This window comes from Thermincola sp. GK-1, assembly GCF_059412445.1.
Genome location: NZ_JBSQAT010000018.1, coordinates 1 through 56,540 on the forward strand (window position 1 = coordinate 1; position 56,540 = coordinate 56,540).

Genomic DNA, 56,540 nt, shown 5'->3' on the forward strand with positions numbered 1-56,540 from the left:
GCCACGAGTCATGGATGACGATTTGGCCGGGTTCAGCGATTTCAACTGAACGGAGTTTTACACTGTCTCCGCCCGTAGCCTTGGAGCAACGGTTGTTTACCTCCATAGCGGTTACAGCAACTCACGGCTGTGGTTTTGCAGCATCAAGCTCCCTGGTAGCGGAAAGCCCACCCACCCCTTCAGGAAATATTGGAGTGGAGGATTAAGCTCTCCTCAATCGTACTAATTTGACTTTGTCTACAATCTGGAGCCTCCCCATTTGGGGAGGCTTTTTTCTTAGATACAGAATATTTTATAACAACTGTTTATGCCTCCGTTTTTCGGAAGGCAGATTACATGTCAACAAAGGATGGGCCACCGTTAAGAATAGGCAGTCATCCTGAAATGGTGGAGATTATTGTGAAATTTCAATAAGAAAATTACTCTAACATCTTTGCTTTATTATTCCCCTGTGCTATAATATTACCGGTATATACAAGTATTACCAACAAGCAGATCAAAGGGGGCGGGTGTATGCCAAAGATTAAGTTAAATCTATTCACAAAATTGTTTTTTTACATGTTTGTTCTCGTTATGGTGGTTACATTAGGTATTAGCGTAAATTCTTACTACAGATCGGCACAAATTATTGGGCAGAAAGAGAATGAATTGCTCGATACGGTGGTAAAGGAAAAAGTCAATACTTTTGAAGTAATCATTAAAAACAGCGCACAAACCGATGAATTGATTGCCGGTTTACCTATGGTACGGGAATATGTTGCTGCTGCCAATGCCGGCCAAATTCTTAAAAATACAGCGGAGCTCAGTAGTCATCTAAAGAACATTTATCAAAAAAGCAACGGCTTATATGAAAACGTTTTTATTGCCGGTAAAAATGGCCGGTCCTTGGCTGACGGGATTGGCGGAAAGTCTGTTGGGGTAGATTTGCGAAAAAAGAAGTACTATAAGGGAGCAATTGAGGGCAAATTAACTTTGGGCGAAGTAAGTATTTCGCCGGTTACCGGCAGGCCCGTTTTTGTTATCGGAGCGCCAATCAAAAAAGGTAGTGAAACAATTGGTGTTGCGGGTGTTTCCATCGACTTCAATACGCTGACAAAGCCGATCACGGAAACTAAAATCGGCCAAACCGGTTTTACATATGTTGCCAACAAACAGGGACTAATTCTTGCTCATCCGGACTCCTCCGTGGTTATGAAACAGGATCTGGACGAGCAGGGACCTGACTTGGCCAGGATCAGCCAGAGGATGCGTGAAGAGGTACAGGGGAGCGGTTCTTATACCTTAAACGGTGTAGAAAAAATAATTGTTTTCCGGCAAGTGCCTAATACTGACTGGGTTTTAGCTTCAGTAATAGAGTCCGGGGAAGTTTTGGCTGAAATTAACCAAGTGCGTGTGCAATTTTTTGTGATTGGTGGTATAGCCCTGTTACTCGCTTTGGGTGCAGCCATAATTATTGCCAGAAACTTGACTGGGCCGATTAAAAAGCTGCTTGAGGCAATGGAGCGGACTGCTAAAGGGGACCTAACGTACCATTTAGAGATACAGCGCCAGGATGAGCTTGGCGGTCTTGTGCATGCCTTTAATAAAATGCAAGCTCAGACTAATGGGTTGATCAGACATGCCACTGAGATGGCCGCCAAGGTGAGCATGACCAGTAAGGAGCTTTCTTCTAATGCCAAAGAAGCTACCAAAGCCACTCAGCAGGTGGCCCAGACAATTGAGCAGGTTGCCAAAGGATCTGCGAACCAAGCCCAGAGTGTTACTGAGATTGTACAGGTTATGGACCAGATGGTTCAGTCAATCCAACAGGTTGCTGCGGGGGCGGGCGAACAGAGCAAAAACGTTGTTACTACGACCGACATGGTAAACGAAATGGTTGAAAAGATAGCTGTTATGGCTGAAAGTATGGAAAACATCAGACAAGTGGCCGAACAGAATGGACTGGTAGCCGAAAACGGAGGCAAAGCTGTCGAAAAAACCGTTGACGGTATGCTGAAGGTTAAAGAAGCAGTCTTTGCGACTGCCAACAGGATTCACGACCTGGGTGAACACTCACAGAAAATAGGGGAAATTATCCAGGTTATTGATGACATAGCTGAACAGACTAATCTACTGGCATTGAATGCCGCGATTGAGGCTGCACGGGCCGGTGAACACGGTAAAGGTTTTGCGGTAGTTGCCGATGAGGTAAGAAAACTTGCCGAAAGGTCCAGCAAAGCTACCAAGGAGATAGCCCAGCTAATCACAGACATCCAAAGGGGTACTAAAGTAGCCATAGATTCAATGCAAACGGGTACTACGGAAGTCGAACAGGGAGTAGTCTTGGCTCAGGAGGCCGGAAGATCCCTGAAAGAAATAGTGGATGGCGTCAAAAATTCGGGAGAAAATATACACAAAATTATGGAGCTGATAAACAATATATTAACCGGAAGCAGGGAAGTATCGCAGGCTGTGAATAACGTAGCGGCTATCACCGAAGGGAACTCTGCAGCAACCGAAGAAATGTCTGCTTCCGCACAGCAGGTGAACTCCTCGATACAGAATGTAGCATCAATTTCGGAAGAAAACGCATCGGCGGCGGAAGAGGTGTCTGCTTCAACAGAGGAATTGACTGCTTCCATTGAAGAAATTTCGGCTTCATCTGAACAGCTTGCCAGGATGGCCGAGGAACTCCAAGGCCTGGTATCTAAATTCAGTGTATAAAATATCGGAATTGTCAGGTGGAAATTAACAGCGCAACCTGTAAATGGGTAGCGCTTTTTTGCTGGTATTAACCTACTTGCACTGTTAGCCTGTGCTATGCCCAATGTGCGTAATTCAATAATACTAAAGAATAATAAAACCGACATATTGACCAAAACGTCGGGGAGTGATAAAATGAAAATAAACCTGTATATACGTGTATATATTAAGAGGGGGTGAATTAATTGATTATCATTGGGGAAAAAATTAACGGTACCATTCCAAGTGTCAAAAAAGCAATAGAGGCCAAGGATGAAGAGTTTATTCGGGACCTGGCTGTCAGGCAGGCCGAGGCAGGAGCCGATTACATCGATGTCTGTGCAGGTACAGCGCCGGAGATCGAAGAGGAAACTTTGATCTGGCTGATGGACATTGTCCAGGATGCCGTTGATAAACCATTATGCATTGACAGCCCCAATCCAAGAACAATTGAAAAGGTTTTTCCGTATGCGAAGCGGCCCGGAATAATTAACTCAGTATCCGAGGAAGGCGACAAATGTGAAGTTATTTACCCGATGATACAGGGCACAGAATGGCAGGTTATCGCATTGACCTGCGACAACAGGGGAATTCCGTCAGATGTTCAGACCAGGGTAGATATAACAAAGATTATGGTAGAAAAAGCACAAAAATACGGCATAACCCCCGACAGGATCCACATAGACCCATTGGTAATGGCCCTTTCCGCTGATAACAAATCTCTGCTGAACTTCATTGAGACACTGACCGCTGTAAAAGAATTGTACCCCACCATAAAAGTTACCTCAGGTTTAAGCAATATTTCTTTTGGTATGCCTTTAAGAAAGGTAATAAATCAACACTTTTTAACTATAGCAATGTATGCCGGCATGGATTCAGCCATTTTGGACCCCTGTAACAGGGACATGTTAACGACGCTGTTGGCAACGGAAGCGTTGCTTGGACGCGACCGGTTCTGCAGGAACTTTGCCAATGCATACCGGAAAAACAAAATTGGACCCGTTAAAGTGGTCGAAAAATAATTGGCATTACAATTGAAAAGTAGTTGGCAATGCAATTGTCTGAAAATTATGAGCGACTAAAATTGTCAGAAAATAAGAAATATTAGCATGTTTGATGACGGGCAGGGGGTGTAATTGAGTTAACCGGAAAAGTGCAGAGAGATTCGGCCTAATACAACTATTAAAGGAGGAGAAATGATTATGGTGGATTTGGAAAAGTTGACTCAGGCAGTAGGAGAACTTGACGAAGAAAAAGTATTGGCGATATTGAAAGAATTTGTGGGAACTAACCCAAGTGGGGAAGAAGCAAACAAAGTAGTTAACGCGTGTCAGCAGGGAATGGCCATAGTGGGAGATTTATTTGAAAAAGGCGAGTACTTTGTTGGTGATTTGATCTTTGCCGGGGAATTACTTACAGCAGCCATCGACACTTTAAAACCTGTTTTGGGTGGGGAGAGCAACACCAAAATTGGGAAAATAGTTCTCGGTACAGTTGAAGGTGACTTGCATGACATCGGTAAAAACATCTTTGCCAGCATGGCCGAAGCGGCCGGCTTTGAAGTTTACGACCTGGGGATAGATGTTCCGGCCGGCAAGTTTGTAGAGAAGATAAAAGAAATTAAGCCACAAATCTTGGGCATGAGCGGTGTGCTCACCCTTGCTCTGGATGCAATGAAGAATACTGTGGATGCGCTTCAGGCAGCAGGGCTGCGTGATGACATAAAAATAATTATCGGGGGGAACCCTGTTACCGAGGATGCATGCAAGCAAATTGGCGCCGATGCATTCACAACCAACGCTGCTGAAGGCGTAAAAATTTGTCAGGAGTGGGTGAAATAGAATGTCCGATAAACTCGCATTGTCCCAAGAGCGGACTAAATTGTTTGAAGATATAATTGACGGTGTCATTCCCAAGAGAGTGCCTGTTAGCCACAATCTGCCCATCGAGTTTGCTATTCAGTATGCCGGAAAAGACTTGGCGGAAGCTCAGTGGGATACCTCACTACTTCCAGAGATATTTGAAAAAGTTTGTGCGGATTTTTATTCCGATACACTGCCTGTACTAGCTTTCAGGTTTCCTTCCTTTTACAAGATCCTGGGTGCCCGCAATTTTGTCATGAGCTCCAGCGGATTCCTGCAGCATCCTGAGGTTGAAGGGTTGGCTTTAGAAGATTATGATGCTTTCATCGAATCACCCTTCGACTGTATAGTAGAAAAGGTATTACCCCGGTTATACAGTGAACTTGATAAAGACCCAGTGGGTAAGGCTATGACTTTAGCCAAAGCCTTCACCGCCTTTAACGATGACATGGGCGCTGCCGCCATGTTATATGACAAACTGATAGAGAAATACGGCTATGCCCGTGTTAACCTTTTTGGCGGCATGTGTGAGGCACCTTTCGACTTCGTCGCTGACCAGTTAAGGGGTTTTAGGAATATTTCCATTGATGTTCGCCGGGTTCCTGATAAAGTGGAAGCGGCCGTTGAGGCAGTTACCCCATGGATGATCAAAATGGGCATGCAGCCTAACCCGACAAAAACATCGGCTACATTTATTCCTCTGCACATGGCCCCCTATCTTCGGGATAAGGACTTTGAAAGATTCTACTGGCCAACCTTTAAGAAAACCGTTGATGGTTTAGCGGAGGCCGGCATTAAGTCATTCTTATTCGTAGAGCAGGACTGGATGCGTTATGTTGACTATTTAGCTGAACTGCCGGAAAACACCATCATGATGTTCGAGTACGGTGACCCCAAATTAGTCAAAGAAAAACTTGGCAAAAAGCATATCATTACCGGTTTCTATCCAATTTCCCTGTTAAAAACCGGGACCGAGCAGGAGTGTATTGACAAGGCTAAAGAGCTTATCGATATTTTGGCCCCGGGTGGCAGGTACTTCTTTGGTTTTGATAAGTCACCTATCACAGTGGACAGTGTTAACACCAGAAACCTCCAGGCTGTGCTGGAATACGTAGCTACCAACGCTAATTATTAAGGAGGGGTTGTAAGTGAAGGCCAAGTATTATAAAACCTGGGAACAGTATAAGGCAGAACATCCGGAAATTGATGAGAAACAGGAGAAGGTAATCGCTCCTAAAATGCAGAGTTATGAGGAACGGCTGTTTGCATTTATTATGTTCCTGTGTATCTAGAAAACTGCTTACTAATCGATACAGAGAGAGACCTGATTCTCTCTCTGTATTATTTTTGGTTTTTTTATTTTTTACCAAGTAAATTGATGATGCAGGAGAGGAGTGAATTAAATCATGAGTGAAGGTACAAAGCCTTTGCTGTCGCCATATCGCTGGGTGATTCTGATAATCATGTGGTCTGCTGTATTTATCGGTATCGCCGCCCAGTTTCAGGTAGCAGCCTTGGCATATAAAATTATCCCTGATTTCAAACTGACACCTGGGCAGTATTCCATGATCCTGACAGCGCCTATGTTGGCCGGTGTATGTTTCAGTTTCGCGGCGGGCGCCTTAGCTGACCGCTTTGGTGTCAAAAAAGTGGTAGCAGTAGGGTTTGTCTTTTCGATAGTAGGAGTGTTTTTCCGGTTTGCCGCCCACAACTTCTGGGAAATGTTTATGCTGATGTTCCTGGCCGGAATCAGTCCGGGCCTCTTGAACGCCAACGTATCCAAGCTGCTGGGGGCATGGTTTCCCAGGGAACAGATGGGCACTGCCATGGGTATCTATTTTTCTGCCAGCGGTGTTGGTATGAGTGTCGCTTTGGCCACGTCGGCTTTCTTTCCAACAACCAAGAGCGCCTTTATTACTGCGGGTTTAATTATGCTGGTAATATGGATTTTATGGATGGCCTTTATTAAGCCCAAGCCTGAGGGCGCACCTGATCTGCCGGTCATGTCCGTGACCAAATATATTGGCGTAGCTGCCAGAAGCAAAAATGTCTGGCTGGTGGGTTTAGCCTTGATGTTTTTCATGGGTTCATCAATGGTATTTTCCGGTTTTCTTCCTAATGCATTAAACAAAGTGCATAGGATGAGTCCGGTAACAGCCGGGTTTATGGCCTCTATAGTGACCTTTGGTACCATTGTGGGCAGCATCTTAGGTCCCGTTATGTCCGACCGCATTGGAAAAATTAAGCCCTTTTTGGCCCCTGTGGCGGTTCTGGGAGCAATTGCCGGATATTCGTCCTGGCTGGTTGCTCAAGGGGCAGACATGGTAGCGCTGCTTGCCCTGCTTGGAATCTTCTCGGGAATATGCACGCCTTTACTTATGGCGTTCCCGATGCTGCTTCCGGAAATAGGCCCTGTTTATGCCGGAAGCGCCGGAGGTATCATCGGTACTCTGCAAGTTGTCGGGGCTGTCTTTATTCCATCTTTTATTATTGCCCCGTTGGCGGGCCAAAACTACAATATGCTATTTGCCCTGGGCAGTTTGTCATTTTTAATGATGGGCGTAGTGGCCTTGTTTCTGCCTGAATTGGGCGCCAAAGCCCGGGCTGAGGCGGGCCCTAACTCTATAGAAGCCATCTAGCCAAAAGAGGTGCCTGGCCCCCGGCACCTCCTAACATGTGCATCGGGTCATAAAAGAGAAAACCACCGGAATCCAAGAGTTGACAAAAATATTTAATAATTATAATATAATAATTAGTGGTATACTGCTGTATATACGTCTTGAGGGCGGTTTTCCCGGTTAAACTAACACCAGATGCTGTATTGTGACCTTACATTATTTTAGGCGAGGAATGATTTATATGAATTATACAATTATTGCCTGTGAGACGCTGCTTGATGAATTAAATTTGGCGATACGGGAAACGGGATGCCAATATCCGGTAATTTGGGTAGAATCAGAATATCATATAGATCCTAATGAATTAAGGAAAAGGTTGCAAAAGGAAATAGATGCACTGACTAACGTGGACAACATATTATTCGCCTACGGTTGCTGCGGTAACGGTCTGGTAGGTTTAAAGGCTTCTACGGCTAATTTAATTATTCCTAAGACTGATGATTGCATATCTATGGTATTAAGCGAGCCCGGCAAAATATTTGAACGCCGGAAAGAAACCTATTTCTTAACTAAAGGCTGGATGGAAAGTTCTAAAGGCTTGTTGAATGAATACTGGCATACTTTAAAACGTTATGGAGAAAAAAGGGCTAAGAAAATTTTTGCGCTAATGCTCAAGCACTATCATCATTTAATGCTTATTGACACAAAAGCATATAACCTGGAAGAGTGGTTGAACAAAGCCCGGGAGTTAGCCCAAAATACCCACCTGGAACTGGCTGTAACAGAAGGCGGCATTTGGTTTCTGAAAAAGCTGTTAACAGGGCCATATGATGAAAATTTCTGCGTCGTTAAAAAGGGTGAAACAGTCAATATCGGTCGTTTTCGGCATCAGTACAGTGAGCCATCCCACCAGGCTATTTAGGTTACCACCTCAAAATACTTTATTGTGGAGGATCAAATGAAAGATCTAAAGAAAATGGAAGGAACAATTATAAAGCTGGTAGAGCAATTAGACGAAGAAAATGCCATAAAACTGGCTAACGAGGCGCTAAATGCAGGAATGCATCCGCTCCGCCTGCTGGAACTGATTAACGAAGGTATGAACAGGGTTGGCAAGCTGTATGAGAGCAAGGACTATTATATAGCAGACCTGATTATGGCCGGGCTTATTTTTAAGCAAGTGTTGGAATTAGATAAAATGACCGCTCATTTCCAAAGCAACCACGAGCAAAAGATTGGGAAAGTTATCGTTGGAACTGTAAAAGGCGACATTCATGATATTGGAAAAGACATATTCAGGGGCATGATGGAAGCCAACGGCTTTGAAGTTATTGATCTCGGGGTAGATGTTCCGAAAGAGATTTTTGTAAAAGAAGTTGAGGAACACAAACCCGATATTGTTGGGTTAAGCGGTGTACTCACATCTACTGTGGATGCAATGAAAGAGACAATTGATGCTTTTGTGGAAGCCGGGTTAAGACATAAAGCTAAATTTATCGTTGGCGGTAACCATCTTACAGAGGATGCATTAAGATTTATTGGCGCCGATGCTTTTGCCAATGACGCTGCTGTTGGCGTAAAAAAATGCATCGAATGGATTAATCGGACCGGACAGGGAGTAAATAAAAATGAGTAATCCTGTTTATATAAAAATAGCTGAAGAAATAAAGAATAAGATAAACCGCGCCGAATTAAAACCAGGTGATGCTATTGCTTCGGAAGCTGCATTGTGTAAAGAATTTGGGACCAGCCGGATGACTGTAAGAAAAAGCTTGGCCATTCTGGCCAACGAAGGATACATTTACTCAATTCCCGGTAAAGGTAACTTTGTTCGAAAGCCGCAACATAATAAATATATTCTTTATTACGACGAAATGAACAACGCTATTAACAGTGTTGACAAAACCAAGTTGCTGGAAGTCAATATTATCATGCCCGATGAAAAGCTGGCCGATGAATTACAGATTACCAGGAACAAAAACGTTATTATGATCCGTCGGTTGTTTTATACTGACGGCGACCCTGTAGCTTATGACGTTAAATATTTAATTTACCGTAAGGGGATGCCTATAGTGGAAAAAGAAATCGAACATGCTACCTTCACAGAAATGATTTCCGGCAGCACGTCCCTTTTTGCGATAAAAAAAGAACTCACCATTTATGCTCGAACTCCGGATGAGGATATAAAACGATATCTAAATATTTATAATGAATTGGCCTTAATGGTTGTGGAGCAGAAACTTTATAACAGTGAAGATAAGCCAATGGGGCTGGGAATTACATACTTTCGTGGAGACTATATTAAATTGCAGGGAATTAGCCAATGAATATTTTGCAATATAAAAACCCTTGGAAAGGACTGCATCAAAAATTTTGGTGCAGTTTATTTTTTTCGGGGCCTTAGGCAGTTGGATTGGGGGCAATTCATATTTTGTCGCATTTTAGTACTTCTTGACAAAATGATAAAATGTGATAAAATGAAATTGCATGTATATACAGGTAATTACTTGCTTACGAGAAGACAAAGGGGGTGAATTAATTGATTATCATTGGGGAAAAAATTAACGGTACCATTCCAAGTGTCAAAAAAGCAATAGAGGCCAAGGATGAAGAGTTTATTCGGGACCTGGCTGTCAGGCAGGCCGAGGCAGGAGCCGATTACATCGATGTCTGTGCAGGTACAGCGCCGGAGATCGAAGAGGAAACTTTGATCTGGCTGATGGACATTGTCCAGGATGCCGTTGATAAACCATTATGCATTGACAGCCCCAATCCAAGAACAATTGAAAAGGTTTTTCCGTATGCGAAGCGGCCCGGAATAATTAACTCAGTATCCGAGGAAGGCGACAAATGTGAAGTTATTTACCCGATGATACAGGGCACAGAATGGCAGGTTATCGCATTGACCTGCGACAACAGGGGAATTCCGTCAGATGTTCAGACCAGGGTAGATATAACAAAGATTATGGTAGAAAAAGCACAAAAATACGGCATAACCCCCGACAGGATCCACATAGACCCATTGGTAATGGCCCTTTCCGCTGATAACAAATCTCTGCTGAACTTCATTGAGACACTGACCGCTGTAAAAGAATTGTACCCCACCATAAAAGTTACCTCAGGTTTAAGCAATATTTCTTTTGGTATGCCTTTAAGAAAGGTAATAAATCAACACTTTTTAACTATAGCAATGTATGCCGGCATGGATTCAGCCATTTTGGACCCCTGTAACAGGGACATGTTAACGACGCTGTTGGCAACGGAAGCGTTGCTTGGACGCGACCGGTTCTGCAGGAACTTTGCCAATGCATACCGGAAAAACAAAATTGGACCCGTTAAAGTGGTCGAAAAATAATTGGCATTACAATTGAAAAGTAGTTGGCAATGCAATTGTCTGAAAATTATGAGCGACTAAAATTGTCAGAAAATAAGAAATATTAGCATGTTTGATGACGGGCAGGGGGTGTAATTGAGTTAACCGGAAAAGTGCAGAGAGATTCGGCCTAATACAACTATTAAAGGAGGAGAAATGATTATGGTGGATTTGGAAAAGTTGACTCAGGCAGTAGGAGAACTTGACGAAGAAAAAGTATTGGCGATATTGAAAGAATTTGTGGGAACTAACCCAAGTGGGGAAGAAGCAAACAAAGTAGTTAACGCGTGTCAGCAGGGAATGGCCATAGTGGGAGATTTATTTGAAAAAGGCGAGTACTTTGTTGGTGATTTGATCTTTGCCGGGGAATTACTTACAGCAGCCATCGACACTTTAAAACCTGTTTTGGGTGGGGAGAGCAACACCAAAATTGGGAAAATAGTTCTCGGTACAGTTGAAGGTGACTTGCATGACATCGGTAAAAACATCTTTGCCAGCATGGCCGAAGCGGCCGGCTTTGAAGTTTACGACCTGGGGATAGATGTTCCGGCCGGCAAGTTTGTAGAGAAGATAAAAGAAATTAAGCCACAAATCTTGGGCATGAGCGGTGTGCTCACCCTTGCTCTGGATGCAATGAAGAATACTGTGGATGCGCTTCAGGCAGCAGGGCTGCGTGATGACATAAAAATAATTATCGGGGGCAACCCTGTTACCGAGGATGCATGCAAGCAAATTGGCGCCGATGCATTCACAACCAACGCCGCCGAAGGCGTTAAGATATGCCAAGGGTGGGTGATGTAGATATGACGGATGTTGCAGCATTAGCCAAAGAAAGGGAGCAATTATTCCGGGACCTTTTCAGTGGAAAGACCCCCAAAAGAGTGCCCGTTACCAATCCGGCAACTCTGGAATTTGCAATTCAGTACTACGGCGAGGACCTGGCCGAAGCCCAATGGGATGTACCCAGGTTAGAGGCTATACTAGATAAGTTTTGTCAGGATTTTCCTACTGATACCACCCCCATAGGTAGCCTGAGGCTTCCTGCGTTCTATCAAATGTTGGGTTCAAAAGCTATTGTCATGGGTTCCGGTGGTTTTATGCAGCACCCGGAAGTTGTGGGCCTGCTACCGGAGGAATACGATGACTTTATTGCAGCTCCCTATGACTTCATTATTGATACGGTCTTACCCCGGTTATATACCGAACTTGATGCAGAACCCAGTCAAAAGGCCCTGGTTCTGGCTAAAGCAATGAAGGCGTACTATGACGACTATGCATGCCTGGGTCAGATAAGAGATAGGGTTAATGCTAAACATGGATTGGTTGCCCCTATGGTGGCTTTGACTGAGGCCCCCTTCGACTTTATGGCTGACTTCCTGAGGAGCTTTAAAGGGATCTCCAGTGATGTAAGAAGGTATCCCGATAAGGTGCTGGCGGCTTGTGAAGCGGTAACGCCAATAATGATCAAGAAGGGCAAGCTGCCGGTTCCAGGGGTTTTAGGTTTCACCTTTATTCCCCTGCATATGGCGCCATATATGCGGGATAAGGACTTTGAAAAGTTCTACTGGCCAACATTCAAGACGTTGGTAGAAGAATGTGTTGCTATGGGTCAAAATGTGCAACTGTTTGTAGAAAATGACTGGATGAGGTATCTGGATTACCTGTATGAATTACCGGAAAACACTATTATGAGATTCGAATATGGAGACCCGAAAGTTGTTGCTGAAAAGCTCGGCAAGAAGCACATTATTTCTGGCTTCTACCCTGTTACATTGTTGCAAACCGGAACTGAGGAGCAGTGTATTGACAAGGCTAAAGAATTGTTAGATATTTTGGCACCTACCGGAAAGTACTGGTTCCAGGCTGATAAGAGTATAATAAGCGCCGATAAAGAGGGCAAGGTTGCTAATAACCTCCGAGCTGTATTAAGGTACTTTATGGAGAATGGTAGCTATTAATGATGGAAGGAGGAGATGTTATGAAGTCAAAATACTATGTCACCTGGGAAGAGTATAAAGAAAAACACCCGGAACTGGAAGGAAAACCGGAAAAAGTAATCGCTCCTAAAATAGAAAAGTATGAAGACATGATGTTTAATTTCATTATTGGCTTATTGCTATAAGGCTCCGCGGGAACAATCCAGGGACATGCAAGTAGTGCCGATATAAAAGTTGACCACCTTAAGTGGCTATGCAATTGGGGAAATTGACTACCCCGGGAATCCAATTCTGGACGAAAAAAGTTGACAAACTTTAAATTTTATGGACTCAAAGAGCTGCATGCCGTGCCATGTTATCCCTAATCAACTTAACCAATTGATACCAATTTTTGCCACGGGGTGGTCAACTTTCTGGTTAGTACAGTACCTAATTTTTGCTTGACCTTAGCAGATCGGAGAATAGCATTCTGTTGCTTCCATTATGAGTGTATTATGTATATTCGCAAAGAGGTAGAAGTAAAGAAATTTACTCTGAGGAGGAGAATAGCGTGGTACAGCAATTAAGGAAGTCAGTTATTAATTTGTATGGATTACCTTCATTTGGATTCCAGTTGTTTGTAAATATGGAAGTATTCTATTTTGCGGCATTTTTGACTGATTTTGCCAAGCTTCCGATGGCCCTGGTCGGTACGGTACTGTTGATAACAAGTATATTTGATATCCTATGGGTTCCTACGGCAGGAATAATAGTGGAAAAAAGTAATATGAGATGGGGGAAGTACCGTTCATGGTTACTGGTAGGACCTCCTTTTGCAGCGCTGTTTTTTGTTTTGCAGTTTTCTAAAATCGGTTCCCCAACCGTGAATGCTGTTTTAATTACAGTTGGCTTTGTTGTAAGTCATTTGATCTGGAACATATATTATGCAGGACATATTGCGATGAACTCCTCAATGACTCCTGTAAGAGAAGAAAGAATTGCAATGGCATCAAACAGGGGTATGTTTAACGGATTAGGAGCTATTGCTTTTTCGTTGATCGGTATGCCGCTGATTACCGCTCTGGGAAGCAAAGACAATCCGGCCATAGGTTATACCCTTACTGTTGTAATTACCGGTCTTGTAATGATAGCCTGCTATTATGTGCTTTTCTTTATAACTAAGGACTACGCTCACAGCGGAACGGCAGAAGGCGGTCAATCGTCAGAAAAACTGTCTGTGGCAGAGATGCTGAAACAAATTGTAATCAACCCGCCTCTTATAGGGTTAATGTTAGGTGAGCTTGGTAGGTTTATGGGAAGATTTGTTATATTCGGTTTGGCCTTCTATTATTTCAAGTATGTTGTCAACAATCTGGCTGTAATTACCATATTCTTTACCGGCCTTAACGTGGTTATATTCCTGGGCTCTGCACTTGCCAACCCGTTGGCCAAAAAATTCGGTGAGAGGAATGTTTATATTTTATCACTGTTAATATTTATTGTCTGCTTACTGGCAATATGGGCATTCCCAATGAATTACATTTCTTTTATGGCCTTAATGTTCGTGGCCTATTTGGGATATGCAATGCCTGATGCATTAAGTGTTGCCATGTACTCAGCTACTGTTGAATATGGTGAATGGAAAACAGGGAAAAATGCAAGAGGTTTTATTATGTCGCTGATTAGTTTCCCCATTAAGACTGCGATACTTTTAAGGAGCGTTGTTATTACTGCTATCCTTGCAGGAGCAGGGTATGTTGCGGAGATGGCGCCTACACCGGAACTGGTAAACGGTATCAAAAGCGGAATTACGCTGATACCTGCTCTTATCTTGTTGGCAGGGCTGTTACTAATATCATTCCTGTATAAGATCACGCCTCAGAAATTGGAGCAAATGCAAAAAGAGATTGCGGCAAGAAAGGCCGGGGAAGCGGCTTAAATTCAAGGCTCTCTCTTTAACAAGCTGACAGACGCAAAAACTCAGGAACTTCAGCAGGAGATTCAGGCCAGAACTGTATCTCCGGTAAGTGCATAATAAAAACAGGGGAAAGAGAGATGATTGGGCTCATCTCTCTTTCCTTAAACAGCAACTTTTGTACGCTGTAATGGTGAAACGACATTGCTCCGAAACTGCTTATTGTTTTACCATTACAGTGCTTTATGAACAGCAAATAAAAAATTTATCAAATTAGTATCTACCTGTATATACATGTCTATATATAATTTAACATGGATCACTTCGTTTGTCAATGGCTAATGGCTAATTATTTAATGGAAAGGAGAAGTTACATGGCGGCCAGACCTTCTGCCAGTGTTATTAATCTTTTTAGTATTGGAGAAACGGGCTTTCAGCTCATGATGTATTTAGCGGTTACCTACTATGCTTATTTTTTGACGGATGTAGCGGCTGTTGGGGCTGCAACAGCAGGTACAATATTGTTAATTGCCCGAATCGGTGATGCCATTTCCGTGCCTATTGCCGGAGCGGTTATAGAAAAAACCAATCCCAGATGGGGCAAATACCGTTCCTGGCTTTTGATGGCACCTCCGGTCACGGCCATCCTGTTTATCCTCATGTTTACGAACTTCAGCGCTATGAATACTGCAGCAAAGGCTGTAGTCCTGGGGATATTATATGTGTGCGCGCATTTTTCTGTAAACCTAGCCTGGAGCGCACAAACAGCCCTGATACCTGTCATCGGAGTAGAACAGGAGGACAGGGTAGCGCTTTCTTCCCGAAGACAGCAAGCTGTTTCTGCAGCTCAGATCCTGTTGGGCATTATTGCTATGCCCATGGTCATCACCCTGGGAGGGGGTAACGAGGCCAGAGGGTTCTTCCTTACGGTTACTGTTTTCGCCATTTTGCAGGTGCTCGGTTACAGGTTAATGGCCCGTGTGTCCAAGCCCTGGGTAGTGGACCTTCAAACGGAAGCAAAGCAGACCGTGACACTGAGGGATATGTTGAAGCAGATTTTCTCTAACAAGTATTTATTGATATTCTTCATCGTTGAGGTATGTATCCTTACTGCCAGGTACATGATTCTGGGGCTGAACGTTTACTATTTCAAATATGTCGCCCAGAACATGATGCTTTCCTCTGCTTTCTTTACCGTTGTCAGTGTCGGAATGTTGGTTGGTTCTTTTGCCGGTGGATTACTGGCCAAAAAGGCTACCAAGAAACAAATTTATGTATCGGGTTTGAGTTTTGAGGTTATTTGCTTTGCCTTGATGTGGGTAGTTGCTGAAAATCCTATAGCGTTTATTGCCTTAAATGGGCTGGTTTCCTTCGGTACAGGCCTGGCCAATTCGGTGATGTACGCTGTATATGCCGATATATCTGAATACAGTGAATGGAAAACCGGTAAAAATGCAAAGGGACTTATTATGTCCTTAAGCGCCCTGCCGATTAAAATCGGGGTAGCTTTAAGCGGCGCTATTATCGGCTTTAGTCTGGCCGCCATTGGCTATGTGGCCGGGGCAGAACCAACTGCTGAGCTAACCAGGTCCATCATTTTGGTGGCCTCTATGGTACCGGGGTCTATTGCTGCCTTGGCCCTTGTTGGAGTATTTTTCTACCGGCTAGATGAAAAAAGAGTTCAGAAAATAAGAGAGGAAATTCATGCAAGAAAGAGTGTTGCTGCCTAACGACTGCAGGTGTATGGAAAGAAAAAAGAGAAGATAATACAAAGAGAGAGGGGTTCTCTCTCTTTGTATTATTGTCTGCTATAATAAAAAAGTATCAATTTGTGTTTGAAGTTAAACAGCGAAGTCGTATTAACAACTGGAGGGATTGCGTTGAAACGTTACAAAGTATTCTTTCAACCGGGAGACATGGAAGTGGAAGTAATGGAAGGCAGTACCATAATGGAAATAATGAATGAGGCGGGACTGGACTTTGATTTCCCCTGTGGAGGCAGAGGAAAGTGCGGCAAATGCCGGGTGAAAATTTTACAGGGAGCGAGTCGGCCGACGGCTCAGGAAGTAGATATCCTTGAAGAAAGTGACCTGAAACAGGGTATACGCCTGGCTTGTTTAACTAAAGTTTATGGCAATATGTCCGTGGAACTGCCCAATTATAAAAAGCTGGAACACAACATTTTAATGGCTTCAGAGGAACGGTCTTTCCAGCTCGAGCCGCACCTGAAGAAAATATTTATTGAAGTAGACAGGCCGGACCTGGAAAATCATCGTTCTGACTGGCAACGTTTCAGGGACGGTCTTGCCAGGGGCGGTTATGACAGTCTTGACAGCGAGGTGCCGCTGGCTCTTTTTCGCCGGCTGCCGGATGCTCTTCGTCAAGCCCAAAACCGGGTTACTGCTGTTATGTATGGCAGTAAAGTAGTGGGCATCGAGGAACGGGATACTACAGCGACAATGCTGGGCATGGCGTTTGATATCGGGACCACTACCATTGTGGGATATCTCCTGGACCTTTATTCGGGAAAGGAATTGAGTGTTGTATCAACTCTTAATCCCCAGACTAAATACGGTGCTGATGTCATTTCGCGAGTCAACTTTGCCGGGCGGGAAGAACAGGGGCTTAATAAGTTGCAGACTGCTGTAGTAGAAGCACTGAATAAACTGATTGGTGAAGCGGCAGAAAAAGCAGGAATCAGCAGGAACCATATCTACGGGGTTTCAATTGCTGCCAACACCTGTATGCATCATCTTTTTTTGGGCATTAGTCCCCAAAGTATTGCCGTATCGCCATATGTACCGGCTGTCAGTGAACCGGTAGTGGCAAAGGCTGCAGAACTCCGAATTGACATAAATCCGGCCGGAAAGATATTTGTGCTGCCCAATATTGCCGGCTTTGTCGGGGCCGATACGGCAGCGGTATTATTGGCTGTGGAATTGGACCGGAGTGACGATATCAAGCTGGTCATAGATATTGGCACCAACGGGGAAATTGCCCTCGGATCAAAAGAAAAGATGGTGGCCTGTTCCGCTGCAGCGGGGCCGGCTTTTGAAGGGGCCCAGATCAGCAGTGGAATGAGGGGGGCCATAGGTGCCATTGACCATGTTTTCTTCAGAGATAAACTGGATTATACTGTGATAGGAGGGGTTAGTCCCCTGGGTATCTGCGGGTCTGCTTTACTTGACGTAATAGCAGGATTAGTGGAGCTGGGCATTATTGATAAACGGGGGAGATTACTGTCTTATGATAAATTAACCAATCCTGCGGCTAAAGTATACAAAGACCACCTTGTTCAGTATGAGGACCAACCGGCATTTATGCTTGTGGACGCAGAGCAAACGGGCCACGGCAGGCCGATTATGGTTACCCAGAACGATATCCGGCAATTGCAGTTGGCCAAGGGCGCAATGGCGGCAGGTGTGCAGGTTTTGATGGATACGCTTGGTATCCGGGTAAGTGATATAAAAGAAGTTCTGCTGGCCGGTGCTTTCGGCAACTATTTAAACCCGCACAGCGCATGTGTGATCGGACTGATTCCGCCGGAGCTGGAAAGCAAGATTAAGACAATTGGCAACGCTGCGGGTACCGGTGCCAAACTGGCTTTACTTTCCGCAAGTGAATACCGCAGAGCTGCTGAAATTGCCGGTAAGGTAAATTTTGTTGAATTAGGCAGTTACCCCAAATTCAACAGCATTTTTGCCCAATCTACGTATTTTCAGCCGACTCGTTAATTATGCCGGTTATTTGGTTGGAAATTATATTCAGCAAGGCTTCCGGTTAGTTGCTTTACTTTGTTTCTAGTGTTTAATTGCTTAATTTTGTTTATCTAAGCTTAAGGAAAAAGGATTGATGGAAAATGAAAGAACCGACAATTTGGGAAATTCCTCTGCCGGAAGTGACTTTGGACGAACTTTTCCAGGCCGAAGGGGCGGATTACCTTAAAAGCCCTCCCCGCCCGGGTATGGTGGAATTACGCCGCCAGATATTAGAGGAAGCAGCATCTTTGATTTGTCCCATCGCGATATGGCGTGAGGTTGGTATATCCGGCACCGGGGGACAGGAGCTATTTCTTGAGGGAGGGCAGAAGTTAACCAGTCGGCTCTTGGTGAAGGTGGCAGGAACGGCCGATAAGTTAATGTTCTTTGCCGTGACCATTGGAAAAGACCTGGAAGACCGTGTAGATTACTATAAGAAGACGGGCAAAATATTTCAGGCTTTTGTCCTTGATGCGGCCGGGAGCGCCTTTGTTGCCAAAAGCAGTATGTCCGCAGTGGGGAAAATTGAGGAGGTATGCCGACACTCGGGACGGGAAATAACTTTCCCTTTGGGACCCGGTCACTCCTACTGGACATCTCTTGAGGATATGCAGACTATTGTTCACTTTCTTCAAGCAGATAAAATCGGCCTTCACCTGACGGATTCAAACATTATTATACCCCGTAAATCCATTGCGATGGTAACAGGGGTGGGACAAAATCTGCCGGACATGAAAGGGAAAACCCATTGTGATTTTTGCGACCGTCAAAAAAACTGTAATATGAATAAATTTGGGTCTAAGCGCTGTTAATTGATAGTACCGAGGAACTATTGTCAAAATGATTAGATATATTCCAAGAAAGGTTTGAGTGTTCAGAATGGCAAATCTTGCACAAGGTTTAAGTGTTACGACTTCAGTTCGATTGTCTCCAAAACCACAGCGGGTACGGATGGCCATAGTGCTGGGCGCATTGACCGCATTGGGGCCGTTATCCATTGATATGTATCTACCGGCCTTGCCTGGGCTGGCCAGGGATTTGCATACCACTGCATCCCTCGCGCAATTAAGCTTGACTTCTTTTCTCTTAGGATTAGCATTAGGACAATTACTGGCCGGGCCTTTCAGTGATATACGCGGGCGCCGTGTACCATTACTCGGTGGGCTTATAATCTATTCGGTTTCGTCGTTGCTGTGTGCTCTTAGCCCTTCTGCCTGGATGCTGATTGTGCTGCGGTTCCTGCAAGGCCTGGCGGGAGCTGCGGGTATAGTAATAGCCCGCGCCATTGCCAGGGATCTTTATTCGGGGTCAAAGCTAACCAAATTTGTTTCCCGTTTAATGTTGGTTAACGGTGCCGCACCGGTCCTTGCACCCATTGCGGGGGGCCAGCTTTTGCGGTTCACCTCCTGGCACGGAGTGTTTGTTGTTTTGACTGTTGTGGGGATTAGCTTATTTATGGCAGTTTTTTTCTGGATACCTGAGACACTGCCTGTTGCAAGCCGGGCCAGGGGAGGGATCGGCAACACCTTAGGAGTATTGCGCCAATTGGTTTGCGACCGCACTTTTATGGGATATGCATTAGCTCAAGGCATGGTTTCTGCGGCCATGTTTGCCTATATTTCCGGTTCGCCTTTCGTTCTGCAAAATATTTTCGGTGTTTCACCGCAGACGTTCAGCCTGTTATTTGCAATTAACAGCTTTGGAATTATTATTGCCGGTCAGGTTACCGGCAGACTGGCGGGGATAGTCAGTGAAACCAAACTGTTTACCACGGGAATTGGAATATCGTTTTTAGGAGGCATTTCGCTTCTTGGCGCAATATTGACTAAGGCAGGATTATTCCCCATTTTACCACCTTTGTTTATGGTAGTTTCGAGTGTTGGGATTGTGGGCTCTGCAGGTTTTTCGCTGGCCATGCAAAATCAGGGGCATGCGGCAGGCAGCGCATCGGGGTTGCTTGGAGTGCTCTCATTTATTTTAGGCGCTTTCGCCGCCCCGCTTGTCGGTCTTGGCGGGAGCCATACAGCCATACCTCTAGGTGTAGTGATTGCTGCCGCCGGCTTTGGGTCAGTTCTGTGCTATATGTTTCTAATACGCCGGCGAATAGCCAAGGTTTAAAACCTGTAGGAGTAAGGGGTCGGGACAGAGGTTGGCAAACAGGTTTTTATAAGCTATATGTCAATTACTGGGGGTGACAATATTCTCTCGAATATTGTCATTTTTTTGTTTGGTAAAAATTCTTAATAAGATAGTTAGACTTAGTCATTTTCTGCTCTTGACAAAAGGAAGACAGCGTGGTAATTTATAATTAAATACATGTATATACAAGTAGATACATTTTTGCTGTGGAGAAAATTGTCCTGGGCAAATAAGAAAACTAAGAGGAATTCGAAAGGAGTACATAAGTGATGAGCCCTTTAGTCACTATAACTAAAAACCGCAATCAACATCTTTTGCAAAAGGAACGGGAACTGGCAAGCAAGATTAGGGTAGGAGAACTTGACCATGTCTGGGATATTTTTGATGATATACTTATGAATATATATAGAATGGAACTTTATAATATTGAAGTAATAAAGGTCAGGGTTTTGGAACTCATGCTGGTATTGTCCAGGGCGGCAATTGACAGTGGAGCTGATTACGGGAAAATTTCGGAGATAAACCACGATTTTGTAACTTATATTGCGGGCCTGAAAACGATTGAAGGCGTATCTCAGTTTGCCCGCCAGATTTTACAGGCTTATATCGAAAGTAGGCCAGCAAAAAACCCCAGAGGAGAGGAATTGGTACAGCAGGTTAAGGAATTTATTTTAAAAAATTACCACAGGCGAATTACCTTGGAGGACATAGCCAAATCTGTTCACATAAGCCAGTATTACCTGAGCCACTTGTTTAAAGAGGTTGAAGGGATTTCGGTAATAGAATATTTGACCAAAGTCAGGATAGAAAAAGCCAAGATACTTCTTCGCAACCCTAAATACAGTATTTATGAGATTTCAGAAAAACTGGGGTTTAAAGAGCCCAGCTACTTTACGAGGGTTTTCAGAAGCAGAGAAGGCAGGACGCCCAGTCAGTTCAGGAAACTGGGGTAAATCTACCAGGCGGGTTTATAGGAGGGGTGGGTGGGGTGACCCGGCTACCCCGGAGCTTTGTGCTGCAAAACCTTGCCAGGAAGGCAGCGTTCCCGAACTCGATGGCTCATATTGCATTTCTAATAAGTCAGGCCGCCTCCCGTCCGGGCACTCAACCTGCGTTGAGCGCCGGACTTCCCGGCGGCCTTCGCCATCTTCGAACATGCGGGAACTCCCTGCCTTCCCGGCTGGAAATTAATTTATTACTGCCGCTCCGCCAGGGGCACGTATTCCTTTCTGGTAACTACGCTTTTGTAAGCCGGTCGCATAATAGTCTTTACGCTGATGAGTTCTTCCAGCCTATGGGCGCACCAGCCGGCTATCCTGGAAATGGCAAAAAGCGGTGTACACAGTTCACTGGGAATACCAAGCATATCGTAAACGAAACCTGAATAAAAGTCTACATTTACACAGAGATGCTTTTTTGACTTTTTTACCCGCGCAAAGACCTTGGGAGCCAGTTTTTCTATAGTAGTATAGAGATTGAATTCGTCCAGCCGTTTTTTTTCCTGAGCCAAGTCGAAAGCCTTCTTTTTCAGCAGTACCGCCCGTGGGTCTGATAAGGTATAAACAGCATGCCCGAGGCCATAAATCAGCCCCGATTTATCAAAAGCTTCCCGGGTCAGGATTTTTTCCAGGTACCATTCGATTTCTTCTTCATCGGTCCAGTCGGTAACATGCTCTTTAATATTTTCCATCATCTTCATAACCTGCAGGTTGGCTCCGCCATGCTTGGGCCCTTTCAGGGAACCCACAGCTGCGGCAATGGCTGAATAGGTATCAGTACCGGTGGAAGATACCACCCGGGTAGTGAAAGCTGAGTTATTCCCGCCACCGTGTTCAGCATGCAGGACCAGTGACAGATCAAGCAGGTCAGCCTCTGTTTTGGTATATTCTCCCGTCTGTCTGATCATGTATAGGAAGTTTTCCGCTGTACTGAGTTCGGGCCGGGGTTTATGAATAAACATACTCTGCCCTTTATGGTAATGGGCCAGGGCCTGATAGCCATAAGCCACAAAAACAGGGAAACGGGCGATCAATTCAATACTCTGCCTGAGGACATTTTTAATCCTGATATCGTCGGGGTTGGGGTCGTAGGAATAGCAGGCCAAAACACTGCGGGCCAATTTATTCATGATGTTTTTGCTGGGCGCTTTCAGAATCATGTCCCGCATAAAGCCTTCCGGTAAGAGCCTGTAATTACCCATCATTTGCCGGAATTTAGCCAGGTGTTCGGCATTAGGTAATTGGCCGAAAAGGAGCAGGTAACAAACTTCCTCGAAACCGTGGCGCCCTTCTTTTTGAAAACCGTTAACAATGTCCTGGATATTAATCCCCCGGTAAGTAAGGCGTCCTTCAACAGGGATTACCTCTTCTTCGTCAACGATGTAGCCGTGTACCTCGCCGATTTCGGTAAGCCCAACCAATACACCTGTTCCGTTACTGTTGCGCAAACCTTTTTTTACATCGTATTTTGTATAACTTTCTGTATTAATTTTATTATTGGTTTTAGCTAGTACAGTAAGTTCGTCAATAAACTCAAGGTACTCTTTATTGCTCATATCGTAGACCTCCATTATCACGCCAAGGCTAATAATTTCTCAAATATATTGTGTGATTTGACCGTAAATTACTTATTTTCTGCCAAAACAATGCATTTTCCTGCCTCTAAGGCAAGATTTGTTTCGTTTTTTGCCCGTAACATATTGTGGCTTTTGTGCACATTTGTGTCTCCGGGGAATTACTACTATAAGTTAAAATAATTCTATAAATAAAGATACTCACCTTTAGGAATGTTTTGCCGAAAAAAAGCTGCCCGGCGGCAGCTTTAACTTTTGTCTTTATTGTGTTTGTCCAGCTTTTTTCTGGCTCTCACGGCAAAGGTGGACAGGGTTCCCATGGGGCAAACGGAGCACCATGTCCGGGGTTGGTATTTTATGCCCAGTACAATGGCAAAAAAGGTTGTAATCAAAATCAGCCGTTCAAAAACAAGGCCGATGAGGGCGGGGTTGCCATGGGCTTTATAGATGCCCCAGGCAAAATTACCCAATAGAAAAATTAATATGCCGTTTTTTACGTAATCTGTGGTAAGTAGTTTGGGGATTTTGCCACGGGTACTCATGCGGCTTATTATCTTACCCAAAAAACTACCCCGTGGACAAAAAGAACCGCACCATATCCGGCCGCCTTTAACGTAACCATATACTACGGGGGCGGCCATACATACAACGGCTACTATCCCGATAGGGGGATAAAACCAGCCCGCTATTAAAAAAACGATAAGAATAATCCAGACCCAATCGGTAAGTGACAGTTTTTTACTCATTATTTCCCGAACCTCGCTTATTTTACTACCAGTCGTTATTATTGTTTTCATATGCCGGATTTTTATTTACAAATAGAAAATTTTTCGAATATGCAGGGAACCTTGGTTTGATATATCCTGCGGCAAGTCTCCTGGTGAACCAGATTCAGCGAAGCCCCTACAGAATCTTATCTAGCAAGGACGTTTTTCATGGTATAATAAACTCAGAACCGGTAATTAATGCCGGAAGAAAAGAGCTCTTTGCTTAACAATTTTTGACAGAAAGCGGCGAAGGATAAGATGGAAGGGCAAAAGGAAGTCTTGAGATTAAATGGGGTTGGGTTTCGTAAGAGTGAAAAAACTATCCTGCAGGACATTAGCTTTTCAGTGCTGGAAGGTGAAACTGTTGCCATCGTCGGACCTTCAGGAGCGGGGAAGAGTACCTTGCTTTTTTTGCTGAACCGGCTGGCAGACCCCACTGAAGGCAGCATATATTATCTGGACAAACCGTTAAATTGCTACCCTGTTTTGGAACTGCGTCGGCAAATAGGCATGGTTCTGCAGCAGCCGGTCTTATTCCCGGGTACCCTCAGGGAAAATATCCTTTATGGGCCGTTTCTGGCAGGCCGGGATAGTGTAGTTGACCTGAGGAAATATATAGACCTGGCCGGTTTGGGCGGTATTGCACTGGACCGGGAAGTAAGTGAGCTTTCAGGCGGGGAAAAACAACGGGTTGCCTTGGCGAGAACCCTTGCCAATGAACCGGCGGTCCTTCTCCTGGACGAACCCACCTCGGCCCTGGATCCAGGTTCAACAGACGTGGTGGAAAAGACTGTCCAGCTTTTAAAAAAGAAAAAACGTCTATCTTGTGTGTGGATTACCCATAACCTGGAGCAGGCCCGGCGTATCAGCGACAAAATCCTTGTGTTGATCAACGGCAGGGCAGCGGCTTTTGGAGACACTGAAACAATTCTGACGGACCCTGCTTATCGTCAGGCCAGGCTTTTTTAACCAGTGGAAAAAATAGGGGGGAATAAAGTGAGCAACGCGGCGCTTTTAGCATCTTCGGGATTGGTTCTTTTTACCCTGCTTATTTCATATTGGCAACACCTAAAATTAGAAAAAGAAATTTTTATCGGTACGGTCCGGGCAGTTGTGCAACTGTTTTTGATCGGGTTTGTTCTCAAATACATATTTGACCTCAACGACTGGCGGTTCACGTTAGCGATGCTGCTTGTTATGACCGTTGTAGCCTCAGTAAATGCCGCCAAAAGAGGGAAGGGCATTCCCAGAGTACTTTTTATTACCACTTCCGCCATTCTGGCAGGAGCCTCCATTACCCTTGCCATTCTTATAACTGTACAGGCAATTGCTTTTGTTCCCTCAGAGACTATCCCCGTGGCCGGCATGGTGATCGGCAATTCCATGGCTGCTACAGGCCTGACGTTGACTCGTTTGAGACAGGCTATCGAAGAAAAACGCTGGGAGATTATCACTTCTTTATCTCTGGGAGCGACGCCCAGGCAGGCAGTTGTCGTTAGCCTGCAGAAAGCAATTAAAATGGGCATGATGCCAACCATTGATTCCCTGAAAACAATGGGTATTGTCCAGTTACCGGGCATGATGACGGGTTTAATACTGGCCGGGACAAATCCAGTTATTGCCGTACGTTATCAAATCATGGTGGTGTTTATGATCAGCGCGGCTGTGAGTATATCCTGCTTTGTGGCAAGTACATTGGCTTACCGCAGTTTTTTTACCGCTGCTTATCAATTACGAACTGATTTGCTTACCAAATAACCGTCCCAAACAAAATAATTTTTTTCGTGACATCGGTCACATACAAAAACGGCTTTTGGTGGAAAAATGTTATTAGAGGTGAATGAGATGAATTCGTTATTGCCCATCAAATTAGCCGTTTCATTTGTCACCGGATTTTTGTTTTGGTTTTTCGTTCTGTTAATCATGACGGCCTATGCATTTATGCCGGGCAAAGAGGCCCATTCCGTAGTTTTTATGGCTGTTGTTCCTGTTCTTTACCTGGTCGGAACAACTTTGTTTTTTAATAAATTATTTAAAAACCATGGTTGGAAAGAGAGTTTAATTAACTTTGGCCTGATTCTTTTCATGGCGGGATTATCCCTGGTGGTTCTTGATACCATATCAAAAATAATGTAGGAAAAACTGTCAGAAACCGGTCACCGGTTTTCCGTCAATATTGACATCCACCTGTCCCAGGTGGACGGCCACAGCCTTTACTTATTTTAATTTTACCTCAGCCGGAAACATTGGGCAACTGTTAAAGCCTGAGCATGGATTTCAGCAGTTTCTCATTTTCTGCTGTATCTTCATCGCCGGTCAGAATGTTGTCCAGTTCGCCGATACATTCCTTAAACAGGGCGATTTTACTGCTCAGAATGTGAAAAATCTTCTCTTCTACCGTATCCTGCAGCACGAAATTATATACGTATACTTCGTCGGCGGTTTGGCCCAGGCGGTCAATCCGGCCAATCCTCTGTTCCACCTTCATGGGGTTCCAGGGCAGGTCAAAGTTTACTATCACGTTGCAGAACTGGAAGTTTAAGCCTTGGCTTCCTGAATCGGTGCATATCATGACCCGGTAATCTTTGTTTTGAAACAGCCATTTGGTGTACTCTTTTTGATTGCGCCTTAACTTGCCGTTAAAATGGATAAAGTTGATACCCAATTCGTTGAGCCAGCGCCCGATAAAGAACTGCGTCTGCATGTATTCGGTAAAGACTAGGATTTTACCTGGATGTTTCTGCAAAATAGCCTGCAGATGATATAATTTCATGGGCAGGGGGCATTCTTCGAGCAGAGGCAGTAGTTCATCCCGGCCCATATTCTGCAAAGTGGCGTACAAAGCCGAAGGGCTGCTGCAGTACTCTTTGGTCAGGGTTAGGCGCAGAAAGGACCCCCTCAGCTCCTGCAGGGCCTCGTAGATCTGTTTTTCTTCCGGCCGCAACCTGATAGGTATAAGTTGTACCCTTCTCTGGACCTTCTTTTCTGTCTGGTCCCTGGTGAGATTGCGAATCATTATATCGGACAGCTTATCCTTCAATTCGGCCATCAGGGCCTTGGGATGCAGTTGGTAGTATTCCAGGAAACTTTTATAGTCTCTGAAAAGGGTAGGGCGGACCAGACTGACCAGGTTATAGATTTCTTCCAGGTTATTTTGCAGTGGGGTTGCAGTCAATAATATCAATCCCCTGGTTTTTAAGTCATTGACCAGTTTCCAGTTTTCAGTTTTCCTGTTTTTCAGCTTATGTGCTTCATCGACAATGACCAGGTCGTAAAAACGGGAAAGTAGCATCTCCCGGTGTTCGGCCCGCTTGGCTTTATCGAGAGAACCGATCACAAAGTTATAATCCCAACCCCATGGTCCTTTACGGCAAATCCAGAAATTCAGGTCAAATTTTTTATAGAGCTCGTCACACCATTGGTGTAGCAGTGTTGCCGGGGTGAGCACCAGGATGTTCCTGTTTTTGTCCTGGTGAACCAGTTCTTTAATCACCAGTCCTGCCTCGATTGTTTTGCCCAGTCCCACTTCGTCGGCGATTAAGGCCCGGCAGTCCATTTGGTGGAGTATGCGGTGTGCCGTTTCGATCTGGTATTGGTGTGGTTTGAAAGGCAAATCCTGTAAACACTGCAGCAAAAGGAAACCACCCCCGATAAAAGATTTACGCAATTAGTATTTACCTGCAAATTTAAAGGCATGGCAGGTAGTTTTTGTTTTCCCTGTAAAGATAGGGTTTATATTGGCCTGTTATCGGTGTACAATATCACTGAGACCAGATAAGGAAATGGGGATTTGATGAGATTGGCAGAGGGAAAAAGGTATAACGATTATTCCAGCCACTTGGCTGAAAAATTCGGCGGAAAGGTTTATAAACTGCCTGTAAACATACCGGGAACGTGCCCGAACAGGGACGGTGTGCTGGGGCACGGTGGGTGCATATTTTGTGATGAGGAAGGGTCCGGTTTTGAGTGTCTGCCCAACACCCTCACGGTCAGGGAACAGATCAGGGAAAATAAAAAATTCTTTATGAAGCGTTTCCATGCGCAAAAATTTATTGCCTATTTTCAGGCCTTTACCAATACCTACCTGCCTTTTGACCGGTTTTGTAGCAATATGCGGGAAGCTGTTGAGGACGAAGATATAATCGGGATTTCTGTCTCCACCCGGCCTGACTGTATAAATGACGCTTATCTTGATTTCGTGGCCTCCCTGCAAAGGGAACGGAATCTGGCCATTGATATAGAATTGGGCCTGCAGACAGTAAATTATCATACGCTGCAGAAAATCAACCGGGGGCACGGACTGGCGGAGTTTATAGATGCCGTGTTGCGAATCAAGCAGAGAGGATTTGCGGTGGTTAGCCATATCATCCTGAACCTGCCCTGGGATGATGAAACCGATGTTATTGAAAACGCAAAGATATTATCGGCCCTGGGGGTTGATTATGTTAAATTGCATTCCTTGTATATAGTGAAAAGGACGGTTTTGGGCGATATGTACAGTCGCGGGGAGTTTAAGGTCATTTCCCTGGAAGAATATGTGCGGCGGGTGGTGACTTTTTTGGAATACCTGGACCCGGCTATAGTCATCCAAAGGCTGGTAGGCAAAGGACCGCAGGGGAACATGTATTTTTGCAACTGGGACACGAGTTGGTGGAAGATCAAACAGTTGATCGAGGAGACGATGGAACGGTTGGATACCAAGCAGGGGGCCAAATTTGACTATCTAAACGGCAAGGCCCTTTTTGCCGGGAAACTGGTGGAAAGGTAAACTTATTAACTTTTAACCACTGATAAATTAATAACTTTTTGGGGGGTGGGCGCATAGATTATAAGGAAACTAAACTGTTGAGGTGATAATGTTATGTTTCCTTATCACTATCCCACCGACCATCGGTCTCTGTTTGACAATTTTGGTAAGTTCTTGCGGGATGTGGAGAAGGCTGCCAATGATGAAGCACAGGCGGCGCTGTTTTATACGCAGCTAATGGATATGGCCGAGAAGGAATTTGACAAAGAGCAAATAAAACATGCCCGTGATGATGAAAGAAAGCATTTGTGCCAACTGCGCCGGTTATATTACAGTCTTACGGGCCGCTATCCGGCGGTAGAAGAGCCCGTTCCGACCGAGACCACTTATAAGGCTGGGTTAAGAAAAGCTTTTCAGGACGAATTGGAGGCGGCAGAGTTTTACCGGGCCATGCTGTTGGCGACCCGGGATATGCACATAAGAGACCTGTTATTTGAAATCATGATTGATGAGATGGAACACGCTGACCGGTTTAGTTTTATTTATCCAAAATAGAAATAATGTTTTCTTTTTCGGTACCAAGAGTGGTGCTCGGACCGTGCCCCGGATAAACTACTGTGTTATCCGGGAGGGCTAGGAGTTTTTTTAGTGAAGCAGTTAAAGCTTCGGGGCTGCTGTCGGGGAAATCTGTACGGCCCACTGCGCCTTTGAAGAGGGTATCGCCGCTGAACAGGAGATTGCCGGCCTTAATGCAGATACTGCCCGGCGAATGCCCCGGCGTCTCTATGATTTCCAGAGTGACGCGACCTATTTTAAGGGCAGACCGCCCCGACAATGGAACGGTTTGCACTCCGGTTTTCACCCTGGACCCAAATAAAGCGGACAGGTTTTTAACCGGGTCCGCCGGCTTGTATTGGTCAGCCGCATGGATAAAGACTTCTAATGAAGGATATTTTTCTTTGAGAGCAGTAAGGCCGATGATATGGTCAAAATGCCCGTGGGTCAGGATTACATAAATGGGCAAGAGTTTTTCTTTTTCCAATTTGGACATAATTTCTGCCGGTTTTCCGGCATCGATTACGGCAGCTTTGCCGCCACTGCTGACAATGTAACTGTTGGCAGCGTCATTGTCTCCGGGGATTGGATATACCGTTATTTCCGGGCTTTTTCCGTCTTTCGGCCGTTCTACACACCCGGTAACCAAAAAGGTTACAGAAATTAAAACTGCCAGAAGACAGTTAACTGATTTAAAGGATGTATATTTTTGACCCAAAAGGACCATTTCTTTTTCCCTCCGGCTAAAATAAAAGCAGGGTAGAAATATCCTGCTTCCGATTCAAAGACGTAGGTTGAGCTGCGAAAAGACGCTGCACCGGTACTTTTGGGCCGCTGTACCGGTGAAACAGCCTTTGCTTTGTGGAGGCCGCTACACCGGTGAAACAACCGTTGCTCCAAGTCTACGGGCAGAGCCGGTGTAAACTCCGTTCGGTTGAAATTATTGAGTCGCAACTTGTTGTTTCACCGGGCAGCGGCCTCTTTCTCACCCTTACCCAAGGCAGGGTAGGCAGGGTTCTCCGCCTACCGTTTGGGAGCGACTGCGCCCACAAAACCGCTGCCGGGCAGGCAGGGAGTTCCCGCATGTCCGAAGATGGCGAAGGCCGCCGGGAAGTCCGGCGCTCAACATAGGTTGAGTGACCGGACGGGAGGCGGCCTGACTTATCAGAAATGCTATATGAGCCATCGAGTTCGGGAACGCTGCCTGCCCGGCAAGGGTTTGCAGCACAAAGCTCCCAGGTAGCGGAGACACCCTCCTACCCTGCCAATATTAAAGCAACATGAGCCTTTATTTTTTATAATTATTCATGACCATGCCGGTAATCACCTTCGGATAAAAGAAGGTTGATTTCTGCGGCATTTTTTCACCGCCGGTGGCGATGGCAGTAACTTCTTCCACTTTGGTGGAGTTCATGAAAAAGGCCAACTGATATTCGCCGCTATCCACAAAGGCTTTGGCGGCATCGTCTTCCCGGACGTATTTCAGGTTGCTTTCGTCAGCCCGTTGTTTGCTACCGATGCCCAGCAGACCTTCAAGAATAAGGGTATGTAAGATGGAAACATCCAGTTGCTTCCAGGCAGCCGAATGGCCGGGCAGGTCGAGCCTGTCCACAATGCTGATATCCTTGAGGGTTAACCAGTAGAATTTACCTTCCTGGGTGTAGAGGCCAAACGAGGGATTAACAGCTCCGCGCCTTTCCAACTCGGCAATAAACTGCGGCAGAGCAACATCTTTTGCCTCCTCCACATGGAAATTTTCTTGCAGGCCGGCCAGCAGCCTGTCAACATCCAGGTCAGCGATGTTGTTGACCAGCCGGTGCGTAGGGAAGACCACAAGCCCTTCGTTATACAGGTTGACCAGGGCCACCATCAGGTAATTAAACCCTTCTTTACCCCGGGCGGCCATTTCTTTGCCAAAGTTTACGGCGGTCTCATACCTGTGATGCCCGTCGGCAATAAATATCTTTTTGTCTTTCATCAGTTTTACAACGGATTCAACCGCCTCTTCATCGGATATGACCCAAAGGCGGTTGATCACACCGTTACTGTCCACGGCCTCTTCATCGGGCGGCCGGTTTCCCTTGGCTTTTTCCAGTATGGCTTCGATTTTGTGTTCTTTATCTGCATACAATCCAAAGATGGGACTGAAGTTGGCCTCGGTAGTCAGCATTAGTTCGAGGCGGTCGGCTTTATGTTTCGGCAGGGTTTCCTCGTGGGGCAGCACATCGCCTTTGCTGTAATCTTCTGCCTGTACTCCGGCTATAAAACCTGAGCGGGTCTTTTTTGCTCCTCTTGCTTCAAATTCCTGTTCGTAAAGATAAAGGGATGGTTTCGGGTCATTAACCAGGATGCCTTCCTCAACCCATGCGCGCAGAGTTTCGGCGGCCCTGGTGTAGCGGTTGTTTTCCGGGGTATCGGTGGGATATTTCTTACCGAGTTCCAACCGGATAATGTTGTAAGGGCTTTTCTCGTAAAACATTTCCTGCCCGGCCGGGTCGATGACATCATAGGGTGGGGTAACGACATCATTAAGATCGCCTATTCTGTCGAGGTTGTATCTCAGACCCCGGAATGGAATTATTACAGCCATTTAGTGCTCCTCCTTTTTTGTCTCTTTTTGGACTTTCCATTAATTTTAATATATTCCATAGCCATTTTCAACGAAAAACCGGATTTTGTCCATCAGGCTGCTTGGTATTTAAAATGACCGTTGGTCACAATCCATTATTTTTTGAGGTATTTTTCTATGTTTTCCGGTTCCGGTAGAGTAACGCTTTTGCTGTTGTAGTCCCAGAAACGGAAGTATACTTCGTGATACATGCTTCCGGCCTGGGGAACGGGCATTACGGTTTCCGTTTTTATTTGGTAAATATAGTTGTCATATTTGCCGATCCAGAGTCGGTACTTCATTTCTAACCGGTCCAGCAGCAGGTTTTCCAGGGGCTTTTTCGATGCCGACATTAATGTTTCGGAGATTTTTCGGACTTCCCGGCCGGTGAGATTGATTTCAAATACATAACATTCCCGGCCCAGCACTTTTTCGTCAGGCAGTTGCCTGGCCTTGTTGGCGTAAGGTTTCATCAGGCTGAAGCCGGCAAAGGGATCGGGCGGTTCCTGCGCCGGGGGAGCTTTTACCCATTCCTCTCCCTCGGACATATAGGCTTCCCTGCCCCACCGGTAATACCTGAACTGCTGTCCCAGAACACGAGCGTTCACCAGGTATCCCTTACCCCGGACAAAGGTCCCGTCATACATGCTGGTGGTCTTACGTTTCTGAATTTTATTTACTATCCAGCCGTTAAACCAGAATTTCCTGCCCTGGGCCTCTGTCTTGGTTATGGCTTTCCGGATGATGGCTGCTGCATTGGGATTTACGGTATACTTTTGTTTATCTTCTTCAGCTTTTCCCAGTTTTTTGGGGCCGGACCGGTAAGTACATCCGCCCATTAGCAGTGATATACATATTGCCACAAATAACAGTGTTTGTAAAGATTTCCGCATCAGCGCACCTCCCCGGACCTACGGTTTTTATAAAGCCGTATATACATGCCCCAGGCGATCAGTAAGCCTGTTATCCCGTAAAGAATCTGGGTAACGGGAATATCATGTTTTTCCAGCACAAATAACCTGTGGTTTTTGTAAAGATACCCGATTAATTCGTTTTCCCTGTCACCGTCCACATCAGCCGCCTGCAGGTTGATGAGACCGGTGAAAACACGCCATTTGGTTTTCAGGCCCTCCGGCGTCAGTTCATAACCCGTTATGTACCGGGTGGGGTTATTGCGCACCAGGCTTTTAGAGAGGGCAATAATTTCCGGTTTTTTACCGGAACCCAGGGTGTTGAAGTCCTCGAAACGGAAACTGTCATCACGGCTGCTCCAGATTACTTTCCACTGTCCGTCGGGTTTCAACTGCAAAAGTTTGGCGTATTCCGTGTTGAGCATGATTTCGTCCATATTGTCATTATTTATATCGGATATCAGCACCTCGCCCGTACTGACATCCTTCACGTCTTCGCCTGTCAATTCTGCCAGAAGGGAACCGGCCTGCGGGCCGGTAAGAGCAAGGACTTCCAGAGATTTACCCAACAAAATGGCTACCTTTTTGTTGCCCGCCATATTACCACCGGCCATAATTCCGGTGCCTTTTGTAGTGCCCCTGAATTTTTGTCCGGCAAATTCGCCGGAGAAATTGTAGCCGTCTATGAACAGGTTTTTGGCTTCCTGACTGTCCACGGGCATACGGCTTTTATAATCCAGCATCGTTGTAGTCGGCTGCACATGCATATCCATATTTTTATAGAGTTGTTTTATACTGCTGTCTCTCGAAGCCACACTTTCCAGACTCAGTTGCAGAGAACTGAAAGGTGCCATACCGAAATTAAGGGCCAGGTCCATCAAACCTGTTACGTTCAGTTGTGGTATCAGTTTTTGCTGTAATTGTCCGCCGGCCTTCTTTTCCCACTTCATTTTATAATATGGCAGGCTGATATAATCCGGTTTCAGGGCACTTAAGACCGGCTCCGGGTCATAGGAGCCCGGAGCCATAAGCTGAAAGCCCTCATTGGACCATTTGTAGACCAGAACCTGGTTTTCCTCGCCTTCAAGGGGCTCCTTCGGAGGTCTGGTATGATGAGTGATGTAGTCCCTGGCTTTCCTCGGGTTGCCCTGGGTGATGATTTCTGCCAGTCCGTCTCTGTCAATATCGGCCACCTGGACTGGGAAATAATCTACGGAAGTCTGTTTTGGGTAAAGCAGAGGGCTTTTCCATTTTACCGAAAACTCGGACCAGAAAGGGATTTGAGTCAGGTCAACAGTATAAGTGAGCATTACCGCAATTAAAAAAGCCGTTACAAACTGACGCAGGTGAAAACGACCGGCGATATATCCTGTTACCAGCAAAATTAAGAAAATAATCGCCCCACCTGTAATTTGCCACGATAGACTGTTGTCCTGAAGGTTGTTGAGTGATTTGACACCCAGGAGAAAAACCGCCGCAAGCACAAGCCATTTGGTTCGGACCGTGGCAGGCAGAGACCAGGCCAGGAGAAAAACCAGAAGGACCGACAGGGCTATTCCGTAAACAGACCAGTCCAGAACAGCCGGTATGATAAGGAGTTGGTAAAAGAAAAATACGTACAAAGCAAAAAGGACAGTTATGCATATATCCAGCAAAATTTGGGCAGGACTATTCTTCATATGGTTCACCCCTATCGGTTTCGGCCCTGGATAAGGCCACCAGCAGGCCTGACATTGTCCAGAAATAGGAATTCAGGTATGGGCTTTCAAAAATGTTTTCCACCCCGTTATGCAGAGCTATAGCGAGTAGCCCGGCCAGGATTCCGGCGGCCAAATATCGTTTTTCCGGGGCTTTCAAGCTTTTCCATGCATCAAAACCTTTCTTTAAAACGATGAAAATTAAATACAAAAATAAGCCCAGGCCCAAAAGGCCCGTTTCAGCAAGCATACCCATGTAATAATTGTCTACAGAAATTGAATTATAGGTCCTTTTGGCCACAGCGCCGCCGAAATGTCCCATGCCGACTCCGAATAGCGGGTCTGTGCGCATCTGGTCGTAGGCGGCCAGCCACCTGCTGATCCGGCCGCTCTGAGCGCTTTTTTCCATGTATTCAGCAGAGAACAGGTAGGACATCCTGTTTTTTACAGTCGGGACAAAAATCCCCGCCAGAATGACCGTTATCAGACCAACGACCAAAATACGTTTATCATAGAAAATACCCATAATCCCCAGCGCCCCGACAAAGGCCAGCCAGGCACCCCTTGACAGGGTAAGGACCAGGCAGGTCAGGATTATTACGGTCAAAACTGCCCAAAAGATCTTATTAAGTTTGTTTTTTGTACTCATAAACAGTCCCATGCCAATTGGCGCCAGCAGCGCCATATGGCTGCCCAGCAGATTGGGGCTGCCCACAATAGAATAAGCCCTGGTATGAACTGCTTCGCCGGCATCTACCCAGCGACCGGGCATGGGGGCTCCCACAATATATTGATATATGCCGTAAAGAGCGATAAGGCCGCCTACTACCATGGCTACAGACAAAAGAGTCCGCGTCTGCGGATATTTTCCGGCCAGGTAAAATCCAACATAAAAAAACAGGATATACTCGTAAATTGCTCTGAAACCTTCTACGTTCACGGCGAAAGTGGATAAATCCATGACCACCATTGCTATGCCCAAAAGAAAAAAAACCAGCATAGCGTGATTGACGGCAGCAGCGGGTTGATGCTGATTGTCACTGAACCGATGCAGGACTGCCAGGCCCAGTCCGGCCAGTAACAAAAGCTCGTCCCACGCAGAGGAAAGAACGGGGATGCTTAAAATATTTCGGAGTAGGTAATCAATGGCGGGAAAAGCCATTATAATCAGCAATAAGATAAAAGAAGCTGATTCCAGCAGGTTTTCACCCGATATGTAATCTGACAGGAAATGTTTAACTTTGTGCATAGTACCTCCCTGACACAGAGCGTGGAATTTTGCATATCATACGATATTATACCACAAGGAAATAGCTGCTACAATGCAGGTAGTATTTGAAATTAAGGGGAGGTTAAATAATTCGGGAAACATTTAACCTCCCTTTAAATTTATCAAACAGCTAGAATAAGCTTGCCCGGGTTCTATTTTTTATTATGGGTGGCGGGGTCGGCTGTTTCTCGCACAGGAGCGGCCATCGGAGGCGCTTTTCTGGCAAAGCGTTCAATGTGAATGGCGGCATCAGGGCAGACGGTTTGGCATGTGCCGCAAACAATACAGCCATCCATTCTGGGTAGGACTGCCGGTGTCCCCAGGAATCCCAGTTGTTTTGACCATTCAATAACTTTGACGGGGCACTTTTCGATACATAAACCGCAGCCTTTACACAAACCAGGGTAAAGGTTGAATTTACCTTTTTCATTTTCATAAGTATTAACCTCCCATTGTCTCTCCATTTATCTCGCCTCCTTCCTGAGATTTCAGATGTAATTATGTAAAGGAATCTCAATTAGGATTTGCCAAAATACTTCTAAATATCCATGGGGAATCAGCAAAAGAGAATCGTCAAAATTTTACAAATTGCGCAATTTTTTGACTGAAATGGAGGAAAACTTTACCTTATGTTGAAAAGATTAAATAAGATAGTAACAATAATTGATTGATTAAACTTAAGGGGGGATGTTTGGAATTTATCAGGGGTGATTGGGGGAAGCCGAATATATGTGAAAGGAGAGGATGAATTGTGAGCAAAAAGGCTGTCAAACTCGGTATTATCCTTATGATTCTGCTTCTTGCCACTTTCACTGTAGGCTGTAGCAAAGAGCAAGCTGAAAAGCCTGCGGACAGCGGACCTGCAGTAGCCCAGAATACTGAGTATGTCGGTGATGAGGCTTGCAAAACCTGTCACAGTGACGTTCACTCTGCTTGGAGTGAAACCAGCCACGGAAACTTTATCAAAGATGTAACCAAAGACCCAAAGGCTTTACCTGGAAACTTTGAAGGCAATTATCCTAAGATGTTAAACTTTAAAGCCGAGGACATTCAATATGTTCTTTTGGGTAAACCCGGCGCTCTGAAGGTACAGGAATTGGTCGGCAAGAAAGGTACCTTCGGTGTACCGGCTGATGATTATCCTGTTATGTGGGCATCCTGGGATGCCGGCAAGGGAGAATGGGAAATTGAAGCTGAAGCCATTGGCGAAGGCACTCCCTGGCTCAGCACCTGTGCGGGCTGCCACGTAACCGGATTGACTGTTCCTACCGACAAGAATCCTAAAGCCGCAAAGGCTTTTGCCGGTTTCGGTATTACCTGTGAACAGTGCCATGGCCCCGGCGCCAAGCACATTAAAAATCCACGGGGCGAAAAAATGGTTATATCTTACGATGCGGAAAACTGCGGTCAGTGTCACAGCCGCGGAGATTCTGTTGCCAAAACGCCCGATGGGAAACCTTTCGGTTATCCGTATAATGACGAAGGCCAGTACGTACCCGGCAAGAAACTGGCGGATTATTACACTGTAGTTTCTGTCGAGGGAGACAAGGAAGGTAAATTGTTCTGGCCTACCAAGCATGCGAAAAACTCTCACCATCTGCAGTATCCTGAATGGCTGATGACCGGCCATGCTACTGCCCTGGAAACTCTGAAAGGAAATGGCCATGCTCAGGACAGGTGTCTGAAATGTCACTCTGCTGAAGCTTACCTCGCCAAAGAAGGAACCACAGTAACGATGAATGATGCCAAGCTTGGCGTAACCTGTCAGGTTTGCCACGCTTCTCATGACCCAGCGGCTACCAAGGAAGCGTTCTTAAGGAAACCCAAAACGGAAATTTGTACTCAATGCCACAATGCGGAGGGGGGCATAGTGGCAGGTAAAGAAGTACACCATCCGCACAAAGAAATGAACGAAGGCAAAATCGGCCTTGGATTCCCCGATTCTCCAAGTGTAATGTATAAGGCCGGCGTAACTTGTGTTGATTGCCACATGCCCAAAACTGCAGGACCCAAAGCCAGCCACCTGATGAAGGTAGTTATGCCCAAGGACGGCAAAGCAAACGGCATGCCTGATTCCTGTTCCTCCTGCCATCCGGGAGCAAGCCAGGATTACCTGCAGAATGTTATTGATACCTGGCAGAATGACATTAAAGGTCGGTTAGCCAAGGTGAAGGCTAAGCTTGACGCCAAGAAAGCCGCTGCCAATACCCAGGCTTATAAAGAGGCCCTTACTTATTACTCCATTGTAGCTGCTGACGGTAGTAACGGCGTACACAACTATGATCTGGCCGTTAAGCTGTTAACTGCTGCGGAACAGAAACTCCAATAAATGGTTTGAATGAAGGCCCGGTTCTTACCGGGCCTTATTTTATGACGGCGGGTTTTGGAATAAAGATGTCCTGTTTTTTGAATAATACTAATAAACCACTAATAAAGGAGGAAGAACATGAAGAGAGTAGCTGTGGAAGGAACCCTTGGCAATATAAGCGAGTACTTATCTACTCAGGGTTATGAGATTGTAAGTCTTGATCCGCATACGCAGACAGGCGCAGAATTGAAGAACTGCGATGCCATCATTGTTTCCGGGCAGGATAACAACTTAATGGGTATGAACACGGTTTTAACCGATTCTCCTGTTATAAACGCAAGGGGGATGAGCCCGGAGCAGGTGCATGACGAACTGAAGAGGCGTATTGGGCAAGTACGTTATTAAGAGGCCTGACAGGCCTCTTTTTTAAGCTTCAGACATACACCGAATTGGTAACCCTGCAATAAAATTAAAATGGTCATGTTGAAAGGCCAAGATTTTTAATACCGGCCAGGAAACAATTGCGGGAAGTGCAGGAAAAATAATGGCGAAGCTAGAAGAATTTAGGATATTTGAATTAAAATAAAAATTTTGGGGGGACAGGTATGCTGGAAGGATTAATTGATTTGCATGTACATACGACTGCTTCGGACGGGACCCTGACTCCCGCAGAGCTTATTAGATATGCCAAGGGAAGGAACTTGGCAGCGGTGGCGATTACAGACCACGATACTATAGACGGTTTACCGGAGGCTTTAAAAGAAGCAAAACAACAGGATTTTGAGTTAATTCCCGGTATAGAAATAAGTGTAGAGCACCCGGCCGGGGAAATGCACATCCTTGGCTATTTTATAGATATAAATAACCGGGATTTGGCCGAAGCTCTCCAGGAACTGCGCCGTTACCGCGAAGAACGCAACCCCAGGATGCTTCAGAAGTTAAGGGACCTGGGCATGGACATAAGCATGGCGGAAGTGGCCGAAAAGGCCGGCGGGAAAGTGGTCGGTCGTCCGCATTTTGCGGCAGTTATGGTCGAAAAAGGTTATGTGGCAAGTTTCGAGGAGGCCTTTGATAAATATCTCGGTGCAGGGAAGGCCGCCTACGTTAAAAAGGAGAAACTAACGCCCCGGCAAGGAATCGAACTGATTAAAAAGGCCAGTGGCATACCTGTTCTGGCCCACCCTAAATACCTTGGGTATAATTCCATAGAGTTGCTCATGGAAGAGTTAAAAAATTTAAAGGGTTACGGTTTACAGGGTATTGAAGCATATTATAGTGCCTATTCTTCCGAAGAGACGGAACTGTACCTGAAACTTGCCCGAGATTATGGGCTTTTGGTTACCGGAGGCACCGATTTTCACGGTTCCAACAAGCCGGAAATAGAAATCGGTGTGGGCTCCGGAAATTTGAGAATTCCCTATAAGCTTCTTGACCAACTTAAAGAGGCGAAAAAGCTTTTTAAGAAATAGCAGGACAGTATTTTTTTCGACACTTATTTTACCAACAATGTTTATTGTTGGATAGCGATGCGTTATAATTATAGTGTAAAACATTCAAAATGAACAAGGAGATGGTCTTTTGAAGCGGAGTAAGTTATTAAACAGGGTTTTCAACTTGGTTTTGGCTGTATGTTTTATGCTGGTTTCCGTTGTTTTTCCAGGTGATGCTCTTGCTTACACGGTAATCAATGAAGATAACTTTGAGGAACCTATTGCCGAAGGGGTGACTATCCAGACAATTACCCAATATACGTCTGAAGGAACCCTGAAAATATACGTCATGAAAGTGGATTTAACAAATCCTTATGTACAGGTTAACACTATGGTGGGGACAGGCAATAAACTGACAGGGGCCACGGCGATAACAAAAATGACCGAAAATGCCGGGGCAGTTGCCGGGATTAACGGGGACTTTTTTCAGATGGATGAGAAGGCGCCTATCGGTTTAACGGTTCAGGATGGGGAAATTATCAGTTCCCCGGCCCAGCGTAATGATATGTATGGTTTCGGTATCACTGCCGATAAGCTGCCAATGATCAATATTTTTGGTTTTGAAGGGCAGGTAAAGGCTGCCAATGGACAGACTTATCCCCTCTTTGGGGTTAATAAACCTACCTATTTGGCCTTAAATGGCGTTTCCTCCGACAAAGATACACTCAACCTTTACACCCCGCGCTGGGGTGAAAAGAGCCGGGGGAAATTACCTGAGTTGACGGAAACAGTGGAAGTTGTGGTGGAAAACGACATAGTGAGGGAAGTTCGCACCAACATGCCGGGTGTGACTATACCTCAAAACGGGTACGTGCTGTCGGCAAACGGTAAAGCGGCAGCATGGGTAAAGGAAAACCTCAAGCCGGGAACGGGGGTTTCTGTGAGCTACCGGATTACTCCCGGCGGGGAAAATCTTCAGGCTGCCGTAGGTGGACAAGCCATGCTTGTGAACTATGGCAAACGGAGCTGGTTTACTCAGAATATAACCGGTAAAAGGGCCCGGACCAGTATAGGTTACACCCAGGACCGCAAGACCATGTACCTGGTGGTTGTCGACGGAGGTAATGGTTCCAGGGGAATGACCCAGGAGGAACTGGCTGATTTTATGGCCTCTCTTGGCTGTTGGCAGGCTATAAACCTTGACGGCGGCGGTTCTTCTACCATGGCTGCCAGACTGTTGGGCGATAATTCTATTTCCCTTATTAACAAGCCTGTATATACGAGTCAGCGGGCAGTTCCCACGGGAATCGGTATTTTTTCCACCGCCCCGGCAGGAGAATTCAAGGGCTTAAAGATAACCGGAGACAGGTATCTTTTGGTGGGAACAACTAGGTCGTATTCAGCAAAAGGTTACGATGAACACTACAACCCCTACAAGGTGGAACCATCCCAGATTACATGGCGGGTTGAGCCGGATTTAGGTACATTTGAGGGTAATGTCCTGACTGCCCATGAGAGCGGTGATGCCAAGGTAATTGCTTCCGTGAACGGAGTGGAGCAAGCTTATGATATTCATATCTTGGGCGCCGCCGATATTGCGAAGGTGGAGGTATTCCCGAACGCCATAGAATTAAATGAAAACGATAGCGTCGCATTGTCTTTGGTTGTTACGGCCAAGAACGGTATCAGGTTTAATGTCAAGGCAACCGAGGTCCAGTGGGAAGTTCAGGGCGAGGTAGGTCAGGTAGCGGGCGAATCCTTTATAGCCGCCGGGACCAAAGGAACAGGACAATTGACGGCGGTTATCGATGGGGTGAAAGCTGTGGTTCCTGTCAGTATTGGAACTGCAGAAAAACCTTATTCCGGCTTGGAGACATTTCAAGCCTACAAATTTGCCGGGTATCCGGCGGGAGTAACGGGAAACTTCCGGGCGGCAGTTCCCGGTGAACCCGTTTTTAGAGGAACAGGCGCCGGCATATTGGAATATGATTTAACTAAGGCAGGGACGACGGCGGCTGCTTATGGAAGATTCGGCGACGGCCTGACTTTGCCGGGCCATCCCTTGGGGCTGGGTGTCTGGGTTTACGGCAACGGTGCCAATAACCACTGGCTCAGGGCAAAACTGGTTGATGCCAATGGTGAGGAAACACTGGTTGATTTGGCCAAAAACGTGAATTGGCAGGGGTGGAAATATGTAACCGGAAAATTCCCTGCCGACATAAAATATCCCGTTAAGTTATCTTCCATTTATGTGGTGGAAACCGACAAAAACCGTCTGAACAAAGGGTTTATAGCCCTGGATGAACTAACCTTGCTGATGCCTGTGACGCCTCAGGACCTGTCCGCGCTGAGTCCTGAACCTCAATATACTTATATTGACATAAAGCCTGGAACGGTATCTAAAGGGAAATTAGGAGATAATGTAGAAATCAGCATCCCGGCCAATGCGCTTCCTGCTCAACAGATACAAATGTCAGAAAAATGGATGCTTGATATGGCAACTCCCGGATTCAATCCGGTACTGCCTGCTTTTGAAATTGCCGGGAAATCATCCTCCAATACGGCAGCTCGAAGGGCCAAACCTTATACATTGTCTGTGAAATATACAGGAAACGCCGACATAAACAGGATACGCCTGATGAAATGGAACCCGGGACCCCAAAAATGGACCCAGGTGCCACAGAAAGTTGATAAAGACAGGCGCATTGTTACGGCCAAAACGGAGCAACTGGGGCTTTTTGCGCTGTTGCAGGATGTCCGGCCCGTTCCGGTATTTAATGACATAAATAACTCCTGGGCCAGGGGACAGATAGAGCAAATGGCTGCCAAAGGTCTTGTTTCCGGTTTTCCGGGCAACCGTTTCCTGCCTCAGAAGGGGGTCACCAGGGCTGAGTTTGTGGTGCTCCTTTCCAACCTGTTCGGCTGGTCATTTGATAATGAGAACCTGCAATTTAAAGACAGTATTCCTGCCTGGGCCCGGGGAGCTGTTGCCGCCGCTGTTGAGAGGGGTATCGTAGCCGGATATGCAGATGGTCGGTTCCAGCCAGATAAAATGATTAACAGGGCTGAAATGGCTGTCATCATTAATAAATGCCTCCAACTTCCCGACAGCAAACAGCCGTCGGCTTATGCCGATGCCGGCAAAATACCTACCTGGGCTGTCCAGTCAATCAGGAATACCAAGGTTGCCGGTTTGCTGAAAGGCAGTAATAATTTATTCAGACCTCAGGATACCGCTACCCGGGCGGAAGCGACTGTTGTACTGGCCAACATGCTGGAATATTATATGAATACCGCTGAATAGATTCTATAGAACAATTAAAATTTTTATGAAAAGGAGGGCTGCGGTTTGAACGTTTATGACCTGGCTCACAACCTGGCGAGAGCTATCAGAGAAAATGAATACTATAAGGAATTTGCCAGGGCGAAACAGTTGATTGACGGCGATGCGGAAGCCAAGAAAATTCTAACGGATTTTCGTAATCGCCAGATGGAAGTAGAAAAGGCCCGCCTGCTGGGGCAGAAGCCTCCGGCAGATAAAATGGAAGCCCTGCATAAAATGCAGGAGATTATTACAGCCAATCAAAAAATTAAGAGTTACCTGGAGGCAGAGTTTAAATTCGGCAGGTTGATGGCTGATATTCAGAAGATAATTGGCGAAGGCCTGGATTTGTTTGAGAAAAATGCATGATACTGCTTGATTGACAGCTTAGGGGGTAGTATCCAATGCAACACAGTGAGAGGCAATATCGATGAAAGTAGAAGTACGGTCCGAGAAAAACAAACAGGGCTATGATGTGCTAATTCTCTCAGAGGATGCCACAGTAGCCGATTACCTTGCGGCAATCAACTTATTCATTGAGGAAAGCGGTATTGCCAGGCCCCGGCATGAAAAGGCCCAGGCGGGTACTTGTATGGCTTGCAATGTTTGCTGCCAGGAACGTATACCTCTAACATCAATAGATGTGGTTAAGTTATCGTCGGTTATCCCACTAGAGGAGCTTTTTGCGAAATACATTTACATTTACGTTCACGGCCGGGCAGTAGATATAACATTGCAACTGGGGCCCGATGGTATTTGCCGGCTGAATTCGCCCGACAGCAGACTGTGCTGCCAGTATCAGGTGAGGCCGCTGGTTTGCCAAACATACATTTGCTGTCCTTCCTCCAGGCGAGCGGCTCGTTTGAGGGAAGTTGTGGTAAATACCGGCGAAGACCAACTGGTTCGTGATTGGTTAAAAATGGTCCGCCAGGGGATTATAGAGCCTAAGATTGATGAAGCTATAGACCTGGATTTGCACGAAGATGACTGGTTGCCTACTCCATTTGAAGGAAAACGTTCTTATGATGAGGTTTTTTTAAAGGATTTATGTACCCCGCAATTATGGGAAAAGCTGAAATGGGTTCGGTGATGACCGAACCTGTCAGATTGAAGACAAAGACATCACGTCCTCATCGTATATATTGTCTGATTGAAGGAGAGGGAAGGGTGGGTGGGCTCTCCGCTACCAGGGAGCTTGATGCTGCAAAACCACAGCCGTGAGTTCCGCTATGGAGGTAAACAACCGTTGCTCCAAGGTTACGGGCGGAGACAGTGTAAACTCCGTTCGGTTGAAATCACTGAACCCGGCCAAATCGCCGTCCATGGCTCAATGGCCGGGTTTCCGGCGTCCGTGCCGGAAACAGTGATTTCAAGCCCTCACTGTCGTTAACACAGGCTTGCCGCCCTCCACCAAGTCGCAACTTATTGTTTGACCTCCATAACGGTTTTCTCTGCCTTTCTGGCAAGGTTTTGCAGCACAAAGCTCCGGGGTAGCCGGGACACCCCACCCACCCTTCCAAAATGCTGCTTCACCCACCTCTCCATGAAAAAACCCGGCGCATTAAATTATAGCCCCGCTCCGGAAACATTTAACCTCCGCCAATTTAACAGAGTGCCCTTGGTTAACAGTCTGAAATGGGTTCGGTGATGACCGAACCCATTTTGTATGCACAATAAATGAAAGATAAATTACAAAATATAGTACTACATAAAGTAGTTGACTCATTCAGGGATATATTGTAAAATATTTTTAGCAAATAAGGGAGGTGAGAAGAAGTTGAACATGACCCATTACATGGAATTGCTTGCTACCAATCAACCCTGGAATCTGATTATTTTCATGGCCATTCCTGTTATCCTGGCTGAAACCGTTGCAGTATCAGAGCTTTTTATTTTGTTCGGGAGAAACCTTTCTGGGGGCTTAAGAAGGCTCAACAAAATTGCAGGAATTATAGCAGGTTTTTATTTTGTAGGAATTTTTATCTATCTCTTTAAAACAGCGGTGATTCCACTTACCGCCGGCGGGGAGTGGAGAGGTATTGTAGATATTCTGGCGGTAGGTTTCTACCTGTCGGGAGTGATTCCGCTTTTCGGGATCAGTTTGTTGGAAATCGGGTTGTTGGGGCGCGGCAAAACAGAAGAGGAGAAACTAAAACTACACGCTGTCTTTGTTGCCATATTCCTCGTAGTGGCCCATGTGGCCATGATACTGGGGATGCTCAATCCCGATATTTTTACCTACGGTGGCAGTGGGATGGCAATGTAAATAAGGAAGTTTTCCAAAAAAGCGCTGCTCATGAGGCAGCGCTTCAGTGTTCGTCCGGCATGTCTGCTGAGCCGATGGGTTGAGAAAAACCCTGTCACCTAACCAGCGGGGAGCCTTTACCAGGAGCCGGTATGCGCGGCCCGTACGTACGGTTCTGTCAGAAGGATAAAGCCGAAGTAAATTACTTCGGCTTTACCTTACTCGATTCCTATGACAACAAATCGCTGTTACACCTGACGGAATGGTCCAGGATGCGTGTCCTTATTACCTGTCCGACAATATCAACGAGGAAAATCAAACCCAAAATGGCCAAAACTAAGGTGGATACTTCATCATAGGCGAAGAGCTGCATACTGATAGTGAGCTGAGTGCCAATTCCTCCGGCGCCAACAAACCCAAGGACAGTGGCCGCCCGCATGTTACATTCCCACCTGAATAAAGTATATGAGAGCAATACGGGAAGGCTAGCCGGGATTTTCACAAATAAAAGGACTGCCAACTCACTTGCCCCTGTTGCCCGTCCTGTTTCCACCAGCCGCTGGTCTACTGATTCCAGTATTTCAGCATAAAGCTTGCCCAGTACCCCGGTGCTATGGGCAGCTAAAGCCAGTACCCCCGGGAAAGGGCCCAAGCCAACCGCAACTACAAAGATAAGCGCCCAGAGCAATTCGGGAATTCCTCGGCATAGATTGAGAATAAATCGTGACCCATAGTAGACCGACCATCTTCCCAGCCAGTATAAAGTGCCGCGGCTACTCCTGGAAAACTCTTCACCCCTTAACCTAGTTGCTCCAAGGGTTAAAGGGATGGCAAATACTACTGCCAGTACTGTACCAACTACGGAAATCTCTATAGTTTCAACAAGAAGGATGCCAGTGTTCTTTAGGAATTCAGGACTATGTTCAATGGGCCACAGCCCGGAGACAAAACGCCCGATGCCGGTCAAGTTCGCAGGGTCAGTGAAAGCCGCCGGATTGAAACGAGTGGCTTTGGCGCTCCAGGTAAACAAAAAGAGAAAAAGGAGGATTAAAAACAGATTCAGGTAGCTGATTTTTCTTTGCTGGCTGAGTCTATTTTCCGGAAACAATATTCTTTCTCCCTCCACAAATCCAATTTTCCGGCGGCCCGTCATAAACCAGATTCCCCTTATCAAGAACCACTATCCGGGGGCAAAAGTTAAGGGCAAAGTCTTGTTGGTGCAGGTTCATTATAATAGTGGTCTGTTTATCCCGGTTAAGATTCTTTAAGAGGGTAAGGACCGTTTCTGCTGTCTTATAATCGACGGACGCAATCGGTTCATCTGCCAGGATAATCTCTGCATCACTAAATAAAGCCCTGGCAATAGCCACACGTTGTTGCTGGCCCCCGGAAAGATCTGTGGCGTGGTGAAACATTTTATCAGCCAGTCCTAACTGGTCGAGCACATGGTGTATATCTTCGAGTTCTTTATTTGTTTGTAAAAGAGCCATCCTGACCGCCCGTAGAAGAGAAACTTTTCCCAGTCTCCCCATTAGTACATTCTGGGCTACCGTCAAACCGGGTATAATATTATGATTCTGGTAAACCAGGGCCATCCGGGAGCGCAATTTCTGCAGTGATTTGTAAGGGAGACGGCCAAGGCGTTTCCCCAAGACAAAAAGTTCCCCCCTCGTTGGGGTAATAGACCCGTTGAGCAACCGGAAAAAGGTGGTTTTCCCGGAACCGCTGGCCCCGAGTATTCCCACCATTTCTCCCCGGGATATGCTCAGGTTCAGACCATTAAGGCCTGTTACTCCTGTTGCGTAGATCTTCACCAGGTTATTTGCCCTGATTATCTCTGGATTAAAAGTAGCTGTTCCTTCCATTTCGCCTGCCTCGGTTATCAAAATTTTTGTCGGTAATAATACTGCCGTTATTCCCGGTTATTTAAGAAGGCCTAACCGGGCTGCCTGTTCTTCAATATACTTGTAATCCTCGGCAGTGACCTTTTCGTACCTTACAGCGTTCATTAGTTTAAGCAGTTTTTTGTCATTCATGGTCAGAAAGGCGTCAATTATTTTATTCTCCAGTTCTTTGTCCATTGAATCGAGAACTACCCAGGGATAGCCTTCTATGTAGTCAGATTTAGCTAAAACCTTTATTTTACTTTTATCAATTTTTCCTTCAGTAATAAGCCTGTTCAGTATCCTGCCTTCCAGACCGCCGGCATCTACTTTCCCGTTCTGGACGGCCAGGGCAGTAGCATCATGTTTTCCGGTGTATATGACATTGGCAAAATCATCAGGTACCTTAAGGCCTGCTTTGTCAAGCATTATACGGGGATAGAGGGACCCTGAGGTAGAACTGATGTCTCCAAAGGCAAAGATTTTGCCCTTTAGGTCAGCCAGGGTCTTCACCGGACTATCTGCCGGGGCAATAATAAGGCTGTAATACTTGGTAGTTTTTGTTTCACTGTCTACTTCGGTAACGATGGGGTGTACCGGAACCTTTTGCCTGGCCTGGACATAGGTAAGACCGCCGAAATAGGCCATATCCAGTTTATTGCTTGCCATGGCTTCTACAACCCCGGCATAGTTGTTGGCGACAAATAGTTCAACTTTCATGCCCAGTTTGCTGGAAAGGTAATCCTTAAAAGGTTCATATTTGGCTTTGATTTTATCCGGAGCCTGATTAGGAACTAATCCAACCCGTAAAACCTTTGTTATGGCAGCTTTTTTTTCGGAACTACTATTTACCGTCTTGCCGGAACAGCCAATTAATAACATGCCGAAGGCAAGTACTAAAACTGTCAAACAAATAATTTTCAATAAAGTTTTCATTTCCTACTAACCTCCTTAGTAATGCTAATTAAAAATATAGCACTACTAAGTAAGTTTGTCTAATTGACATTTTTTAGCCCCATAAAATATTCAATAAACATTTTTTATGGAAATTTTATTTGATATGGCATGAAAAGCTATGATATAAATACTTTATTTTACCTGACTGAAAGAAATACAAAATTATCTTGTCCTTCCTCCAGAACCACCTGAGCCGCCGGAAGAACCGGAACCGCCGGGACCTAAAGGGCCGGAACCAGAAGAGCCGGAAGAACTTCCAGTACCTGATTTTCCGCTGCCATTTGCAGGACCTGAGGAGTCCGAACCTGTATTGCCGTGGTCTGCCGGTGGCGTCACCGCATTCCCGCTTGTTCCGCTACCAGGGGTACTCCCCGGGGAGGAATCCTGTGCCCTATTAGTTTTTGTATTTTCTACCGGTTGCAGATCGGTTTTCTTGTCGTTTACCTGCTTTTTTTGCCTGGGCAGGTTGAGTTCCCTGTCTTTGGCGGGAGTTGGATTTTGATTTTTCTGTTGGCCTTTTTGTGAATTGTTGCCCTTGGTCTTGGGATTACCTGACCGGGCCCCCGGATGACCGTTATTATTACTGTTGGGAAAAATCGGCTGATTTTGTATGCCCGTCGGCTTTTCGGTAACCTCGGTCATTTCCCGCCCGTTGGTGTTTCTGACCTTTTCATTGTTTGGCAAGTATTTTTGGTTTTGTAACAGGTTATCGAGCTCGATGGTTTCTCCGGGGAGGTTTTTCAATTTTTTCAGGACGATTATTTTATTGTTGGGCAGCAGGTTGATTTTATAGGCTTCTATAAAACTACGGATACTTTTGGTTTTTATATCGCCGGCCCGGACCTTTATACCGGCGGCCTGTGCCTGGCGAAAAACCAGGTATTTTCCTGCTGTAAGTCCCTGCTCTCTGGCTGACTGGCGCAAAGTTTCATCAACTTCATACACCAGAATCCTGGCTTTAACGTTATTTATTTTGGTTGCTCCGGCCAGTTCGTTGTTCAATGCTTCATTATTTATAATTTTTTCGGCAAGGGACTGGGCAATAGTGGCTACAATCATACCTTCACGGTCAGGCGACAGGTAATGTTTTCTGGTGGCCTCGTTAACAAGCGTGCGGACAGCCTGGTTTAAGTTTATTCCTTTAAGCCGAACATTTTCGAGCAATTTTGCTCCGTCAGGGTTATAGCTTTCCGTGGCGATTACCTGGAGATTTTGATTAACGGCCAGTTCAATGCTCGGGTTAATATCCAGCGACACGAAAGCAGCCGGTTGGGGTGTAACGACAGAACGCAGTAAAGCTAAAGAAAAAAGTAAAACAATAATCGAGGCTGCCAGCGCGACGGGTCTTATTAAATGCCGCCGGGTCCTTTCGTTAAAGTAAATTTCAGACCCAACCCTGACAGGGGTTGTAGGCAGGGGAATTTCTTTGTAAATGCCGTCTGCCGTAACTACAATGCAGTGAGAACCCTTAATTTTAACTATTAATCCTCTTTGCCCAGTCATAATTCTTACCTCTTTCTGTAAAAACCAACCTTTAAAAATTATTTGAAGTTTATATAAGAGTAAAGATAGATAAAATCTTCCTTAAAGTACAGCGCTAAAGCCGTAGCAATAATGAATTTGCGCCCTCGTTCCAGGGTTTTTCTGTTTACCCCGGTTAGATCCTGCAAGCTGTTTAACGGAAGTTGTTTTCTAAAAAGCAGGTGATCCATCAATTCCTTATTATTCACCAGGGTCCGGGCTACTGTAAACAAGGTTTCCCTTGAGTCCCGGTGTTTTGGAGAACATTCCACCAGGTCTTCGAATTCAATTCCAAAATCCCTGATTAGTTTTTCATAACGTTCCAGTTCTTCCTGGCGTTCATCTTCAATCGTTTTATTTTGATATTCTTCCCAGGCGACCTTGGTGTCTGCCGGGTTAAAAATTTCGCCGTTTTCCAACTCTGTCTCAAAAGGTACCTCGTTGGACAGTTTTGCTTGCTTCCGGAACAAATCCTTCAAACGGTTTAGTATTATCACTCTGGAGTAGGTCAGAAAAGAAACGTTTTTGCCCGGTTCATAGGCATCCAGAGCATCGTTAAAGGCGATAAGAGCAACGCTCAGTTCGTCATCAACTCCCCAGGTTAGGGAGCGTTTACAAATGCCCGATGCAACTTTCCAGATAAAGGGACGATACTCGTTCAGCAGTTGGTCTCTGGCGGCCAGATCGCCATTTTTAATTTTTTTGATCGAATCAATCAGTTTCTGGTGGGAATCGTAGGCCATATAAACACCCCATCATGAAAAACATGTTTTTCATGACTTTGTTCAAGTCCATTACCGGTTTCTATAAATTGATACGCCATTCCTGCTTTTTTTTAAGGGGTGCTGGGAAATCAAACATATTTGGTTGGCTTCCTCGCTAACGCCCGATACGTCTTATAATCCCCGGACCTAAAGGCCGGATTTTACGCACCTTCGGTAAGATCTCGGAAATAGAAATTTTAGGAACTACCCTCGAAAAGGTAAAGCGGGATTCGTAATAATAGAACAAAGGGGTCGCAAGGCCAAGTTCATACCGGTTTCAAAGTTAATTAACTTTAAGAGGAGGGAATCCTATGAAAACAAAAAAGTTTTGGGCGGTTTTGACATCCTTGGCGCTGGTGGTGACCTTTTTGCTACCGGGGATAGCATTTGCTGCCGGGGACAATGATTACCAGATAATATTTGGAATTCAGCAAAAGGTTAGTGAGTCAGTTTACAACAAGGAAGTTGACAAGGGAAATGGTCAGGCCGGTCAGAAGGAACAATTAAAAGAGAACAATAAGCAGCAGGGTAAGAACCGGGAAAGAAATCAAATAAAAAACCAAGTGAGGAAAAAGATGCCCGATATTGCCAACCATTGGGCCAAGAAAAATATTGAGAGATTGAACCTGGAAGGTGTAGTCCGCGGTTATGCCAACGGCACGTTCCAGCCCAATAAGCCGGTAACCATGGCCGAAGTAATAACCATGGTTGTAAAAGCACTGGGATATGAGGATGAAGCACAGGCCAAAATGGATGCCACATTGCCGTATAACAATATGGCAGCCGTCCCCAAGTGGGCAGTGGGATATGTAGCCGTGGCCATCGATAAGAATTTAATTGACCCTTCTGTCCATTTTCAACCGAATAGAGCAGCATCCCGCATAGCTGTAACCACTATCCTGGTTAAAGCCCTTGGCATAGACCCCGGCGAGGATGCTGTTCAGGCGGCCGTATATTTCTCTGATACCAATACATTAGATGAAACCAGCAAAGAGTACTTAATTTTGGCGGTACTTAACGATTTGATCAAGGGTTACGACGACAAAACCTTTAAGCCCAATAAACCCGTAACACGGGCCGAGATGGCTACGCTCCTGGGGCTCTTGGAGGATAAATTGGGAACCTGTTTGAAAAATGGCCGGGTGAAAGGCATTCTGGTATCGGTAGACGCGGCAAATGCAATAATCAGTGTGGCCTCCAATGTAACTGATTCTGTTTACGATTCTGTTTATGATTCTGTTTATAAAGAAGTTAAAGATTATAAGGTTATTGACGAAGCCGCAATTTACAGAAACGGGCAGCCTGCTGAGCTGGGAGACCTTGAAGCAGGCGACAGGGTCTTGCTGCTGTTGAATGCTGAAGGAAATGTGGCCTATCTGGAGGCTAAAGAGTTTACGGCGGACAAGAAGTATATCGGAGGAGAGGTCACAGCCATTGACACTGCCAATAAGAAACTGGAACTCCTTAGGTTTGGAGTACTTAAGGTTACATACAACGTTTCCGAAGATGCAAAAGTTATTGTGGACGATAAAGAAGCTGATCTCGAGGATATTGGCGTTGGCGACCAGGTGAAGGTAGAGTTGAATGCAGACGGAGCTGCAATCAAAATAATCAAATAATTTACTGATATGCCGTTAAACACCGGAAATTTATCCGGTGTTTGGTTTTTTGTTCCTGTATAATTATTTACTATCACACAATAATTATATAAAATAAGAATCAGGGTAGAAAAAATCCTTCTGCTTGCAAAGGGTGATTTTACAATGGCACTGGTAAACTGTAGAGAATGCGGTAAATTAATAACCTCCGAAAGCGAAGCAATCTGTCCGGAGTGTTCCCAAAAAAGAGACCGGGAGATGGCTAAAATCAGGGATTGTGTCAGGGTCAATCCTAAAATATCTCTTTTGGAACTGAGCGCGCAATCGGGAATTTCCACCAAACGGATCATTCAGTTTATGCACGAAGGGCTGATAACTTATCAGACGCCTGCCACTAATGAATAGGACTGCGGGAAACCGCAGTTTTTCCACTATTAAAAACTAATTTGTACCATTCCCAGTAAAAAAGAGAATTGTTTCATTAAAACAGGCTATACAGGGAAGTGTAACAGAGATGCAGGAAATTACTTTTTTGGGCGTTTTACTCAGATTTGTTTTAGGCGGCGGCAGTGTTGCCGCCGCATATCTCTTGGGGAAAAAGGTCGGAGGCAGGTTTGGGGGTATTTTTGCCGCTTTCCCCGGGGTTTTTCTGGCATCAGTCATTTCGGTGGGAGCGGGCAAAAACCTTCATTTAGCTAATCATCTGGTACTGCAGGTTTCAAAAGGAGCCTTGGTCGGAATGGTGGCCAATATTATCGCATGTCTGGTGGCTGGTTGGCTTATCCCCCGGACTGGGTATAAAAAGGGCCTGGTTTATACTTTCTTTGTTTGGGCTTTTACCGGCGCAGCCATTATCGCAGCTTTACGTTTCTGACTGGGAGGGGCAAAGGTGAAAAGTAAACTTATAAGTGATAACCTGGCAGAAATTTTAACAAGGTTTAGTCTGGGAGGTCTTGCTGTTGTAGGATGCTATTTATTGTCTTTCGTTATTCCGTGGAAAATCGTAGCTGGGCTTTTTGCTGCTTTTCCGGCTGTCATGATAGCTTCTGTGGCTTTAACTGGAAGAAGGGATGGCGATAAAATGGCGGGGGAAGTAGCCCAGGGTGCGGTAGCGGGAATGATAGGGTGCGCTTTATGTGTTATTGCCGCTATATTTTTTATCAGGTGGACAGGTAAATGGCTGCTGGGCATCGGTTTGTCTGTACCTGTCTGGGTAATAAGTTCCATGACCGTCAACCGTTTACAGGAAAAATTCTATAGCATCAGGATGAAAAGGAAGGCCATATAACTCCATATTTTGGCCGATTATTTTCCCCCGCAGTTATGCTATAATGAACACGCATACTGGATGGGGGAGGCTCTGGTATGGATCCTGTGACACATTTTCTGGTAGGTACCGTAATCGCCGGTATTTCCGGCGAAAAGCTTTCGATATCTGATCCCTTGTATCTTTCAACGGTGCTAGGCTCTTTAATGCCGGACATGGATATAGTTTACCAGTTGCGGGGACATATAGCTTATCTAAAAAACCACCGGGGCATGTCCCATTCCGTGCCGGGCCTGATATGTAATGCCAGTCTGATTGCCTTGGCGGTATACCTGTTATCCGGATACAGGTTTGTTGCTTTGTTTGCCTGGGCTTTATTGGGCGGGCTTTCCCATGTTTTTCTTGACGTGCTTAACTCCTATGGAGCCCAGGTATTATGGCCGTTGAGCAAAAAAAAGTATTCTCTTAACCTGCTGGTGCTTTTCGACCCGGTTCTGGCAGGTCTTTGTTTGGCCGCTCTATTCTGGCCGGGCAGCTTTCCCCGGGTTTCCTTGGTCATATTGGTTTTAACGGTAATTTATTTGTTATTCAGATTGTACATGAGGCATTCTGTTTTTCTGTTTCTGAGTGAACAATACAGGGAACAGGATATTGAGCGCATTATTGTCATGCCGGCTATGGTTAGCCTGTGGGACTGGAGTTTTCTGGTGGAAACAAGAAACAAGTATATTGTTGGAGAAGCAAAGTGGTTGTCTTTTGAAACGGGCATTAGGAGAGTATTGGAAAAAGTGCCCCACAACCATATTATTCAAAAGGCCTTATATTCAAAGATTGGCCGCTTGTTTCAAAGCTTTACTCCCTATTATCATATCCATTACTATCAGGATGGGGAAAACCATGTGGTCTGTTTTGCTGATTTGCGTTATTTTGTGCGGGATGACTTTTTGCACAACGCCAAGGTTGTGTTAAGCCGGGAATGTGAAATTGCTGAAGCGGTGTTTCAACCCTACAGCAAAAAGCATAACCTGTCATTCTAGGAAACAGCGCCTCTTTAGCCTTTAAACAACCACTTTTATTGGTGCGATTTTTTATTCGGTTCTTCATGATTTGCTTTTGCATCTCCGCCAAGCGGAATAAGGTCGACTCCTTCGATGCTGACGCCCTGAATGCCGGGAATTATATTATTTGATATGTTGGCGTAATTTTCTTTTGCTTTTTCGATAAGTTTATTGACTTTTTCCAGCTTATCCATTGTGCACCTCCGTGCCTGCTTTTGTATCTAATATTCTTTGCTTTCTGGCGGAAAAATAATCTGTCGCCCTAAATTTATTATGACGATTTTAATTTATATGGTATAATAGCGTATATTAATATTACGGGAAGGGGGTTAGGGTATATTGTCAAAGACGGGAAGAATAATTATACTGGCGGTTTTAGTTATTGTGATCATTGGGATTATGGCCGCTCCGAGTTTTATGTCAAAAGGGGAAGAAAAATTTGCCGTTACGCCAAATCCGGCTGACGCTTTCGCCAAAGCCAAAGGCCAGGGAAAACCCGTTTTTCTGGAGTTTTATGCCAGTTGGTGACCGGGCTGCCGGCAGATGGAGCCCGTGATTATGGCTCTGAAGGAAAAATACGGCAGGCAGGTGGAATTTATCGTGGCTGACGTTGATGACCCACAGGGGAATACTTTGGCTGCCGAATTTCAGGTTGATGCCATCCCCAATTTCAGGTTTATAGATGCCAAAGGTAACGTGGTGCAAAGCTATACGGGAGTTACCACGCAAAAGACATTGGAAAAATACATCCAACAACTGTTGCCGGATAAATAACCCTGTCAACAGTCGGTTATTTCGAGAATGTTTTTTGTGAAAGGGGTGGCTAGGTGTTAGAAACATTTTTTAATGAAACACTCCCCAATTTAGTGCAACATGTTTCCCTGTTAACCTTTTTGGTGGTTTTTCTCGGTGGTATTTTAACCAGCCTCAGCCCTTGCATATTATCAATGGTTCCCGTGATGATGGGTTATATCGGTGGTTATTCGGAAAGATCCCGTTCCCGGGGCTTTGTTATGTCCTTTGTCTTTGTTTTAGGTCTGGCTGTTACCTTTGCCTTGCTCGGCATTTTTGCTGCCTTGCTGGGTAAGATTTTCGGCCAGATCGGCAAAGGATGGTATTATGTTATCGCTTTTGTCGCAATTGTAATGGGCCTGCAGTTACTGGAAGTCATCAATATTAAGTTTCCGACGTTAAAGAAGATGCCCATTAAGAGTAGAGGTTTGTTGCCTTCTTTCTTTATTGGCATGCTTTTCGGACTGGTGGCTTCACCCTGTGCCACACCGGTACTGGCTGTAATTATGACCTACATTGCAGCGCAGGGCAATATCGGTACTGGTGCAGCCATGTTATTTATTTACGGTTTGGGACACGGCTTGCCGTTGGTTATTGCCGGGACTTTTGCTGCTTTTCTAACCAGCTTGCGTAAGTTTCAGCAGTGGACGGCCTATATCACTAAAGCTTCAGGCGTGATTGTGATCCTGGTTGGTTTATATTTTCTTGTGCTGGCAAGATGGTATTAAAAAATTTTTTTGGAAAATTTTTCTCCGGAAAGTCATAAAAGTATGTCCTCCTCAATATAGTGTAGTGTAGGACAAACACTACGGAAAAATTGGAAGGAGGATTCAGATGTTTTCAGGCAAGTTCGGAGAAAAACTGATGGTGGGAGTGGGACTGTTATTAGCCGTTGGACTGGCTATGGGAAGTGGGTCCCTGCATAACATTTCGTGGGACAAACTTAAGGAAAGTCATTGGAAAGTGGTAACCGGCAAAACAACTATGGATTTGCAAAGAGAAGCGGCTTTCAAAAGCAAGCCCGCAAGTAGCAAGTCCGAAAATGCAGATGAAACCGCTGCCGGAAACAGGAATAACGAGAGAACGGAGACAGCCACTGCCATGAGTACAAAGACCGCCAGGGAAACAGTGAAAATTGTTTTGTATTATGCCGATAAAGACGGAGAGTATCTAAAAGCACAAACCATGCGTATTCCGAAAAAAGAGGGTATTGCTAGGGCGGCCCTGGAAGAACTGATTAAGGGCCCCCGAAAGGGTGATGGGCTGCAGAGGACCATTCCTTCCGGGACCAAACTGAAAGACATTAACATTGAAAATGGTCTTTGTACAGTTGATTTCAGTAAAGAATTAAGGGATAATCATTGGGGCGGTTCTACCGGCGAACTGCTGACGGTATATTCAATTGTTGATGTGCTGACTCAATTCCCCACCGTTGAGAAAGTACAGATTCTGATTGACGGCCAAAAGGTTGATACCCTTGCTGGGCACATGGACCTGTCCAAACCCTTTGAACGAAATACTGATATAATTAAGTGATAAGAGGTCTGCCTTACTCTTTGATGCACCCCCCAGACAGAAAACAAAGTTAATAAAAGGATAAGGGGAGGTTAAATGATTCCTTCGCGCCGATATTTCCTTGCCGGTTTATTGGAGAGGTGGGTGGGCTTTCCGCTACTAGGGAGCTTGATGCTGCAAAACCACAGCCGTGAGTTCCGCTATGGAGGAAACAACCGTTGCTCCAAGGTTACGGGCGGAGACAGTGTAAACTCCGTTCGGTTGAAATCACTGAACCCGGCCAAATCGCCGTCCATGGCTCAATGGCCGGGTTTCCGGCGTCCGTGCCGGAAACAGTGATTTCAAGCCCTCACTGTCGTTAACACCGGCTTGCCGCCCTCCGCCAGGTCGCAACTTATTGTTTCACCGGGGCGGCCTCTTTCTCACCCTTACCCAGGGAAGGGTAGGCAGG

Annotated in this window: 58 protein-coding genes; 41 read left to right on the top strand and 17 right to left on the bottom strand. The window is 45.5% G+C overall.

Translation table 11 applies throughout. From position 1 onward, the window contains the following. Window positions 1–513: 513 nt before the first annotated feature. The 19 genes from ACSNJE_RS13500 to ACSNJE_RS13590 all read left to right on the top strand — a co-directional run bounded on the left by ACSNJE_RS13500 (window position 514) and on the right by ACSNJE_RS13590 (window position 21,255). Window positions 514–2,703, top strand: coding sequence for a methyl-accepting chemotaxis protein (locus ACSNJE_RS13500; protein ID WP_495252864.1), 2,190 nt, complete (start codon window positions 514–516; stop codon window positions 2,701–2,703). Window positions 2,704–2,927: 224 nt separating this feature from the next. Further along, entirely contained in the window at window positions 2,928–3,743 is an 816-nt protein-coding gene (locus tag ACSNJE_RS13505; protein ID WP_052217368.1) for a methyltetrahydrofolate cobalamin methyltransferase, read from the top strand. Window positions 3,744–3,923: 180 nt separating this feature from the next. Then, window positions 3,924–4,562 carry a cobalamin B12-binding domain-containing protein gene (locus ACSNJE_RS13510; RefSeq protein ID WP_013121457.1) on the top strand — a complete coding sequence of 213 codons (639 nt, stop codon included), beginning with the start codon at window positions 3,924–3,926 and terminating at the stop codon, window positions 4,560–4,562. 1 nt (window position 4,563) lies between these two features. Then, the gene (locus ACSNJE_RS13515) at window positions 4,564–5,718 is read left to right on the top strand and encodes a uroporphyrinogen decarboxylase family protein (protein WP_474774710.1); all 1,155 of its coding nucleotides are present in this window, start codon (window positions 4,564–4,566) and stop codon (window positions 5,716–5,718) included. A gap of 13 nt (window positions 5,719–5,731) precedes the next feature. Further along, window positions 5,732–5,875, top strand: coding sequence for a hypothetical protein (locus ACSNJE_RS13520; RefSeq protein ID WP_474661719.1), 144 nt, complete (start codon window positions 5,732–5,734; stop codon window positions 5,873–5,875). Window positions 5,876–5,989: 114 nt separating this feature from the next. Further along, a complete protein-coding gene (locus ACSNJE_RS13525; protein WP_052217369.1) occupies window positions 5,990–7,222 on the top strand; it encodes an MFS transporter in 1,233 nt (410 codons plus the stop codon). Between the two features lie 220 nt (window positions 7,223–7,442). Further along, window positions 7,443–8,123: a DUF1638 domain-containing protein gene (locus ACSNJE_RS13530; protein ID WP_495252865.1), complete on the top strand. Its 681-nt coding sequence runs from the start codon at window positions 7,443–7,445 to the stop codon at window positions 8,121–8,123. 36 nt (window positions 8,124–8,159) lie between these two features. After that, a complete protein-coding gene (locus tag ACSNJE_RS13535; protein ID WP_013121452.1) occupies window positions 8,160–8,837 on the top strand; it encodes a cobalamin B12-binding domain-containing protein in 678 nt (225 codons plus the stop codon). Further along, window positions 8,830–9,528, top strand: coding sequence for a GntR family transcriptional regulator (locus ACSNJE_RS13540; RefSeq protein ID WP_013121451.1), 699 nt, complete (start codon window positions 8,830–8,832; stop codon window positions 9,526–9,528). The genes ACSNJE_RS13535 and ACSNJE_RS13540 overlap by 8 nt, the downstream gene beginning before the upstream one ends. Window positions 9,529–9,740: 212 nt before the next feature. Then, window positions 9,741–10,556, top strand: coding sequence for a methyltetrahydrofolate cobalamin methyltransferase (locus ACSNJE_RS13545; protein WP_052217368.1), 816 nt, complete (start codon window positions 9,741–9,743; stop codon window positions 10,554–10,556). Between the two features lie 180 nt (window positions 10,557–10,736). Continuing rightward, window positions 10,737–11,375 carry a cobalamin B12-binding domain-containing protein gene (locus ACSNJE_RS13550; RefSeq protein WP_495252866.1) on the top strand — a complete coding sequence of 213 codons (639 nt, stop codon included), beginning with the start codon at window positions 10,737–10,739 and terminating at the stop codon, window positions 11,373–11,375. Between the two features lie 2 nt (window positions 11,376–11,377). Next, entirely contained in the window at window positions 11,378–12,532 is a 1,155-nt protein-coding gene (locus ACSNJE_RS13555; RefSeq protein WP_013121449.1) for a uroporphyrinogen decarboxylase family protein, read from the top strand. Between the two features lie 20 nt (window positions 12,533–12,552). Continuing rightward, on the top strand, window positions 12,553–12,696 hold the full coding sequence (locus tag ACSNJE_RS13560; RefSeq protein WP_198360479.1) for a hypothetical protein: 144 nt from the start codon (window positions 12,553–12,555) through the stop codon (window positions 12,694–12,696). A 365-nt stretch (window positions 12,697–13,061) separates the two neighbouring features. Further along, a complete protein-coding gene (locus ACSNJE_RS13565; RefSeq protein WP_461570332.1) occupies window positions 13,062–14,429 on the top strand; it encodes an MFS transporter in 1,368 nt (455 codons plus the stop codon). Between the two features lie 350 nt (window positions 14,430–14,779). Next, window positions 14,780–16,135: an MFS transporter gene (locus ACSNJE_RS13570; protein WP_474774655.1), complete on the top strand. Its 1,356-nt coding sequence runs from the start codon at window positions 14,780–14,782 to the stop codon at window positions 16,133–16,135. A gap of 150 nt (window positions 16,136–16,285) precedes the next feature. Next, a complete protein-coding gene (locus ACSNJE_RS13575) occupies window positions 16,286–18,139 on the top strand; it encodes an ASKHA domain-containing protein (RefSeq protein ID WP_474774657.1) in 1,854 nt (617 codons plus the stop codon). Window positions 18,140–18,264: 125 nt separating this feature from the next. After that, a complete protein-coding gene (locus ACSNJE_RS13580; RefSeq protein ID WP_474774659.1) occupies window positions 18,265–18,975 on the top strand; it encodes a Vitamin B12 dependent methionine synthase activation subunit in 711 nt (236 codons plus the stop codon). Between the two features lie 139 nt (window positions 18,976–19,114). Continuing rightward, window positions 19,115–20,281 carry a multidrug effflux MFS transporter gene (locus ACSNJE_RS13585; protein ID WP_474774660.1) on the top strand — a complete coding sequence of 389 codons (1,167 nt, stop codon included), beginning with the start codon at window positions 19,115–19,117 and terminating at the stop codon, window positions 20,279–20,281. Between the two features lie 290 nt (window positions 20,282–20,571). Further along, window positions 20,572–21,255, top strand: a complete 684-nt coding sequence (locus ACSNJE_RS13590; RefSeq protein WP_052217363.1) for a helix-turn-helix transcriptional regulator — start codon at window positions 20,572–20,574, stop codon at window positions 21,253–21,255. Between the two features lie 242 nt (window positions 21,256–21,497). Here ACSNJE_RS13590 and ACSNJE_RS13595 read toward each other — a convergent pair whose 3' ends face one another. After that, a complete protein-coding gene (locus ACSNJE_RS13595) occupies window positions 21,498–22,856 on the bottom strand; it encodes a citrate/2-methylcitrate synthase (RefSeq protein ID WP_495252867.1) in 1,359 nt (452 codons plus the stop codon). A 266-nt stretch (window positions 22,857–23,122) separates the two neighbouring features. After that, window positions 23,123–23,620: a 4Fe-4S binding protein gene (locus ACSNJE_RS13600; RefSeq protein ID WP_052217361.1), complete on the bottom strand. Its 498-nt coding sequence runs from the start codon at window positions 23,618–23,620 to the stop codon at window positions 23,123–23,125. A 279-nt stretch (window positions 23,621–23,899) separates the two neighbouring features. On the opposite strand from ACSNJE_RS13600, the gene ACSNJE_RS13605 reads away from it, so the two are divergent. The 3 genes from ACSNJE_RS13605 (at window position 23,900) to ACSNJE_RS13615 (ending at window position 25,777) form a co-directional block, all read left to right on the top strand. Beyond that, complete coding sequence (locus ACSNJE_RS13605; protein WP_495252868.1) at window positions 23,900–24,610, top strand: ABC transporter ATP-binding protein; 711 nt, start codon at window positions 23,900–23,902, stop codon at window positions 24,608–24,610. A gap of 27 nt (window positions 24,611–24,637) precedes the next feature. Beyond that, a complete protein-coding gene (locus ACSNJE_RS13610; protein ID WP_495252869.1) occupies window positions 24,638–25,399 on the top strand; it encodes an ABC transporter permease in 762 nt (253 codons plus the stop codon). An 87-nt stretch (window positions 25,400–25,486) separates the two neighbouring features. Continuing rightward, on the top strand, window positions 25,487–25,777 hold the full coding sequence (locus ACSNJE_RS13615; RefSeq protein WP_013121437.1) for a hypothetical protein: 291 nt from the start codon (window positions 25,487–25,489) through the stop codon (window positions 25,775–25,777). A 121-nt stretch (window positions 25,778–25,898) separates the two neighbouring features. On the opposite strand, the gene ACSNJE_RS13620 is transcribed toward ACSNJE_RS13615, so the two are convergent. Beyond that, window positions 25,899–27,275, bottom strand: coding sequence for a DEAD/DEAH box helicase (locus ACSNJE_RS13620; protein ID WP_495252870.1), 1,377 nt, complete (start codon window positions 27,273–27,275; stop codon window positions 25,899–25,901). A gap of 159 nt (window positions 27,276–27,434) precedes the next feature. Between ACSNJE_RS13620 and mnmL the strand changes: the two genes are divergently transcribed. Beyond that, the gene (mnmL, locus tag ACSNJE_RS13625) at window positions 27,435–28,409 is read left to right on the top strand and encodes a tRNA modification radical SAM protein MnmL/YtqA (protein WP_495252884.1); all 975 of its coding nucleotides are present in this window, start codon (window positions 27,435–27,437) and stop codon (window positions 28,407–28,409) included. Window positions 28,410–28,502: 93 nt separating this feature from the next. After that, on the top strand, window positions 28,503–28,943 hold the full coding sequence (locus tag ACSNJE_RS13630; RefSeq protein ID WP_013121433.1) for a ferritin-like domain-containing protein: 441 nt from the start codon (window positions 28,503–28,505) through the stop codon (window positions 28,941–28,943). Here the strand turns inward: ACSNJE_RS13630 and ACSNJE_RS13635 are convergent. Next, window positions 28,927–29,670: an MBL fold metallo-hydrolase gene (locus ACSNJE_RS13635; RefSeq protein ID WP_495252871.1), complete on the bottom strand. Its 744-nt coding sequence runs from the start codon at window positions 29,668–29,670 to the stop codon at window positions 28,927–28,929. The two genes, ACSNJE_RS13630 and ACSNJE_RS13635, sit on opposite strands and share 17 nt — an antisense overlap. A 152-nt stretch (window positions 29,671–29,822) precedes the next feature. Between ACSNJE_RS13635 and ACSNJE_RS13640 the strand changes: the two genes are divergently transcribed. Beyond that, entirely contained in the window at window positions 29,823–30,074 is a 252-nt protein-coding gene (locus ACSNJE_RS13640; protein ID WP_474774402.1) for a hypothetical protein, read from the top strand. 157 nt (window positions 30,075–30,231) lie between these two features. On the opposite strand, the gene ACSNJE_RS13645 is transcribed toward ACSNJE_RS13640, so the two are convergent. From ACSNJE_RS13645 to ACSNJE_RS13665, 5 genes are all read right to left on the bottom strand, one after another. After that, on the bottom strand, window positions 30,232–31,533 hold the full coding sequence (locus ACSNJE_RS13645) for a DUF1015 domain-containing protein (RefSeq protein ID WP_474774401.1): 1,302 nt from the start codon (window positions 31,531–31,533) through the stop codon (window positions 30,232–30,234). A gap of 134 nt (window positions 31,534–31,667) precedes the next feature. After that, on the bottom strand, window positions 31,668–32,444 hold the full coding sequence (locus tag ACSNJE_RS13650; protein ID WP_474659944.1) for a hypothetical protein: 777 nt from the start codon (window positions 32,442–32,444) through the stop codon (window positions 31,668–31,670). Further along, the gene (locus ACSNJE_RS13655; protein ID WP_495252872.1) at window positions 32,444–34,141 is read right to left on the bottom strand and encodes an energy-coupling factor transporter transmembrane component T family protein; all 1,698 of its coding nucleotides are present in this window, start codon (window positions 34,139–34,141) and stop codon (window positions 32,444–32,446) included. Before ACSNJE_RS13655 ends, ACSNJE_RS13650 begins: the two co-directional genes overlap by 1 nt. Further along, window positions 34,131–35,408, bottom strand: a complete 1,278-nt coding sequence (locus tag ACSNJE_RS13660) for an O-antigen ligase family protein (RefSeq protein WP_495252873.1) — start codon at window positions 35,406–35,408, stop codon at window positions 34,131–34,133. The genes ACSNJE_RS13655 and ACSNJE_RS13660 overlap by 11 nt, the downstream gene beginning before the upstream one ends. Before the next feature lie 173 nt (window positions 35,409–35,581). Then, on the bottom strand, window positions 35,582–35,893 hold the full coding sequence (locus ACSNJE_RS13665; RefSeq protein WP_052219116.1) for a 4Fe-4S dicluster domain-containing protein: 312 nt from the start codon (window positions 35,891–35,893) through the stop codon (window positions 35,582–35,584). A 287-nt stretch (window positions 35,894–36,180) separates the two neighbouring features. On the opposite strand from ACSNJE_RS13665, the gene ocwA reads away from it, so the two are divergent. From ocwA to ACSNJE_RS13695, 6 genes are all read left to right on the top strand, one after another. Further along, on the top strand, window positions 36,181–37,758 hold the full coding sequence (ocwA, locus tag ACSNJE_RS13670; RefSeq protein ID WP_495252874.1) for an outer cell wall terminal reductase A: 1,578 nt from the start codon (window positions 36,181–36,183) through the stop codon (window positions 37,756–37,758). Window positions 37,759–37,875: 117 nt separating this feature from the next. Next, window positions 37,876–38,142 carry a YkuS family protein gene (locus ACSNJE_RS13675; RefSeq protein ID WP_013121425.1) on the top strand — a complete coding sequence of 89 codons (267 nt, stop codon included), beginning with the start codon at window positions 37,876–37,878 and terminating at the stop codon, window positions 38,140–38,142. 200 nt (window positions 38,143–38,342) lie between these two features. Then, on the top strand, window positions 38,343–39,206 hold the full coding sequence (locus ACSNJE_RS13680) for a PHP domain-containing protein (protein WP_495252875.1): 864 nt from the start codon (window positions 38,343–38,345) through the stop codon (window positions 39,204–39,206). Window positions 39,207–39,315: 109 nt separating this feature from the next. Then, complete coding sequence (locus ACSNJE_RS13685; protein ID WP_474774393.1) at window positions 39,316–42,471, top strand: phosphodiester glycosidase family protein; 3,156 nt, start codon at window positions 39,316–39,318, stop codon at window positions 42,469–42,471. 45 nt (window positions 42,472–42,516) lie between these two features. Beyond that, window positions 42,517–42,858, top strand: a complete 342-nt coding sequence (locus tag ACSNJE_RS13690; RefSeq protein ID WP_495252876.1) for a YlbF/YmcA family competence regulator — start codon at window positions 42,517–42,519, stop codon at window positions 42,856–42,858. A gap of 61 nt (window positions 42,859–42,919) precedes the next feature. Then, window positions 42,920–43,579: a YkgJ family cysteine cluster protein gene (locus tag ACSNJE_RS13695; protein ID WP_052219120.1), complete on the top strand. Its 660-nt coding sequence runs from the start codon at window positions 42,920–42,922 to the stop codon at window positions 43,577–43,579. 205 nt (window positions 43,580–43,784) lie between these two features. On the opposite strand, the gene ACSNJE_RS13700 is transcribed toward ACSNJE_RS13695, so the two are convergent. Next, window positions 43,785–43,910: a hypothetical protein gene (locus ACSNJE_RS13700; RefSeq protein WP_282432168.1), complete on the bottom strand. Its 126-nt coding sequence runs from the start codon at window positions 43,908–43,910 to the stop codon at window positions 43,785–43,787. A 356-nt stretch (window positions 43,911–44,266) separates the two neighbouring features. Here ACSNJE_RS13700 and ACSNJE_RS13705 point away from each other — a divergent pair, with 356 nt between their 5' ends. Further along, the gene (locus ACSNJE_RS13705) at window positions 44,267–44,755 is read left to right on the top strand and encodes a DUF6803 family protein (protein WP_052219202.1); all 489 of its coding nucleotides are present in this window, start codon (window positions 44,267–44,269) and stop codon (window positions 44,753–44,755) included. A gap of 208 nt (window positions 44,756–44,963) precedes the next feature. Here the strand turns inward: ACSNJE_RS13705 and phnE are convergent, their stop codons facing one another. From phnE to sigI, 5 genes are all read right to left on the bottom strand, one after another. After that, entirely contained in the window at window positions 44,964–45,842 is an 879-nt protein-coding gene (phnE, locus tag ACSNJE_RS13710) for a phosphonate ABC transporter, permease protein PhnE (protein WP_474774631.1), read from the bottom strand. Beyond that, window positions 45,826–46,599, bottom strand: coding sequence for a phosphonate ABC transporter ATP-binding protein (locus ACSNJE_RS13715; RefSeq protein WP_495252877.1), 774 nt, complete (start codon window positions 46,597–46,599; stop codon window positions 45,826–45,828). Before ACSNJE_RS13715 ends, phnE begins: the two co-directional genes overlap by 17 nt. 57 nt (window positions 46,600–46,656) lie before the next feature. Then, the gene (gene phnD, locus ACSNJE_RS13720; RefSeq protein WP_474774630.1) at window positions 46,657–47,553 is read right to left on the bottom strand and encodes a phosphate/phosphite/phosphonate ABC transporter substrate-binding protein; all 897 of its coding nucleotides are present in this window, start codon (window positions 47,551–47,553) and stop codon (window positions 46,657–46,659) included. A 183-nt stretch (window positions 47,554–47,736) separates the two neighbouring features. Next, the gene (locus tag ACSNJE_RS13725; RefSeq protein WP_495252878.1) at window positions 47,737–49,077 is read right to left on the bottom strand and encodes an anti-sigma factor domain-containing protein; all 1,341 of its coding nucleotides are present in this window, start codon (window positions 49,075–49,077) and stop codon (window positions 47,737–47,739) included. A 38-nt stretch (window positions 49,078–49,115) separates the two neighbouring features. Next, complete coding sequence (gene sigI / locus ACSNJE_RS13730; protein WP_495252879.1) at window positions 49,116–49,838, bottom strand: RNA polymerase sigma-I factor; 723 nt, start codon at window positions 49,836–49,838, stop codon at window positions 49,116–49,118. 332 nt (window positions 49,839–50,170) lie between these two features. On the opposite strand from sigI, the gene ACSNJE_RS13735 reads away from it, so the two are divergent. The 5 genes from ACSNJE_RS13735 (at window position 50,171) to ACSNJE_RS13755 (ending at window position 53,761) form a co-directional block, all read left to right on the top strand. Continuing rightward, entirely contained in the window at window positions 50,171–51,478 is a 1,308-nt protein-coding gene (locus ACSNJE_RS13735; protein ID WP_495252880.1) for an S-layer homology domain-containing protein, read from the top strand. A gap of 144 nt (window positions 51,479–51,622) precedes the next feature. Beyond that, on the top strand, window positions 51,623–51,862 hold the full coding sequence (locus ACSNJE_RS13740; RefSeq protein ID WP_052219075.1) for a hypothetical protein: 240 nt from the start codon (window positions 51,623–51,625) through the stop codon (window positions 51,860–51,862). A gap of 109 nt (window positions 51,863–51,971) precedes the next feature. Then, window positions 51,972–52,331 (top strand): DUF3147 family protein, encoded by a 360-nt coding sequence (locus tag ACSNJE_RS13745; RefSeq protein WP_461569989.1) that lies wholly within the window; start codon window positions 51,972–51,974, stop codon window positions 52,329–52,331. A gap of 15 nt (window positions 52,332–52,346) precedes the next feature. Next, window positions 52,347–52,745 carry a DUF3147 family protein gene (locus ACSNJE_RS13750; RefSeq protein ID WP_052219077.1) on the top strand — a complete coding sequence of 133 codons (399 nt, stop codon included), beginning with the start codon at window positions 52,347–52,349 and terminating at the stop codon, window positions 52,743–52,745. Between the two features lie 77 nt (window positions 52,746–52,822). Then, complete coding sequence (locus ACSNJE_RS13755; protein ID WP_495252881.1) at window positions 52,823–53,761, top strand: metal-dependent hydrolase; 939 nt, start codon at window positions 52,823–52,825, stop codon at window positions 53,759–53,761. Window positions 53,762–53,796: 35 nt separating this feature from the next. Here ACSNJE_RS13755 and ACSNJE_RS13760 read toward each other — a convergent pair whose 3' ends face one another. Further along, a complete protein-coding gene (locus ACSNJE_RS13760; protein WP_474774627.1) occupies window positions 53,797–53,976 on the bottom strand; it encodes a hypothetical protein in 180 nt (59 codons plus the stop codon). 145 nt (window positions 53,977–54,121) lie between these two features. Between ACSNJE_RS13760 and ACSNJE_RS13765 the strand changes: the two genes are divergently transcribed. From ACSNJE_RS13765 to ACSNJE_RS13780, 4 genes are all read left to right on the top strand, one after another. Beyond that, window positions 54,122–54,310: a thioredoxin domain-containing protein gene (locus tag ACSNJE_RS13765; protein WP_052219079.1), complete on the top strand. Its 189-nt coding sequence runs from the start codon at window positions 54,122–54,124 to the stop codon at window positions 54,308–54,310. Window positions 54,311–54,340: 30 nt separating this feature from the next. Continuing rightward, on the top strand, window positions 54,341–54,556 hold the full coding sequence (locus tag ACSNJE_RS13770; protein ID WP_013121406.1) for a thioredoxin domain-containing protein: 216 nt from the start codon (window positions 54,341–54,343) through the stop codon (window positions 54,554–54,556). Window positions 54,557–54,609: 53 nt separating this feature from the next. Beyond that, window positions 54,610–55,302 (top strand): cytochrome c biogenesis CcdA family protein, encoded by a 693-nt coding sequence (locus tag ACSNJE_RS13775; RefSeq protein ID WP_495252882.1) that lies wholly within the window; start codon window positions 54,610–54,612, stop codon window positions 55,300–55,302. Between the two features lie 106 nt (window positions 55,303–55,408). Continuing rightward, the gene (locus tag ACSNJE_RS13780) at window positions 55,409–56,110 is read left to right on the top strand and encodes a GerMN domain-containing protein (RefSeq protein WP_013121404.1); all 702 of its coding nucleotides are present in this window, start codon (window positions 55,409–55,411) and stop codon (window positions 56,108–56,110) included. Window positions 56,111–56,356: 246 nt separating this feature from the next. Here ACSNJE_RS13780 and ACSNJE_RS13785 read toward each other — a convergent pair whose 3' ends face one another. Beyond that, window positions 56,357–56,482, bottom strand: coding sequence for a hypothetical protein (locus tag ACSNJE_RS13785; RefSeq protein WP_495252883.1), 126 nt, complete (start codon window positions 56,480–56,482; stop codon window positions 56,357–56,359). Window positions 56,483–56,540 lie beyond the last annotated feature (58 nt).

What these genes read in the sequence shown, in the direction of transcription:
- ACSNJE_RS13500 (WP_495252864.1), top strand. Translation starts at nt 514, where the DNA reads ATGCCAAAGATTAAGTTAAATCTATTCACAAAATTGTTTTTTTACATG.
- ACSNJE_RS13510 (WP_013121457.1), top strand. Translation starts at nt 3,924, where the DNA reads ATGGTGGATTTGGAAAAGTTGACTCAGGCAGTAGGAGAACTTGACGAA.
- ACSNJE_RS13515 (WP_474774710.1), top strand. Translation starts at nt 4,564, where the DNA reads ATGTCCGATAAACTCGCATTGTCCCAAGAGCGGACTAAATTGTTTGAA.
- ACSNJE_RS13525 (WP_052217369.1), top strand. Translation starts at nt 5,990, where the DNA reads ATGAGTGAAGGTACAAAGCCTTTGCTGTCGCCATATCGCTGGGTGATT.
- ACSNJE_RS13530 (WP_495252865.1), top strand. Translation starts at nt 7,443, where the DNA reads ATGAATTATACAATTATTGCCTGTGAGACGCTGCTTGATGAATTAAAT.
- ACSNJE_RS13535 (WP_013121452.1), top strand. Translation starts at nt 8,160, where the DNA reads ATGAAAGATCTAAAGAAAATGGAAGGAACAATTATAAAGCTGGTAGAG.
- ACSNJE_RS13540 (WP_013121451.1), top strand. Translation starts at nt 8,830, where the DNA reads ATGAGTAATCCTGTTTATATAAAAATAGCTGAAGAAATAAAGAATAAG.
- ACSNJE_RS13550 (WP_495252866.1), top strand. Translation starts at nt 10,737, where the DNA reads ATGGTGGATTTGGAAAAGTTGACTCAGGCAGTAGGAGAACTTGACGAA.
- ACSNJE_RS13555 (WP_013121449.1), top strand. Translation starts at nt 11,378, where the DNA reads ATGACGGATGTTGCAGCATTAGCCAAAGAAAGGGAGCAATTATTCCGG.
- ACSNJE_RS13560 (WP_198360479.1), top strand. Translation starts at nt 12,553, where the DNA reads ATGAAGTCAAAATACTATGTCACCTGGGAAGAGTATAAAGAAAAACAC.
- ACSNJE_RS13570 (WP_474774655.1), top strand. Translation starts at nt 14,780, where the DNA reads ATGGCGGCCAGACCTTCTGCCAGTGTTATTAATCTTTTTAGTATTGGA.
- ACSNJE_RS13580 (WP_474774659.1), top strand. Translation starts at nt 18,265, where the DNA reads ATGAAAGAACCGACAATTTGGGAAATTCCTCTGCCGGAAGTGACTTTG.
- ACSNJE_RS13585 (WP_474774660.1), top strand. Translation starts at nt 19,115, where the DNA reads ATGGCCATAGTGCTGGGCGCATTGACCGCATTGGGGCCGTTATCCATT.
- ACSNJE_RS13590 (WP_052217363.1), top strand. Translation starts at nt 20,572, where the DNA reads ATGAGCCCTTTAGTCACTATAACTAAAAACCGCAATCAACATCTTTTG.
- ACSNJE_RS13595 (WP_495252867.1), bottom strand. Translation starts at nt 22,856, where the DNA reads ATGAGCAATAAAGAGTACCTTGAGTTTATTGACGAACTTACTGTACTA.
- ACSNJE_RS13600 (WP_052217361.1), bottom strand. Translation starts at nt 23,620, where the DNA reads ATGAGTAAAAAACTGTCACTTACCGATTGGGTCTGGATTATTCTTATC.
- ACSNJE_RS13605 (WP_495252868.1), top strand. Translation starts at nt 23,900, where the DNA reads ATGGAAGGGCAAAAGGAAGTCTTGAGATTAAATGGGGTTGGGTTTCGT.
- ACSNJE_RS13615 (WP_013121437.1), top strand. Translation starts at nt 25,487, where the DNA reads ATGAATTCGTTATTGCCCATCAAATTAGCCGTTTCATTTGTCACCGGA.
- mnmL (WP_495252884.1), top strand. Translation starts at nt 27,435, where the DNA reads ATGAGATTGGCAGAGGGAAAAAGGTATAACGATTATTCCAGCCACTTG.
- ACSNJE_RS13630 (WP_013121433.1), top strand. Translation starts at nt 28,503, where the DNA reads ATGTTTCCTTATCACTATCCCACCGACCATCGGTCTCTGTTTGACAAT.
- ACSNJE_RS13635 (WP_495252871.1), bottom strand. Translation starts at nt 29,670, where the DNA reads ATGGTCCTTTTGGGTCAAAAATATACATCCTTTAAATCAGTTAACTGT.
- ACSNJE_RS13645 (WP_474774401.1), bottom strand. Translation starts at nt 31,533, where the DNA reads ATGGCTGTAATAATTCCATTCCGGGGTCTGAGATACAACCTCGACAGA.
- ACSNJE_RS13650 (WP_474659944.1), bottom strand. Translation starts at nt 32,444, where the DNA reads ATGCGGAAATCTTTACAAACACTGTTATTTGTGGCAATATGTATATCA.
- ACSNJE_RS13655 (WP_495252872.1), bottom strand. Translation starts at nt 34,141, where the DNA reads ATGAAGAATAGTCCTGCCCAAATTTTGCTGGATATATGCATAACTGTC.
- ACSNJE_RS13660 (WP_495252873.1), bottom strand. Translation starts at nt 35,408, where the DNA reads ATGCACAAAGTTAAACATTTCCTGTCAGATTACATATCGGGTGAAAAC.
- ACSNJE_RS13665 (WP_052219116.1), bottom strand. Translation starts at nt 35,893, where the DNA reads ATGGAGAGACAATGGGAGGTTAATACTTATGAAAATGAAAAAGGTAAA.
- ACSNJE_RS13675 (WP_013121425.1), top strand. Translation starts at nt 37,876, where the DNA reads ATGAAGAGAGTAGCTGTGGAAGGAACCCTTGGCAATATAAGCGAGTAC.
- ACSNJE_RS13680 (WP_495252875.1), top strand. Translation starts at nt 38,343, where the DNA reads ATGCTGGAAGGATTAATTGATTTGCATGTACATACGACTGCTTCGGAC.
- ACSNJE_RS13695 (WP_052219120.1), top strand. Translation starts at nt 42,920, where the DNA reads ATGAAAGTAGAAGTACGGTCCGAGAAAAACAAACAGGGCTATGATGTG.
- ACSNJE_RS13715 (WP_495252877.1), bottom strand. Translation starts at nt 46,599, where the DNA reads ATGGAAGGAACAGCTACTTTTAATCCAGAGATAATCAGGGCAAATAAC.
- phnD (WP_474774630.1), bottom strand. Translation starts at nt 47,553, where the DNA reads ATGAAAACTTTATTGAAAATTATTTGTTTGACAGTTTTAGTACTTGCC.
- ACSNJE_RS13725 (WP_495252878.1), bottom strand. Translation starts at nt 49,077, where the DNA reads ATGACTGGGCAAAGAGGATTAATAGTTAAAATTAAGGGTTCTCACTGC.
- sigI (WP_495252879.1), bottom strand. Translation starts at nt 49,838, where the DNA reads ATGGCCTACGATTCCCACCAGAAACTGATTGATTCGATCAAAAAAATT.
- ACSNJE_RS13735 (WP_495252880.1), top strand. Translation starts at nt 50,171, where the DNA reads ATGAAAACAAAAAAGTTTTGGGCGGTTTTGACATCCTTGGCGCTGGTG.
- ACSNJE_RS13740 (WP_052219075.1), top strand. Translation starts at nt 51,623, where the DNA reads ATGGCACTGGTAAACTGTAGAGAATGCGGTAAATTAATAACCTCCGAA.
- ACSNJE_RS13745 (WP_461569989.1), top strand. Translation starts at nt 51,972, where the DNA reads ATGCAGGAAATTACTTTTTTGGGCGTTTTACTCAGATTTGTTTTAGGC.
- ACSNJE_RS13755 (WP_495252881.1), top strand. Translation starts at nt 52,823, where the DNA reads ATGGATCCTGTGACACATTTTCTGGTAGGTACCGTAATCGCCGGTATT.
- ACSNJE_RS13760 (WP_474774627.1), bottom strand. Translation starts at nt 53,976, where the DNA reads ATGGATAAGCTGGAAAAAGTCAATAAACTTATCGAAAAAGCAAAAGAA.
- ACSNJE_RS13770 (WP_013121406.1), top strand. Translation starts at nt 54,341, where the DNA reads ATGGCTCTGAAGGAAAAATACGGCAGGCAGGTGGAATTTATCGTGGCT.
- ACSNJE_RS13780 (WP_013121404.1), top strand. Translation starts at nt 55,409, where the DNA reads ATGTTTTCAGGCAAGTTCGGAGAAAAACTGATGGTGGGAGTGGGACTG.